This is a genomic window from Clostridium sp. BL-8, assembly GCF_002006495.1.
GTDB lineage: Bacteria > Bacillota > Clostridia > Clostridiales > Clostridiaceae > Clostridium.
In genome coordinates, this window is sequence record NZ_LZZL01000042.1 from 1 (window position 1) to 51,899 (window position 51,899).

Annotated in this window: 40 protein-coding genes; 8 read left to right on the forward strand and 32 right to left on the reverse strand. The window is 30.0% G+C overall.

Annotated elements, in window-relative coordinates:
* Positions 1-132: 132 nt before the first annotated feature.
* From CLOBL_RS15030 to CLOBL_RS15040, 3 genes are read right to left on the reverse strand one after another with little or no spacing between them, the layout of a single operon-like run.
* Positions 133-1,440 carry a response regulator gene (locus tag CLOBL_RS15030; protein WP_077859788.1) on the reverse strand — a complete coding sequence of 436 codons (1,308 nt, stop codon included), beginning with the start codon at positions 1,438-1,440 and terminating at the stop codon, positions 133-135.
* Positions 1,418-2,923 (reverse strand): sensor histidine kinase, encoded by a 1,506-nt coding sequence (locus CLOBL_RS15035; protein ID WP_242835799.1) that lies wholly within the window; start codon positions 2,921-2,923, stop codon positions 1,418-1,420. The genes CLOBL_RS15030 and CLOBL_RS15035 overlap by 23 nt, the downstream gene beginning before the upstream one ends.
* Complete coding sequence (locus tag CLOBL_RS15040) at positions 2,904-3,884, reverse strand: substrate-binding domain-containing protein (RefSeq protein ID WP_009172262.1); 981 nt, start codon at positions 3,882-3,884, stop codon at positions 2,904-2,906. The genes CLOBL_RS15035 and CLOBL_RS15040 overlap by 20 nt, the downstream gene beginning before the upstream one ends.
* Positions 3,885-4,235: 351 nt before the next feature.
* Between CLOBL_RS15040 and CLOBL_RS15045 the strand changes: the two genes are divergently transcribed.
* A complete protein-coding gene (locus CLOBL_RS15045; RefSeq protein WP_077859789.1) occupies positions 4,236-4,670 on the forward strand; it encodes a hypothetical protein in 435 nt (144 codons plus the stop codon).
* Between the two features lie 58 nt (positions 4,671-4,728).
* Here the strand turns inward: CLOBL_RS15045 and CLOBL_RS15050 are convergent, their stop codons facing one another.
* Positions 4,729-6,180 (reverse strand): MDR family MFS transporter, encoded by a 1,452-nt coding sequence (locus tag CLOBL_RS15050; RefSeq protein WP_077859790.1) that lies wholly within the window; start codon positions 6,178-6,180, stop codon positions 4,729-4,731.
* Positions 6,181-6,463: 283 nt separating this feature from the next.
* On the opposite strand from CLOBL_RS15050, the gene nifJ reads away from it, so the two are divergent.
* The gene (gene nifJ, locus CLOBL_RS15055; protein WP_077859791.1) at positions 6,464-9,991 is read left to right on the forward strand and encodes a pyruvate:ferredoxin (flavodoxin) oxidoreductase; all 3,528 of its coding nucleotides are present in this window, start codon (positions 6,464-6,466) and stop codon (positions 9,989-9,991) included.
* A 40-nt stretch (positions 9,992-10,031) separates the two neighbouring features.
* Here the strand turns inward: nifJ and CLOBL_RS15060 are convergent, their stop codons facing one another.
* The 7 genes from CLOBL_RS15060 to CLOBL_RS15090 form a co-directional block, all read right to left on the reverse strand.
* The gene (locus CLOBL_RS15060) at positions 10,032-10,196 is read right to left on the reverse strand and encodes a DUF3787 domain-containing protein (RefSeq protein ID WP_077859792.1); all 165 of its coding nucleotides are present in this window, start codon (positions 10,194-10,196) and stop codon (positions 10,032-10,034) included.
* 211 nt (positions 10,197-10,407) lie between these two features.
* On the reverse strand, positions 10,408-12,429 hold the full coding sequence (locus tag CLOBL_RS15065) for a Na+/H+ antiporter (RefSeq protein WP_077859793.1): 2,022 nt from the start codon (positions 12,427-12,429) through the stop codon (positions 10,408-10,410).
* Between the two features lie 251 nt (positions 12,430-12,680).
* Positions 12,681-14,057, reverse strand: coding sequence for a HAMP domain-containing sensor histidine kinase (locus CLOBL_RS15070; protein WP_077859794.1), 1,377 nt, complete (start codon positions 14,055-14,057; stop codon positions 12,681-12,683).
* Positions 14,054-14,731, reverse strand: a complete 678-nt coding sequence (locus CLOBL_RS15075; protein WP_077859795.1) for a response regulator transcription factor — start codon at positions 14,729-14,731, stop codon at positions 14,054-14,056. The genes CLOBL_RS15070 and CLOBL_RS15075 overlap by 4 nt, the downstream gene beginning before the upstream one ends.
* Before the next feature lie 256 nt (positions 14,732-14,987).
* Positions 14,988-16,229 carry an efflux RND transporter periplasmic adaptor subunit gene (locus CLOBL_RS15080; protein WP_077859796.1) on the reverse strand — a complete coding sequence of 414 codons (1,242 nt, stop codon included), beginning with the start codon at positions 16,227-16,229 and terminating at the stop codon, positions 14,988-14,990.
* A 65-nt stretch (positions 16,230-16,294) separates the two neighbouring features.
* Positions 16,295-19,399 carry an efflux RND transporter permease subunit gene (locus tag CLOBL_RS15085; RefSeq protein WP_077859797.1) on the reverse strand — a complete coding sequence of 1,035 codons (3,105 nt, stop codon included), beginning with the start codon at positions 19,397-19,399 and terminating at the stop codon, positions 16,295-16,297.
* 267 nt (positions 19,400-19,666) lie between these two features.
* Positions 19,667-20,494, reverse strand: a complete 828-nt coding sequence (locus tag CLOBL_RS15090; RefSeq protein ID WP_077859798.1) for a Cof-type HAD-IIB family hydrolase — start codon at positions 20,492-20,494, stop codon at positions 19,667-19,669.
* Positions 20,495-20,622: 128 nt separating this feature from the next.
* Between CLOBL_RS15090 and CLOBL_RS15095 the strand changes: the two genes are divergently transcribed.
* Positions 20,623-21,489, forward strand: coding sequence for a MurR/RpiR family transcriptional regulator (locus CLOBL_RS15095; RefSeq protein ID WP_077859799.1), 867 nt, complete (start codon positions 20,623-20,625; stop codon positions 21,487-21,489).
* Positions 21,490-21,757: 268 nt separating this feature from the next.
* Here CLOBL_RS15095 and fliB read toward each other — a convergent pair whose 3' ends face one another.
* Positions 21,758-22,900, reverse strand: a complete 1,143-nt coding sequence (fliB, locus tag CLOBL_RS15100; RefSeq protein WP_077859800.1) for a flagellin lysine-N-methylase — start codon at positions 22,898-22,900, stop codon at positions 21,758-21,760.
* A gap of 110 nt (positions 22,901-23,010) precedes the next feature.
* Positions 23,011-24,468 (reverse strand): MFS transporter, encoded by a 1,458-nt coding sequence (locus tag CLOBL_RS15105; protein WP_077859801.1) that lies wholly within the window; start codon positions 24,466-24,468, stop codon positions 23,011-23,013.
* Positions 24,469-24,652: 184 nt separating this feature from the next.
* On the opposite strand from CLOBL_RS15105, the gene CLOBL_RS15110 reads away from it, so the two are divergent.
* Positions 24,653-25,525 (forward strand): LysR family transcriptional regulator, encoded by an 873-nt coding sequence (locus CLOBL_RS15110; protein WP_077859802.1) that lies wholly within the window; start codon positions 24,653-24,655, stop codon positions 25,523-25,525.
* 102 nt (positions 25,526-25,627) lie between these two features.
* Here the strand turns inward: CLOBL_RS15110 and CLOBL_RS15115 are convergent, their stop codons facing one another.
* The 8 genes from CLOBL_RS15115 to CLOBL_RS15150 all read right to left on the reverse strand — a co-directional run bounded on the left by CLOBL_RS15115 (position 25,628) and on the right by CLOBL_RS15150 (position 33,746).
* Positions 25,628-25,783, reverse strand: a complete 156-nt coding sequence (locus CLOBL_RS15115; protein ID WP_077859803.1) for an SDR family oxidoreductase — start codon at positions 25,781-25,783, stop codon at positions 25,628-25,630.
* A 199-nt stretch (positions 25,784-25,982) separates the two neighbouring features.
* Positions 25,983-26,630, reverse strand: coding sequence for a lactate utilization protein (locus CLOBL_RS15120; protein WP_077859804.1), 648 nt, complete (start codon positions 26,628-26,630; stop codon positions 25,983-25,985).
* Positions 26,631-26,747: 117 nt separating this feature from the next.
* On the reverse strand, positions 26,748-27,341 hold the full coding sequence (locus CLOBL_RS15125; protein ID WP_077859805.1) for a TetR/AcrR family transcriptional regulator: 594 nt from the start codon (positions 27,339-27,341) through the stop codon (positions 26,748-26,750).
* Between the two features lie 221 nt (positions 27,342-27,562).
* Positions 27,563-28,777 carry an MFS transporter gene (locus CLOBL_RS15130; protein WP_077859806.1) on the reverse strand — a complete coding sequence of 405 codons (1,215 nt, stop codon included), beginning with the start codon at positions 28,775-28,777 and terminating at the stop codon, positions 27,563-27,565.
* 229 nt (positions 28,778-29,006) lie between these two features.
* Positions 29,007-30,020 carry a U32 family peptidase gene (locus CLOBL_RS15135; RefSeq protein WP_077859807.1) on the reverse strand — a complete coding sequence of 338 codons (1,014 nt, stop codon included), beginning with the start codon at positions 30,018-30,020 and terminating at the stop codon, positions 29,007-29,009.
* Positions 30,021-30,258: 238 nt separating this feature from the next.
* The gene (locus tag CLOBL_RS15140; protein ID WP_077859808.1) at positions 30,259-31,599 is read right to left on the reverse strand and encodes a hypothetical protein; all 1,341 of its coding nucleotides are present in this window, start codon (positions 31,597-31,599) and stop codon (positions 30,259-30,261) included.
* A 190-nt stretch (positions 31,600-31,789) separates the two neighbouring features.
* Complete coding sequence (locus tag CLOBL_RS15145; protein ID WP_077859809.1) at positions 31,790-32,917, reverse strand: serine hydrolase domain-containing protein; 1,128 nt, start codon at positions 32,915-32,917, stop codon at positions 31,790-31,792.
* Between the two features lie 244 nt (positions 32,918-33,161).
* The gene (locus CLOBL_RS15150; protein ID WP_077859810.1) at positions 33,162-33,746 is read right to left on the reverse strand and encodes a nitroreductase family protein; all 585 of its coding nucleotides are present in this window, start codon (positions 33,744-33,746) and stop codon (positions 33,162-33,164) included.
* Between the two features lie 189 nt (positions 33,747-33,935).
* Between CLOBL_RS15150 and CLOBL_RS15155 the strand changes: the two genes are divergently transcribed.
* The gene (locus CLOBL_RS15155; protein ID WP_077859811.1) at positions 33,936-34,604 is read left to right on the forward strand and encodes a cysteine hydrolase; all 669 of its coding nucleotides are present in this window, start codon (positions 33,936-33,938) and stop codon (positions 34,602-34,604) included.
* Between the two features lie 212 nt (positions 34,605-34,816).
* On the opposite strand, the gene CLOBL_RS15160 is transcribed toward CLOBL_RS15155, so the two are convergent.
* The 5 genes from CLOBL_RS15160 to CLOBL_RS15175 form a co-directional block, all read right to left on the reverse strand.
* Positions 34,817-35,434: a hypothetical protein gene (locus tag CLOBL_RS15160; RefSeq protein ID WP_077859812.1), complete on the reverse strand. Its 618-nt coding sequence runs from the start codon at positions 35,432-35,434 to the stop codon at positions 34,817-34,819.
* A gap of 172 nt (positions 35,435-35,606) precedes the next feature.
* The gene (locus CLOBL_RS15165) at positions 35,607-37,376 is read right to left on the reverse strand and encodes a right-handed parallel beta-helix repeat-containing protein (RefSeq protein WP_077859813.1); all 1,770 of its coding nucleotides are present in this window, start codon (positions 37,374-37,376) and stop codon (positions 35,607-35,609) included.
* A gap of 412 nt (positions 37,377-37,788) precedes the next feature.
* Positions 37,789-38,298, reverse strand: a complete 510-nt coding sequence (locus tag CLOBL_RS15170; protein WP_077859814.1) for a QueT transporter family protein — start codon at positions 38,296-38,298, stop codon at positions 37,789-37,791.
* A 262-nt stretch (positions 38,299-38,560) separates the two neighbouring features.
* The gene (locus CLOBL_RS28055) at positions 38,561-38,710 is read right to left on the reverse strand and encodes a hypothetical protein (RefSeq protein ID WP_009172284.1); all 150 of its coding nucleotides are present in this window, start codon (positions 38,708-38,710) and stop codon (positions 38,561-38,563) included.
* Entirely contained in the window at positions 38,700-39,101 is a 402-nt protein-coding gene (locus CLOBL_RS15175; RefSeq protein ID WP_077859815.1) for a nucleotidyltransferase domain-containing protein, read from the reverse strand. The genes CLOBL_RS28055 and CLOBL_RS15175 overlap by 11 nt, the downstream gene beginning before the upstream one ends.
* A 415-nt stretch (positions 39,102-39,516) precedes the next feature.
* Between CLOBL_RS15175 and CLOBL_RS15180 the strand changes: the two genes are divergently transcribed.
* Positions 39,517-40,923: a DUF4317 domain-containing protein gene (locus tag CLOBL_RS15180; protein ID WP_077859816.1), complete on the forward strand. Its 1,407-nt coding sequence runs from the start codon at positions 39,517-39,519 to the stop codon at positions 40,921-40,923.
* Between the two features lie 99 nt (positions 40,924-41,022).
* Here CLOBL_RS15180 and CLOBL_RS15185 read toward each other — a convergent pair whose 3' ends face one another.
* The 3 genes from CLOBL_RS15185 to CLOBL_RS15195 are packed head-to-tail and all read right to left on the reverse strand — an operon-like array spanning position 41,023 to position 45,897.
* On the reverse strand, positions 41,023-42,480 hold the full coding sequence (locus CLOBL_RS15185) for an FAD-dependent oxidoreductase (RefSeq protein WP_077859817.1): 1,458 nt from the start codon (positions 42,478-42,480) through the stop codon (positions 41,023-41,025).
* Between the two features lie 42 nt (positions 42,481-42,522).
* On the reverse strand, positions 42,523-43,770 hold the full coding sequence (locus tag CLOBL_RS15190) for an NADH-ubiquinone oxidoreductase-F iron-sulfur binding region domain-containing protein (RefSeq protein ID WP_077859818.1): 1,248 nt from the start codon (positions 43,768-43,770) through the stop codon (positions 42,523-42,525).
* 15 nt (positions 43,771-43,785) lie between these two features.
* Entirely contained in the window at positions 43,786-45,897 is a 2,112-nt protein-coding gene (locus CLOBL_RS15195) for an FAD-dependent oxidoreductase (protein WP_077859819.1), read from the reverse strand.
* Between the two features lie 99 nt (positions 45,898-45,996).
* Here CLOBL_RS15195 and CLOBL_RS15200 point away from each other — a divergent pair, with 99 nt between their 5' ends.
* Positions 45,997-46,815 carry a helix-turn-helix domain-containing protein gene (locus CLOBL_RS15200; RefSeq protein ID WP_077859820.1) on the forward strand — a complete coding sequence of 273 codons (819 nt, stop codon included), beginning with the start codon at positions 45,997-45,999 and terminating at the stop codon, positions 46,813-46,815.
* 193 nt (positions 46,816-47,008) lie between these two features.
* The gene (locus tag CLOBL_RS15205; RefSeq protein ID WP_077859821.1) at positions 47,009-47,830 is read left to right on the forward strand and encodes a methyl-accepting chemotaxis protein; all 822 of its coding nucleotides are present in this window, start codon (positions 47,009-47,011) and stop codon (positions 47,828-47,830) included.
* A gap of 299 nt (positions 47,831-48,129) precedes the next feature.
* Here the strand turns inward: CLOBL_RS15205 and CLOBL_RS15210 are convergent, their stop codons facing one another.
* The 3 genes from CLOBL_RS15210 to CLOBL_RS15220 all read right to left on the reverse strand — a co-directional run bounded on the left by CLOBL_RS15210 (position 48,130) and on the right by CLOBL_RS15220 (position 51,491).
* The gene (locus CLOBL_RS15210) at positions 48,130-49,683 is read right to left on the reverse strand and encodes an ABC-F family ATP-binding cassette domain-containing protein (RefSeq protein ID WP_077859822.1); all 1,554 of its coding nucleotides are present in this window, start codon (positions 49,681-49,683) and stop codon (positions 48,130-48,132) included.
* Between the two features lie 220 nt (positions 49,684-49,903).
* Positions 49,904-50,905 (reverse strand): acyltransferase, encoded by a 1,002-nt coding sequence (locus tag CLOBL_RS15215; RefSeq protein WP_077859823.1) that lies wholly within the window; start codon positions 50,903-50,905, stop codon positions 49,904-49,906.
* A 310-nt stretch (positions 50,906-51,215) separates the two neighbouring features.
* Positions 51,216-51,491, reverse strand: coding sequence for a CD3324 family protein (locus CLOBL_RS15220; protein WP_077859824.1), 276 nt, complete (start codon positions 51,489-51,491; stop codon positions 51,216-51,218).
* Positions 51,492-51,899: the final 408 nt, after the last annotated feature.

Consider the following 51,899-nt stretch of genomic DNA (forward strand, 5'->3'; position numbering starts at 1 on the left):
ACTTGTTTGAGGAACATGCAGAAATGGGTGCAACCTTTCACTTAGAACTTTCCAGTGAAAATTTCATAAGTCCTATGGAATAAATATGTATGTAATTTCGGTTAATCACAACATAAGTTCAAAATTGGATATCTATGCTTTAAAATTAACTGGACTTATTCCTTCATACTTTTTAAATACTTTACTGAAATAATTGGGATCATTATATCCTACTTTGTAGCAGACTTCTTTTATACTCAGCTCTCCACTCGAAAGTAATTCTTTAGCTATATCTATTCTGCATTTATTCACATATTCCGAAAAATTAATTCCCGTTACCTCCTTGAAGGTTCTGCTAAAATAATACACGCTTAAGCCAAAATTATTAGCAACCCTTTCAAGTTCTAGTTCTGTCTCAATATTTTCTTTAATAAAATTTTTTACATTTTCAAATAGTTTCGTTTTCACCTTATTATTAATATTCTTACTTCGATTTGTTTTTATCTCATTAAGCATGTCACTGACCAATTTATCATCTATATCATCTATGTGAATTATATTTACACTATCTGAATTGTAAACCAAAGATTTCATAGCTTGTCTATAAGATTCTATCATTTCTTCTACTGAATTAACTATTTTCCCCAGTCCTGCTCTTATTGAAACGTTGAATCTCTTTTTTATTTCTCTTCTTAAATTAAAAGCAAGATTGACTTCTAGATTCTTAAAATCCTTACTATCCTCATTATCAATTTGTATAAAATATGTCAATTCTTCATAGAACACATAATTTCCTATGCATTTATATCGTCTATTAACATACTCTTTAATATATTCTCCTATCTTCATCTTTATTTTGTCTTTTTCAGCACTGTTAATATCACCATATTCATATTTATTTTTTAGCGATATGACCATTGCATAACTGTTTTTGAAATTCATATTTAAACACTGCAAATACATGCTATAATCTACACCTTTAATTTTATCATTTATTATTAAATCGCTTAGCTGATTTTCAAGAACAGGCAATAAAGTATATATCTTCTCCTTATCCTCAATTTCACTTTTCCTTTTATCTTGTTCCTTTTTAACCCACTTAACTCCAAGAGAAACTTTTTCAACTATTTCTTCCTTGGCAAATGGCTTTAACAAATATTCTTTAACATTTATCTTCACAGCTTCCAATGCAAAATCAAAATAATCATAGGCCGTTAAAATTATGCTATAAAGATTTGGCAGGCTGGCACTTATTTCCTTTAATGCCTGTATTCCATCTATTCCTGGCATTTTTATATCTATTATTATTATATCCGGCTTAACACTTTCCGATATTTCAATTGCTTCTCTTCCATTTTTAGCTTCATATATTTCGAGTTCTTCTGAAAACTTATCTTTTATTATATATTTCAATGTTTCTCTATCATACTTCTCATCATCAGCAAGTAATAATTTCATCATTACTTTCATCCCCCATTATAGGTATTTTTAAATAAACCCTTGTCCCTTTACCTTCTTCACTTTCTATTTTAAACATATTTCCTTTGTTATATAAATATCTAAGTCTCTTTTCAACTATATTTATTCCAAGGCCAGTTGTATGTCCGATATGTTTTAAATCATAATTGTAATTATTAATCTTCTCTAATATTTCCTTCTTAATTCCAATGCCATTGTCTTCAATTATAATATTACAATTTCCATTTTCATCATTTATATTTATATCTATATACCCACCTTCTTCTTTAGCTTCAATTCCGTGAATAAAGGCATTTTCAACTAATGGTTGTATTGTCATTCCAGGAACCATCACTTTTTTTATATCCATATTAACATTTAATTTAAATTTAATTCTGTCATCAAATCTACACTCTTGAATGTAGATATAATCTTTTACAATATTTATTTCTTCCTCCAATGATGAATTTGCATTCATGCTCCTTAATGAATATCTTAAAATATTAGACACTGATTTTATAAGCTTACTTGTTGTTACTGCATTTTCCATCATTGCTGTAGCATTAATACAATTTAAGGTATTAAATAAGAAATGTGGATTAATTTGAGATTGCAGTACCTTTAAATCAAATTCTTTTAGAGCATTTTCATATTGAAGATTTTTCATCTCTTCTTCTTTTAATTTTTTTTCCAAAGTTAGCTTTTCGTTAATTGATTTTATAAGATTTTTTATATCTTTTACCATAGTATTAAAAGTATCTGTAAGCACATCCAATTCATATATGTCAGTTTTATTTCCATCATAGTATTCAAATTGACCTTTAGATACTTTATTGGATGTCTCTACAATCCCCTTTAAGCCTTTTGATATATTTTTTATAAAGATTAGGGCATATATTACGCACATAGTTAAAATTAATATTACATAAACACTTAAAAATCCATATATTAAACTACTTTTTCTATTTAATTCTTTATAAGCTATGCTATTAGTTTCCAAATAATTCTGCATTAATTTCGATGCATATTCTTCAGAATATGACGCAATGTTTTTAGCTGCTATAAAATCATCATAATAAAAAATATATCCTTCCTTATTTTCATAGGCATAAATTGTCTTTTGTGAATCTTCTGCGTAAGAATCCAAGGTATTATTTAAATCCCTTAAGATATACTGACTGGTATCATCAGAATTAATTTTTAAAGTCTTTATTTTTTGTTTTGCCTGGAATATTTCATTTTCATAACTTTTCTTACTACTTTCCGTACCATTTAATATATATTGATTGAAATTATCTAAAGAATCATTTATATTTTCCTTAATTTCATTAGTCACAAGCATATTATTGAGCATGCTTACATATTCATCCTCAATATTTTTACTCATTGCCAAAGATATGATGTTACAGATTCCTATTGGAATAATTAAGCATATGACAAACATAATGAACTTGTTATTTAAGGTTTTAATTTTCAAAATTATCATCTCCCTGCTTATAAGTACCTATATTAGTTTTATTAACTAACTGTACATCAGTTAATGATTCTGAATAATTATTAGTTTTTCCTTCAATTCTATCCATTATGATATTGACTGCTCTATACCCCATCTCATTGCTCTTTTGTACTACTGTTGATGCTACCAATCCATTTTGTATATTCTTTAGAGTTTCATCCAGATCATCAAAACATATTATTTTCACCTTACCTTTATCATTTAAATCGTTTACTGCCTTTGCAGCTCCTATTCCATCAAGGGCTGAAGTACAGAATAATGCATCAATTTTATTATTTCTATTTAATATTTTCCTAGTTATTATTTCAGCTTCCAAAAGCATTGCATCTGAAGAATCCACATCCACGATTTTTAAATTAGAATTAGAAGTTATATATTCTTTAAATCCCTCCACTCTTTCCTTTTGATTTTTAACATCCTTTCCTCCCATCACTATAGCTATATTTCCATCTCTTCCTATCTGCCTTACTGCTTCTGCTCCGGCAACTTGTCCCGCTAAAATGTTGTTCGTTCCTACATATGCTAACCTATTGCTATTTTCTTCATCTGAATCTATTGTAACCACTGGTATACCTTTTTCCATAGCTCTATTTATATCCTTTGTATATTTTCCTTCCTCCTGAACATAAGTTATAATTCCGCTAACCTTAGCTGACTCGGCCATCTCAAATAACTTTAATCCTTCCTCTGTGCTTGCAGTCGTAGGTCCTAAAAATTCAACAACTGCTCCCCTCTCCTTAGCCGCTTTTTCTGCACCGGCCTTTATACTTAGCCAATAAGGATTCGTCTTTATATGTGATATTAATACTATCTTAGGCTTTATTGGTTCCTTGCTTGTCTTATTATTATTTAATAAGTATACAAAATATAAATTGCTCACTAGAAAAATTACAACTAAAATAATGCCTACAGTTTTATTAAAATATTTCATTACCACAAGCTCCTCACCTATTGTATTCGATTGCAGAACATTTTAAATTTCTTTTTAAATGTCATTTAATAATGTTATTCTATATTTCTTCTATTACTTAGTCAATATATTTGTATAGGTTTTCACAAATATATCTTCTATAATTATAACTAAATCAGACCATAAATTAATTATCCCAGCGGAGTCTATTTTTTAGAAGTTCAAAATTTATAAATATTATATGAAACAAAAATTTAACTAAGGACTTTACACATTTTACGTTTAATTAACTCAATCATTAAACACTATTAACCTTTCATGTCTATTATTTAATATATAATCTGAAATAATAATCCATATAAGGAGATAGATATGAATATTATAATTATAAGTTCTAAAAAAATAATATCAGCTATTTTATTAACTTCTTCTTTATTAATAGCTACTAGCATAACAACTTTTGCAGAAACTAATAATAACTGGATAAAAGAGACTAATATAATTCAAGACTTAACCCAAACAAATGAAAATAAAATTGATTCAAGTCTTATTATTACCACTAAAACAAGTAACTTCTCAAATATTAATAATACTTTTCCAATTATAAAGACAGAAATTAATTCTAGATCAAGTCAAAATGAAGATTCAAAAGAAAACAGTACTGAAAATAAATACACAACTAGTGCATCTAAAACATCAATAATAAGGATAGTTGCTGGGGTTGTTATTTTTATTTTAGCAATTATAAGTGTATTTGCATACTCAAACTTAGATAAAAGTAAATTTAAGGATTGCTTTAAGAAATAAATAATCAGAAAAAAATCCACAACAAATACTAGCACTTAGTATTTGTTGTGGATTTCTACTATTTCTGCCCTTTTACTATTTTAGGCATTATTATTGATAATATCAGCGATAATATGCCTATTACTACAAGTATTATAAAAAGAATATGCAGAGAACTATTTAAAGAAAGCTTTATCTGTTCACTTGTTACAGTAAGTGTAGATGCAGAGGAATTATATAAATTGCTTGGCTCTACACCTTTTATGCCAATCTGAGTAAAATATTTAACTATATATAAGTTAAATATACTTCCAAATACACTTACTCCTATTGTTTGTCCTAATGTTCTAAGCAATGAGTTAGTAGCCGTTGCAGCACCTCTTTTACTGTAATCTACTGATTCTTGAACAATTATAGTCAATGTTGTAAATGCGCCTCCAAATCCAAAACCCATTATAGCAACATATAATAATACTAATATTAATTGAGAATTTATATTTAACGTTGGCAATAGTGCTGTACCAATAATCAAAATAACATTCGATATGATTATTACAGACTTTGCTCCAATCTTTACTATACATTTTCCTAAAAACACTGAAGCTAGGAGCCAGGCAACTGACATTGGTGCTAAAGCTAGGCCTGATATTTTAGCACTAAAACCTAATATGTTTTGTATATATATTGGTAAATAAACATTTGACCCAATTAATACAGCAGAAGCTAAAAAGCTTACTAGATTTACCATTGTACTTGTCTTTGTGAATATATCAAATGGAATTATTGGCTCTTTTGCTTTTCTCTCTATTTTATAGAATGCTATTAAAAAGATAATTGTCAGAAGCACTGATATTCCAACAAACATAATATTATTAGAACTTATGTCATCTGTTGATACAAAAATATTTAAAAATATAATCATAGCTATTGATAAAGTAATAATTCCTGGATAATCTATTTTGTGTTTTGTCTTTTTTAAGTCTTCTTGTAAATTTCTTTGAATAAGTATAACTGATAATATTCCAAAAGGAATATTTATAAAAAATATCCAATGCCAAGACAGCACGTCAATTAAAACTCCTCCAAAAAATGGTCCTATAAGACTTGCAATTCCCCATACTGTACCTATAAGTCCTTGAATTTTAGGCCTTTCTTCCAGTTCAAAAACATCTCCAACAATTGTATATGTAACTGTAAATATTGAACCCGCACCTATTCCCTGAATTGCACGGAATATGATTAACATGTACATATTCTGCGATAAGCCGCACATGAAACTTCCTACTAAAAATATTATTATTCCTATTGAAAGTATATTTTTTCTTCCATATAAGTCCGCTAACTTGCCATATATAGGTGTTGAAATTGCAGAGGTTAATAAATATACTGAAAAAACTGAACTAATAATTTCAAATCCCTGCAAATCTTTTACTATAGTTGGGATTGCTGTTGTAACAACAGTTCCCTCAACTGCTCCTAAAAACATTGCTACCATTAATGCTATTACTATATTCCTTTTTCGCGACTCCATTATTTAAATCACTTCCTTTGTTTTAATTTCTTGATCATATCTATTTAATCAGATTTTATAATTATATCTATAGTAAACTTTTTGTGCAACACAAACTTACCTTTCGCAAATTTAATAAATAGAAGTTAAAATTAAGCACCTCTAAAATTATTTTTAGCTAAACATTACTTTTTTAAATATTATCTTAATTAAGTATACTTTTACTCAGTTTTCAAATAATAAATGAGATAAAAAAATTCAGATAATTTATGTACAATATATGATACAAGGAGGATTAATTATAATGCAAAAGGTTACTAAAACAATGGATGGAAACCAAGCTGCAGCATATGCTTCTTATAATTTTACAGAAGTTGCTGCGATATATCCTATAACTCCTTCCACTCCTATGGCCGAAGGAGTAGATGAATGGTCTGCCCATGGAAAGAAAAATATGTTTAATCAATCAGTTAAGGTAGCTGAGATGCAATCCGAAGCTGGTGCTGCTGGGGCAGTACATGGCTCACTTCAAGGTGGCGCCTTAACTACTACATATACCGCTTCCCAAGGTTTGCTGCTCATGATACCTAATATGTATAAGATAGCAGGAGAGCTTTTACCTGGAGTATTTCATGTAAGTGCACGTGCACTAGCAACCCATGCCTTATCAATATTTGGCGATCATCAAGATGTTATGGCCTGCAGACAAACAGGCTTTGCTATGCTTGCATCTTCAAATGTTCAGGAGGTAATGGATTTAGCCTGCATTGCTCACTTAAGTGCTATAAAAGGCCGAGTACCATTTTTACATTTCTTTGATGGTTTTAGAACATCTCATGAATATCAAAAAATTGAAGTTCCTGATTTTGATAAAATAACAGATCTTGTAGATAGAAATGCTTTAAAAGCTTTTAGAGATAGAGCTCTAAATCCCGAACATCCTGTAGTCAGAGGTACAGCACAAAATCCTGATATATATTTTCAGGAAAGAGAAGCCCAAAACCCATTCTTTAATGCTGTTCCTGATATAGTTGAAGATTATATGAAAGAAATTAAAAATATTACTGGAAGGGAATATCATCCCTTTGATTACCATGGAGATCCGCAAGCTGAAAACATCATAGTAGCCATAGGTTCTGCCTGTGATACCATAAGTGAAACTATAGATTACCTAGTAGAAAAGGGAGAGAAAGTAGGTATGATAAAGGTTCATTTATACAGACCATTTTGCGAGAAATACTTTTTCAATGTTCTTCCTAAGCCTGTGAAGAAAATCGCAGTATTAGATAGGACCAAAGAACCTGGTGCCCCTGCCGAGCCGCTATATTTAGATGTAACTAAACTTTTCTATAATCAAGAAAATAAACCGCTTATAGTTGGCGGAAGATATGGTTTAGCCTCTAAAGACACAAGACCATCTCAGATTATTTCTATCTTTAATAATTTAAAAGCTGATAAACCAAAAGACCACTTCACTGTAGGAATAGTAGATGACATAACTAATACTTCTTTGCCTGAAGGAGATATAATAGACACTACACCAGAAGGAACTATAAGCTGTAAATTCTGGGGTTTAGGTTCTGATGGTACAGTTGGAGCAAATAAGAGTGCTATTAAAATAATAGGAGATAACACTGATATGTATGCCCAGGCTTATTTTTCTTATGATAGTAAAAAATCTGGAGGTACTACTGTATCCCACTTAAGATTCGGGAAAAAGCCTATAAAATCTCCTTATTTAGTTTATAATGCCGACTATGTTGCCTGTCATAATAAATCTTTTATATACAACTTTGATATATTAAAAGGGTTAAAGAAGAACGGCATCTTTGTCCTTAACTGTCCATGGAATGAGGATGAACTTGAAGATAAATTGCCAGCGCTATATAAAAGATATTTAGCAGAAAATAATATAAAATTCTATACAATTGATGCAATTGCTATTGCAGGTGAAATAGGTCTAGGAAACAGAATAAATATGATAATGCAGTCTGCTTTCTTTAAGCTTGCGAATGTTATACCTGTGGAAGACGCAGTTAAATATTTAAAAGATTCTATCTCTAATCTTTATGGTAAAAAAGGTGATAAAATAGTTAAAATGAATCATGATGCTGTGGACAGAGGCATAAATTCCCTTCATCAAGTTACCATTCGTGATTCTTGGAGTGGTGCTAAAGATGAAAATAAATCAATAAAGGATGAACCAGACTTTGTTAAAAATATTCAACGTCCTATGGCAAGGCTTGAAGGTGATGAACTTCCAACAAGCGCTTTTAAAGGAATGGAAGATGGTACCTTCCCTCTCGGTACTACTGCTTATGAAAAACGTGGTATAGCAGTTAATGTACCTGAATGGCAGACTGATAAATGTATACAGTGCGGTCAATGTGCATATATCTGCCCTCATGCAACCATTCGCCAATTCTTAATTGATGACAATGAAAAGAAAAATTCTCCTGAAGATTTTATTACAAAGCAGGCAGCTGGAAAAGGTTTAGAAAATTATGGATATAGAATTCAAGTAGCTCCATTAGACTGCACAGGCTGTGGCAACTGCGCTGATGTATGTCCTGCTCCTGGCAAAGCTCTTATAATGAAACCAGCAGAAGAGCAAATATTAGAGCAGGCGGAAAATTGGGAATATGCTATGACTCTTACTCCTAAGGAAGATTTAATCGACAGAAATACACTAAAGGGCAGCCAATTAATAAGGCCTCTTTTGGAATTTAATGGTGCATGCCCAGGTTGTGGAGAAACTCCATACATAAGGCTTTTAACTCAGCTTTTTGGAGAAAGAATGATCATATCAAATGCAACTGGATGTTCGTCTATCTGGGGTGCAAGTGCTCCATCCATAGCTTACACTACTAATGCTGAAGGAAGAGGTCCTGCTTGGGCAAATTCATTATTCGAAGATAATGCTGAATTTGGATATGGTATCTTCTTAGGAGTTAAGCAAATTAGGGAAAAGCTTGCTGATTTAATAAATGAAGCATTAGAATCCTCAGATTTTGATGATAATGCTAAAAATGCATTTAAGTTATGGCTTGATAACTTAAATAATGGATCTGAATCCAAAACAGCTTCTGCTAAAGTTTTAGAAGTGTTAACTGATTTTAAGTATTCTAACAATACAATAGCAAAAGAAATATTAGAAAGAAAAGATTATTTAATTAAAAAATCTCATTGGATAATCGGTGGTGACGGTTGGTCATACGATATTGGTTATGGAGGCGTCGATCAAGTTCTTGCTATGGGCGATGATGTAAATATATTCGTAATGGATACAGAAATTTACTCAAACACTGGAGGTCAGGCTTCAAAATCAACTCAGACCGCTCAAGTTGCTAAGTTTACACCAGCAGGTAAGAAGACCAGAAAGAAAGATTTAGGACTTATGGCTATGAGTTATGGTTACGTATATGTTGCTCAAATAGCAATAGGCGCAAATATGAATCACGCAATTAAAGTAATAGCTGAAGCTGAAAAATATCCTGGACCATCTCTTATAATAGCTTATGCTCCATGTATAAGCCATGGAATAAAAGTTGGTATGGGAAACAGCATAAAGGAAGAAAAGAAAGCTGTTGAATCTGGATACTGGCATCTTTATAGATATAATCCACAACTAAAAGATGAAGGTAAAAATCCATTCTTACTTGAATCAAAAGAACCTACAGCTCCATATAAAGACTTCTTAAATGGCGAAATACGTTTTGCATCCTTAATGAATGTCTTTCCTGAAGTTGCAGATAAATTATTTGATGAATCAGAGAAGAATGCAAAAGAAAAATATGATACATATAAACGTATGTCTGATATGAATTATTAATTTAAAATAAAAAATCCCCATTAATTTGGGGATTTTTCATTTACTTTTGGTTTGTATCAACATATTCTTTTGCATTTCCAACTTGTATTTCGCTAGGAATATTTACATTAGAAACTGGCTGTGTATTTTCTTCATTTGCCCAAGCTGCTGCCTCATGTTTTTCTATAGGCATAGCAGCAAATTTTTCTTTAAATTTATTTGTCATATGTAAGCCTCCTTTAGTTAGTTAGTACATTAATACTTTTTTATGAAATTAGCGTGTTATTTTTTTGATAATACTTCAATAATAGTATTAGCTTAGAAAGAAAAAGTATAACTGTAATACGTTTATTTTATAGATTTAATCTATTAAAATATACTAATTCTAGAATAGCTTATATGTATATCAAATATTATTTTTCTAAAGGATTTACTTTTTATTCAACATGCTTATATAAAACAGCACTTTCAATATAGTTTAAATACCTTCTTAATTCATTTGATTCCTCTCTATTAATTTCTCCTGACTCATACATATATCGAATCTGAGAGCGTTCTGTGTCCATAGCTTTTATTCTCAATTCTTCTTTTTGTTCCATGCTATTTTCATTATACTTAGCTGTTGCTCCTTTTAGCCTATTAATCATACTCTTGTAATCAAAAATCACTAATTGAATAATATCTGATTCATCATGATTTTTCGAATATTCCTTTAAAACCCCAATGGCTGATTGGACTGCCTTTATTTGTATATCCTTTATTAATTTCAGCTTATCCATTTCAATATTTTTTGCCTTACGATTAATACGATAAAAATGTTTAAACCATCTAATTAATTTTCCTACAAGATACATGGTATCCTGACGTCTATTACACAAAAAACTTTCTTCTCTATGATCAAAAAATCTTTCAAAAAATTTGAATACAGTTTCATTTATTTCATCTTTATTCATAAGTTCATATATATATTTTCTCTCTGCTTTCAATCCTATTAATCTTAACTCTGTTATTTTTTCTCGATTATTACCTGCTTCAATTGTCAACGATTGATTGTTTCTAGATATCCACTTATACTCATTGATTAATTCATATGCTGCAGCTGCATTTTCATTATTTATTTCGGATTTTATAATATTAATAGCAGATACTATAAGTTTATTTTTTGCTTTATTTAAATTATCATTAATAAGCTGCTCCTTTTCTTCCTCTTCTCCTTTACTTAAAAACGGTAAAAATACTGTTGCAGATATCAGCGTAAATAATATTACCCCAGCGGTTAAAAATAATATAAGGGCTCGTTCTGGAAATGCCTCTCCATTGTCTAAGAAAAATGGAATTGATAAAACACCTGCCATTGTAACTGTACCTCTAACTCCAGTTAAACTAGTTAACAAAGCCATTTTCACACTCGGGCCTTCAACATCTTTACTCTTATTTAATCTATATTCATAATATGAGGATAAATACGACCAAACAAAACGAATTATTAAGATAACAACTCCTATGGCAATAACATATGCAACAGCCTTCAAGTTTCCTATATTAGGATCTGAGATTGTCTCACTCATAGATAATGGAATATTTAATCCCAATAATAAAAATACAACTCCATTTAAAACAAATAGAACAATGGACCATATATTTTCTGTTACTACCTGTTCCTCAGCCATCCTAGTTTCTATTCTCTCCTTTATCAAAGAATGGACAATACCTGCAACAACTACTGCAATGACTCCTGATGCATGTAAAAGTTCTTCTGTAATAATATAAATACCAAATGGTGTTAATATTTGAAACAAAGAATAAAAGATAACATCATTTATTCCCTCTTTACGTAAAGTAAATCTTATTAAAGTTGAAATTAAAGCAAAAACTAAACCTAAAATTGCTCCTGCTAAAAACATATATGAAAAATTTAAAATTGCTCCTCCAAGTGAAAAATGATTAGTCACTACAGCAGCTATTGCATAATTAAATGCAACTATTCCAGATGCATCATTTATTAAAGATTCTCCTTTAACAAGATTTAATACACTCTCAGGTATATGAATACGCTTTGCAATTCCATTTACTGCTACCGGATCAGTTGGTGATAAAATGGCTGCTAATGCAAAAGCTGCTGCAAGAGGTATACCAGGTATCATCCAATGAATAAAATATCCTCCTCCTATAGTTGTTAATAAAACTAATATTAAAGAATTGCCGAATATTGACCTCTTCATTTTCCATAATTCATCTCTAGGAAAATATTTTCCATCATTATATAAAATAGGTGCCACAAATAAAAGAAAAAACCATTCCTCTTCTAATTCAAAAGAATTATGCTTAAAAGCAAATGCTAAAATTATTCCCAATATAATCTGGGTTAAAGCGGCAGGGATTGATGGAATGTAATGACTAATAATATTAGAAATTAACAAGCACCCCATAAGTAACAATACAATCATTAATAAATCCATTTCATCTCTCCGTTCTTAACGGCCTTAGCCTCTATATTATTTAATATTATACACATAATTAAGTATTATATATAGTTTTAGAAAAACTATATTAATATTTTTTATGTAAATATTGTTAATCTTACTTTTTACATGCATGCCCTTTTTATTGTGAGTATAATTTTATATGTTAATTAAAATAACCTCCTAAAATCTAATTCAGATTTTAAAGAGGTCTTAAGTGGAAGACAAAGCACAATCTGCGATATCTGCTATTTTTTTAATTCTATCTTAAAAGATACTCCAACATTTTCATTGGTCACCCATATATGCCCGTCATAAGATTCTATAATTCGTTTAGCTATTGCTAGCCCCAATCCAAATTTACCTTTTTTACCTTTTTTGAATGGCTTAAATAACTCATTTAACGCTGATTCTTCAATGGATTCTCCATCATTATATATTTCAAGTAATATTGAATCACCACTTGCCTTTACACTAATTCTAACCTTACTTCTACTATATCTAATTGAATTCTCTAAAATATTTTCAACTACGACTTTCCACTGTTCATAGTCTCCTAATATTATTATATTTTCTAGTTCTAGCTCCCAATTAAGCTCTTCTCTTCTGAACCTAAATCTATCGACGGTTTCCTCAATTAATTCTTTCATATTAACAAGTTCTTCTATTCTTTTGTGCTGCAACAAATAGTCAAGCTTAGTTAAATAAAGTAGATCTTTTATTCTCTTCTCCAGTCTTTCTGCTTCACTATCAATTACAAACATTGTACTACTCAGGTCGCCTTTAGGAAATATTCCATCTCCAACAGATTGAGCATAACTTCTTATAACCATCACAGGAGTTTTTAATTCATGGGATATATTTTGAAGCATCCATTGCTGAGCTTCATCATTTTTTACAAGCTGCTGCCTCATGGATTCAATTGCCTCAGATAATTCACCTATCTCATCTTTTCTATCTACACTTATTGGAGTATTCCATTCCTTTTGACCTATCTTCTCCACGTTTTCTTTTAATGACTTTATAGGTTTTGATAAATAACTAGCAAGTTTTCTAACTATTATTAAACTAAAAAAGCTTGCAATGATAGTCATCAAAATGATCTTTCTAGCAATCTGCCTATATAGTTTTTCAGCCTGAAGATCTCTTGTATATGAAAAGACAAAACCACTTTTATCATCAAAACTGTATTTTCTTATTACGTAAAATACATTATCATTATTTTTAACATACGTATATCTTTGACTATCTGAAGTTTGATTTTGATATTGATTTAATACTTTATTCCATAATTCCTTAGAAGATTTTTCATCAGAAAGAATATGCTCTATGTTTTCTGTATCAGCAATTGGATAAATAATACTCTTTAATATCCTTTCCCCATTGTTATTCTCTGAAATTGTACCCGAAAACTGGGTATAGTTTTCGCCATCCACCATATTTGTAATTACATTTTTTTGTGAATTCTCTATGAGTTCATAGGCTTTATCATAAAGAAAATTTTTAAAGGTTAATAAACTTATAGTTACTAGAATTCCTATAATAAAAAGCATCATAGCTGAGAAAACAATCCATATTTGAAAAGCAATTGATTTATTACTTAAAAACTTTGAAACTTTGCTCATTCTCTAACCATCCTGTATCCATAACCATAAACTGTCTCTATTCTAAGGTTTGGCATTCTTTTTCTAAGCCTTCTTATAAGATCGTCTACAACTCTATCACTTCCAAAATACTCATCTCCCCAAATATTATGTAATATTTGTTCTCTTGAAAATGCAATAAGCTGATTTTTAACAAATAACATAAGAATATCAAATTCTTTTGAAGTTAAAGCAATCGTTTCTTCTTCTCTCTTTACTATACGTTTATTTTCATCTATAGTGTAACCGTAAATCTTGGATACTATATGAGCATCTCTTTCTACTTCTTGACCATATACCCTTTCAATAAGTTTTTTTGTACGTATAACCAGCTCTCTAGGTAGAAATGGTTTAGCAATGTAATCATCACTGCCAAGCTCCAGACCAATCACTTTATCTAAATCAGCATCACGTGCAGATATAAAAATAACAGGTGTTTGCTTATTATTTTCTTTAATTTCCTTTATAAGCTGATATCCATCTATATCTGGCAGCATAATGTCCAATATCCATAAATGTGGATTAACTTCAATAGCTGTTCTTGCTGTTTCACCATTAAAAAAAGAAGTTACATTAAAGCCATCTTTTTCAAGATAAGATTTTAATATCTGATTTAAATTTTCTTCATCTTCTACTAAGTAAATATTATAACTCATCTTAACACCACCCTTATAGACTAAATTAAATTCCTATATATTTTATAATTAATTTCATAGTTCATACTCTAAAGTCTATTTTGATTTTATAATAAAGTATTATAAATCAGAATATCAAATCAATGGTTCTTCATGTATAACTTTGTTCCTCTATTATAACATTACCACTTAATTCTATCCCATTAGTTATTTAATGTTATTATTAGAAATTCTGACGTCCTATATTTACTTTTTTATTGTATTATTACTATAAATTTTAGGAATTACTTATATTGACCTTGTCGCCATCATTTAAAAAACTCTGTCCTTCTATAATAACATTATCCCCAAGTTCTACGCCGCTAATTATTTCGGTATACTTTCCATCAGAAATTCCAACACTTACTGGTATTTTTTTCACTTTATCGCGAGCTACTTCATATACATATTGAACTCCATTACTCACAACTATTGCATTACTTGGAAGTGCAAGTATATTATCTTTTTTATCATTTGGAAGCAATATTTTCACTACCATTCCTGATTTTAAAGAAGAATCATCATTCGCCAGCTTCACTTTTACATTATATAATTGAGTTTTAGAATCAGCTGTTGGGCTTATATTATCTATAACTCCTTCAAAATTCTTATCTTCAAGAGAATTAACTTTTACTTCCACGGATTCTCCTATTGCTATACTAGATAAATCCTTATCACTTATGTTTATTTCACCAATAAGACTGCTATTATCTGCTATAGTAATTACACTTTTCGAACTTGATACTATTTCTCCTGCATTAGCATCTCTTTCAGAAACAACTCCATCAATTGGTGCTTTAACTACAGTATTGTCTAATTGCGCCTGAGCTAAATCTACTGCACCCTGTGCCTGTTCCACCTGAGACTCAGCTACAGCTGCCGTCTGACTTCCAACTTTATTATTTAAAAGATTTAAGTTATCATTAGCCGAGTTAAGCTGTGTCTCAGCTGAATTAAGTTTAGATTGTGCATCGTCTAAATCCTGCTTGGTAGAAGCTCCTGCCTCATATAGTGTTTTTACCTTATCAAATGCACTTTTAGCATCATTATATGCATTTTGTGCTAAGCTTTGATCTGACTTAGCCTGAATTAATTTCTGCTTAAACTCCGAATCACTTGTGAGGGTTAAATTAGCTTGTGCCGAACTCAAAGCCCCCTGTGCCTGCTTATATTGTGCCTGTAATTCAGCTGAATCTAACGTAAATAATACATCACCTTTTTTAACTTGTTGCCCTACTTCAACATTCATAGTTGCGATTTTGCCAGATATTTTTGGAGCAACTGTTACCTCACTATTCGCTTTTAATGTGCTTCCATACTCTGTGTAATTTTCAATAGAAGTCGTACTAACAGCGACAGTTTTAACATTCTTCGGATCATTTGTATTACTAGTGCTTTCACCACATCCTGCAAGAAGCATTGATGCTGCTAAGATAATACTTGCCAATATTGTATATTTTCTAAGTTTAATACTTTTCATAATTTTTCTCCTTTCACTTTAAATATCACGCGCTGCAGCTATTTTAGCATAGCTTAGTTATACCTCTATAGTTTATTTGCTGCCCCTTTTTTACTATTTCTTCTCTCTAAAATTCTCTTTTTCATATCATCAATCAATGTATACACAACTGGAATAAGTACTGGAGATAATATTGTAGAGGTAATCATGCCCCCAATAAGTGCTATAGACATTCCTGATCTATATTCACTTCCTTGACCCATGGCCAATGCTGTTGGAAGCATACCAACAATCATAGTTATTGTAGTCATCATGATTGGTCTAAGTCTTGTACTTCCTGATTCTATAAGAGCTTCTCTTAAAGGCATTCCTCTCTTCATTAATGTATTCGTATAATCGATAAGCAGAGTTCCATTTTTAGAAGCAAGACCATCAAGCATTATCAGTCCAATCATTGTTACGATATTTAAAGTATTTCTAGTAATGACCAAAGCTATTAATGCTCCGATCATTCCACATGGAAGTGATAACATCCTTAAAAAAGGTGTAAGCCAAGATTCATATAGAACAACCAATATCATATATACAAGTACTATAGATACAGCCAAAGCTTCAATTAGCGATTTAAAAGAAGTAGCCATATTTTGCTGATCCCCTCCGTAAGTCACTTCATAACCTGTAGGCATATCTTCATTCTCAATAGCTTTTTTAATATCTGTATTTACACTTCCTACTGTTCTGCCTTGTACATTTGCATATATAGTTACCATTTCATCTCTATCCATTCTTAATTGCTCCTGTGGGCTATCACCTAAAGACACCTTTGCAACTTGATCTAATGGTACTTGTGTTCCTGATGGATTAGCTATCATTATTGAAGACATCTGATCTTTAGTTTTAACTTGTCCATCTTGAAATTTGACAGTCATATCATATTCATCACCATCTTTTCTATATACACCAGCATCTGTGCCTTGGTTAGATGCCGCCTTAAGGGCACCTGCAATATCTGATGGCTTAATTCCAAATTGTGCAGCTGCTGTTCTATCAACTTCAACATCAATTTCATTTTCGTTAGCTTTCATGCTATTACTAACATCTGTTGTTCCTTTAATGTCTTTTACCATACTCTCTGTTTTATCACCTAGATCTTTTAAAACTTCTACATTAGGACCAATTATATTTATAGCGATAGGCTTTGCTCCATCTCCATTATCTTGTGAAAGTCCATTGCTTTCATTTACAGAAACATCAACCCCTGTCAAACTCTTGCTCCATTCCCGTATTTCCTGAGCAACCTCACCTTGACTCTTCTTTCTTTTACTCTTCTCTTTTAAATCGACGTTAATCGTTGCTGAAGATTCATTATCACTTCCAATTACAGTAAAATATTCACTTACTTCTGGTACACTTTTTAAATGTTCTTCTAATTCCTTCACTTTTTCATCTGTATCCGCTATATCTGAACCAGGACTTAAATCAACATTAATTGTAAATTTACTTTGATCTGTTGTTGGCAAAAATTCTGTCTTAATAGCTTTAAAAGGAATAAGTAATATACTAAGTGTGAACATTACCATGACAATACTTACAACTTTCCATCTATTATCTAGTGACCAGAGCAAAAATCTTTTATATTCTTCATTTACTTTATCAAATAACCTTGTCATAAATCCTTTTTTAGCTTCGACTTTATGATCATTGCTATCTATATCATCTTTTTTCTCCTTAAGTAATCTTGACGCTAACATTGGAGTGAGAGTGAAAGAAACAATAAGCGAAAATATTGTTGCGAATATTACTGTAAGTCCAAACTGCCTGAAAAATTGTCCAACCATTCCAGACATGAAAGCAACTGGCCCAAAGACTACTATGTCACATAAGGTTATTGATATAGCTGCCATTCCTATTTCATCACGTCCATCTATAGCTGCTCTTATAAGTCCCTTCCCCTGACTCAGGTGCCTTTGAATATTTTCGAGTACAACTATAGAGTCATCTACCAATATTCCTATTGATAAAGATAAAGCCAAAAGTGATAACATATTAAGTGTAAAATTAAAAACATACATCATAAAAAATGTGGCAAGAAGCGATGTAGGTATTGCAACAAGAACTATTAATGAAGATTTTATACTCTTTAGAAATAGAAACATTATAACACTTGTTGTGATTATACCTTCAATAAGACCTATTTTAACTTCTGATAAAGATTCATTAATAAAGGTAGAAGAATCGTCTGCTATACTAACATTAATTCCACTTGGCAAAGTCTTCTCTATACTTTTCAGCTCTTCTTTAACAGCCTTTGTTGTTTCAACTATATTTGCATCACTTTGTTTTTTAACGAATATACCTATGGAGCTTTCTCCATTTAATCTTACTAGCTCACTTTCATCTGGATAATCCAGCTTTATATCTGCAATATCTTTAAGTCTTATAGTTCCTCCATTTGTCATTGGTATTTGAATATTTTCTATATCTTCTATATTTTGAAACTCGCCAAGAACCCTCATGGTCTCTTTAGAATTTTCCTGCTTAAGCTGACCTGCTGGAATATTTACATTTTCACTTTGCAGCTTGCTTACGATAGTATTAATGCTTATGCCATATTGCTCCATAGAAGTTTTATCAACATCAATCATTAATTCCTTTTGAACTGCTCCTTCTAAAGTCACCTCCCCAACTCCACTGATCTTTTCTAAAGATTTTTGAATATCATCTGCTGCGTTATAAAGTTCGCCATAAGGTAATGAACTTGAAACTGAAATCATCATAACTGGAGCTGCATTTTTATCTGCCTTTTTTATAACAGGTTTTGAAGCGCCTTCTGGAAGTTTATTTGAAATATCTCCCAATGCCTGTTGAACATCCATAAATGCTGAGTTCATATCTGTATTCATGGTAAATTTAATTATGGTATAGCCATAGCCTTCCACTGATCCAGACTTTAAGGTATCAATACCGCTTATGCCAGATACCGCATCTTCTATTGGCTTTGTGACATTTTCTTCTATTTCTTTGGTACCTGCCCCACTATATGTAGTTGTTATAGTTATAACAGGAGCATCAATTGCTGGAAATAAATCAGCTCCTAAATTTGCATATCCGAATATTCCTAGTCCCATAATCAAAGCAACCACTATAATTATGCTTAAAGGTTTTTTTACTGCTAATTCAGTAATTTTCATTTCCTCTCCTCCTAATCAAATAAAATAATTAGATATATAAATTTCACTAAGAAACTTCTTTTCTTTAAGCTTGTTTTCATTTTAATCAATATTTATGTAAGAATTATCATAGAATTATGTGAAATTATGTGATAAAAAAATAACCCATGGCAATATTAAAATTAAATATTGTCATGGGTTTAATTATTAATAATTATCTTTATGTATTTCTATTATTGGTCTTGCAGCTGTTCCATCATTTTGCATCACCAAACTTCAATATTATTACTATTCCTTAAATATAAATTTTTCGATTAATTCAGCAACAACACCTTCATTATTATCAGCTTCAGTTGTATAATTGCAGACTTTTTTCACATCCTCAACAGCATTTCCAGCAGCTACTGATAATCCTGCTAGCTTTAACATGGACATATCATTGTAGTTATCACCTACAGCAATTACATCTTTAATATCAATATCTAAAATTCCTGCTAAATCAATTAAACCTCTTCCCTTGTCCACACCTAGAGCATTGAATTCCATGTACCGATTTGATGAATAACTTATAACACAATGCCCATCTGTAATATTCTTCATTTCTGGTTCTAAACTCATCAAATATGGCACATCTATATTCTGGTATAGAATTTTAGCAATTGGTTCATCCTTTAAAGCATCTACTGTATTTTCTTTCATAAGAATGCATTCTAATTTCTGGTTTTTAAGCCTTTCCTTCTCACTTTCTGATAAATTATAAATATATAATTTATCCTTTGTATAAACATGTATACAAACGTCTTTCGTCAAACCATACTCAAAAATTTCTTTCATTTTCTCAAACATTAACCCTTTAAATTTTAGCAATTTACCTGCTTTATTCTCTGTTAATGCGCCTCCATTAAAAGAAATAACATATTCTCCAGCCTCATCATACAATCCCAAAACTTTTAAATCACGTTTAATAGATTCATAGCCTCTCCCTGTGGCCGGTACAAATTTAACCCCATATTCATTTTTGGCTCTTTTTATTAAATCAATATTTCTTTGACAAATTACATGATTGTCGTTTAATAATGTTTCATCCATATCGCAAGCTATTAATTTATATCCCATTATTATTTCTCCTTCCATGCTATATATTTTTCATGCTGCTTCTTTGTAACTCTATAAATTGTTCTGATGAAAATATTTCTTATTAATGCTAAAATGAAAATATGAAATTTATTAAGGAGGCATTCAACATGACAATTTATAACTTGCTTCTATATGCAAATAATCTAACAGAAACAGAAAAATTACTTGCTGATTACATATTAAAAAATCAAGAGCAAGTTGCTGGTATGTCATTAGATGAATTGGCAAAAGTATCTTTTTCATCAATATCTACTATACATAGATTATGTAAAAAAATTGGCCTCAATGGTTTTAAAGAATTCAAAATCAAATTTGTTGAAGAGTTATATTCTAAAATGAATAAACCAGATATTATTGATATAAACTTCCCTTTTAAAAAAGATGATTCGCAATTTCAAATTGCTGTTAATATAAAACAACTTTACATTGATACCCTAAACAATACCTTCTCTTTTTTTGATACTGATCAGCTTAAAGATGCAGTTGATTTAATTTATAATGCTGAAATAGTTGATATGTATGCTGTTACAAATAACATCCAAACAGCCTTGAATTTTCAAGATAAAATGCAGAGTATTGGAAGGTATGTTAATGTCTCTTTAGTACCTATGAACCAAGTATACCGTGCCGCCGCTTCTAATAGTAAAAATAAACAAGTAGCAATTATTCTTTCATATTCAGGGAAAACTCCTGAAATTAAAGAAATTGCTTTAGTTCTAAAGCGAAAAGAAATTGAGACATTAGTTATCTGCTCAGCTCAAGAAAACTATCTAACTAAATTATTTAATTATCATATCTTTGTTTCCAGTAAAGAAAATTTAAAGAAAAAGATATCACACTTTTCATCTCATATTGCTACTCAATATGTCCTGGATATAATATTTTCTTGTATTTTTAATAAGGATTACGAAAAAAATATGGAATACCGTTTAAATGAATTTAATAGATTAGATCATCGACAAGTAGAAGAATAATATAATTTCTTAAATATTTTTTGTATGCATTCTTCAGATTTTTATCGTCCTCATTTCAATTATATTCAATAATAGGTATTAGTTATATACATATTATTAAAACAGATATTTATTTTCAAATATCTCTCTTAACTCTGCATTTATCTAAAAATTTTTTTCAATCTCAATAAACAAAAACCTGCGAAAATCCAAATGTAAATTTTCGCAGGTTCTATGACTAAAGCAGCTTTAAATTCTTCTCATATAATTTATACTTGCTTATTAACTATTAAAATAAAGTTATAAAACACAGATATCCGACTTCTATAAGCACATCACCAAAACCTTCTCTAAAAAATTCTAAAACAGCTTCAGTATTATTTTCAATAATCCTTGAAAAGACAACAATATAATCTTTTATATCTTCAATATTTATTTCTTTCTTTTCATCCATACAATACTTTATAAATCCAGCATACCTCACCAGTAAATACTCCAATATGATCATCTGAAATGAAACCGTAAATTCTTCAATATCCTTACTTGTGCAGCTGCTTAAAATTTTCAATACAATACAATTCTCAATGAAATTATCATATTGATTAAGTAAATATTTATAGTTATACCATTTAGCACAAATGCTTGCAATTTCAATGTTTTGAGCATAGTTGGAAATATCTGTTAACATAAGTTTAAAAATAGGAACTTCTTTATAATTCTGTATAATATCTAGAAATAAATAGTTAATTTCTTCAATTGATTCATTTACATTTAGGTCTATTTCCTTATATATATCTATACTATGCTTTATATACTTTCTGTCATTATACTTTTCTATTTCTTCTAATAAGTCATCTTCACTAAAACTTTCATTTTCTAAAATAATTAACAGCATTTGAAATCCAATAATCATCTTATAATCTAGGGAAAAGTTTTCCTGCTGCAGAAGGTTAACTAGAATCTCCCTAATTTTAAGTTCTGAAGAATTACTTTTTAAATCAGTACCATTTTCCAAAGACATATTTATTTTTCCATCCATGTTACTTATGATTTCTACTACTTCAGGACATGCACATGATAACGAAAGTTCTTTTCTGTCTTCAAAGATGCTCTCTAATCTTGGAAACACATGACAAGTTAAAGGTAAACACTCCTCCCCATTACTTTTCACTATATTACATAATCCCTGTTTATCTAGAAATGGGCACGCTTCTTCAGTTTTCTTATTTATAAAATACTCTGTTTTACCTTTGCCTTTTTTTGTTTTTACATTGTCTAAAATATAATCAAATTTCTCTTTTTTCCATTTATTATAGATGTCTGTATCTATGCTAACATCCCAGCCTTCGCAACAGGTAAACCTGCATTTATCAGCTATACACTTAAACTTATCATAATTTGAGATTTTCAAAGTATTTGTTGCTCTATTCATATAATTTAACTCCAATTTTATTATAATGATTAATATTAACTTTAACATTAATCATTATAATAGAATTTTCTAGCTTTCGTATACTCCTCTATGAAATAATTCATAAAATTTTATAAATTACTAGCTGCTTCTTTATTAACAGAATTGTTTTTACTTTTTAAATACAGAAGAATAAAACTTAAAATTAATGCAGCTATAAAGAAAATAGTAAAAAATCTAAAGCTAGAGTCTATAGAATTAACCAAGTTACCATTTATATTTACAATATTTAAATTTCCTATTCCTATTATCGCTTTAGAAACTACATCAGCAGGTATAATCATTTCTATTGTTAATATGACTAATGTCTGACTTAATGCTTTACCAATATTCATTATAGTATAATGCATACCTGATGCTGAACCAGCTTGTTCTTTAGGAACTGCTGACAATACAGTTTTCGCTAACGCTGGCCAAGCTAAGCCATTTGCTATTGATAATAATATTAATGGTGCGACTATAGCTTTAACTGATAGCTCTTCCCCAAGATTTCCAAGAAAAAATATTCCTATAATAAGAAATACAATTCCAAATGTAAGAGTCTTTAATGATCCGATATTATCTACAAGTTTACCTGCAAATGGGCCCAATATAAGCTGTGGTACCGATAGTGAAATCATTAATAGCCCTGACATCGTAGGACTTAAATGTAATGCACTTTGCAAATATATACTCAACAATAAAGGTAATGAAAAATATGCAATGCAATAACACAATGTAATTACAAGTCCAATTGAATAATTTCTGTACAAAAGCAACTTGAAATTAAATAATGGATTTTCTACACGTAATTCTGTAATTATAAATGCAATCCATAATAAAATTGTAACTATATATAATCCTAAAGTTTTATATGATACCCATCCTAATGATTGTCCTTCTGAAAGTACTATCATCGTTAATATTAACCCTAGGCTAAATGTTAGTATGCCTATCCAATCATTTTTTTGATTAATATTAGGTTTAGTCTCTTCCATTACCAAAAATGCTCCAATTATGCAAAGAAATACAAAAGGTACTGTAATAAAAAATATTGATCTCCAACCAAAGCTGCTAATTAAAGCACCACCAGCTACTGGTCCAATTATTGCTCCAATAACCCATGAAGTAGCATTAATACTCAAGGCTAGTCCAAGCTCACTATTATGAAAAGTCTTAATTATAGTTGGAGTTGCAGTTGCCATAGCTAAAGCTGCTCCACCTCCTTGAATTAACCTATATAAATTTAAAGTCAATCCTGAGTCTGCAATTCCACAAAGTATTGTACCAACTGCAAAAATTATAAGTCCTAACATGAAAATACGCTTTGTTCCAACTGTATCTGCCCATTTTCCAGCAGGTAATATTAAAACTGTACTTGCAATAATGTAACCAGTAATTATCCACAATCCAGTAGTTACTGAAATATTTAATCCTTCCATCATATTAGGCAAACCTATTATTACGATAGTAGAATCTAAATTTGTAATAAATGAAACTAATGTCACAACAAGTAGAATGCTCCATTTGTGTGATTTAGAATTTGTCATATAATCTCCTTATTTATAAATGGAATAAATTTTCGAGTGTAGATAAACGCTTATATGATTCATCCCATCGAAGCCATTTAATTTTGTTTTCTATACATAGTTTACAAGAGATTATATATCATGTAAAATGATTATATAAGATATTAAGATTCATTTTTAATGATTTATATGTTGGAGTGATGAAATGGAAAGTAATGAATTAAGAATTTTCAGAGCTGTTGCTCAAACTGGCAGTATAACAAAAGCTGCACAAACCTTAGGATATGTTCAATCTAATGTCACCGCTAGAATTCAGCAATTAGAGTCTGATTTAAATACACAACTCTTTTATAGACAGCGAGGCATGATTTTAACTCCTACAGGTGAAAAATTGTTAGCTTATGCAGAAAAAATCATTTACTTACTAGATGAGGCCAATAAAGCTTTAAATGATTGTTGTGACCCTTCAGGAAGTTTATCAATTGGTGCTGTTCACACAATATCTGCCATACGCCTTCCTGAAGTTCTGGCCCAGTATCATAAAGCTTATCCCAAAGTTGATCTATCCCTTATAACAAGTCAATCAGATGAACTTATTTATAAAATAAAACATTTCCAGTTAGATTGTGCTTTTGTCAAAGCTCAATCCTTTAACGATGATAATATCGTAAGTGAACTTGTAGTCGAAGAAACCTTAGTACTAATATCAAACCCTAAATATGCTGATATAGAAGATCTATATTCAAAACCATTTTTGATGAGTACAGCAAGATGCCCTAATAGAGCACAACTTGAAAACTGGCTTAAATTTAAAGGTGTTCATAATATTCGGTATATGGAATTTAATAATTTAACTTCTATTATTGAAGGTGTTATTGCTGATCTTGGTGCATCCTTTATACCCAAGTCTACTATTGAAGATTATGAAAGGAAAGGACTTCTAAAATCATTCTCAGTACCTGATAAATACAATACTACAAAAACATTTTTTATAAGACGAAAAGATTCTTTAATGACTAGTTCCCTTTCAAAATTTATCGAAATGATTGAGTTGAATACACCATATAAAAGAATTTAAAATCTTAGTGAATTAAATTTATCCGTAACTAACGTTCTAAGTGCAATAACGAACCTCTAAGAATCCATGCTATGGATTCTTAGAGGTTTTGTGTTTTTTTAATCAGGAAATGAAACCACCATCCATAATTAATGTTGAACCAGTGGCAAAAGAAGCTTCATTTGGTAGAAGCCATACAATCTCATTTGCGATCTCTTCTGGATTTCCCATCCTTTTAATTGAAATCATTTGAGCAAAGCTATCATGCAATTCAGTCATTGATGCAGTAATTTCCGATAATAACCTTTAATGTTATTGCTGTAGCTTTCCCAATACCGCTTATTGCTCCTGTTACTAATACTATTTTATTCTTCATATTATAATCTCATTATTTCTAAATCAATTTTCAAATCGAATGTTCATTCTAATGTCAGTAAAAAAATAAATAACCTTATTGACTCACTATAATTTTCATTAATTAAAATCCTAAACTATCTCCTACGACAACTACTGTGATATCACTCATTCCTGGTTTTTTTCTCATTACTGAATATGTTCTGCAAATTCTATTTTTTACTTGGCAATTAACACATGTGCCTGTTTTGGTACATGCATTTTGGGTTCCAATTCTTACATTATTCATAGGTGCTGCTGTAGTTTTTAATCTTTCAAAAGCAGCTGTCTCATCTTTACATACTTTATCAGCACTTACTACAATGATTACTTTCTTAGGGCCAAAATTCATAGCTGCTATTCTATTTCCCCAAGCATCAACATTTACAAGTGTTCCATCTAAAGTAATAGCATTTGTACTGCAAAGATATAAATCACTTAACATTTCTTTTTTTGCTATTTCTACTCTTTCTTCTATAGTTAAGTCAGGAATACCATGATCTAAAACCTCTGCTCCAAGTGCCCTAGCCTTATCTTGAATTCCCATATTATATATTGTCATTGATCCTGGAAACCCCACTTTAGATTCTGCTGTAACATGCTTCATGACAAAATCTGAAGCTTCTTCCATAGTTGATACATATAAAGCATCAAAATCATTTTTTATTAATGCATCTACCACCTTTTGTCCAATAGTTTCCTTGTGCCAATTTTTTATTTCATTTGTATTCATTAATTATTCCTCCATCTCTTAATTTTTGCATTGAACGTTCATTCTAATATCATTACAAAGGAGACAAGAGTTTTTGCACAATTTGATTCTTGTAAATCTCCTATATCCGTGTGAATTTTACAATTCGTTCTCTTTTTTTCTTGCAGCATTCCAACATGCATCAATTACTGTTTGAATAATATCATCTGTAAGATCTGTAATTCCATTAAAATATGACTTTAATAAATAAACCATAGACCCATAATGCATTTGAACCATTAGCTTAGGCTCCAATTCAATAAATAATTTTTGCTCAATAGCTTCTGAATAAAGCTTAGCAACTTCATTGCACCAAACATCTTCATTTACTTTTTTCTTTACTTCATCTGTAATATATGGAGAAAATGAATATTGCTCAATAAACTGAAATGCTCTTGAATAATCTATTGCAAACTTAATAAAGTTTTTCCAAACCTCTTGAAATCGGACTTCAAGATCTTCATTTGAATCAAAACCTTTTAAAATTTCATTAGATTGAGAGTTAACTATTCCCTTAAAAAGCTCATTTATAATATCCTCTTTACTATTAAAGTAATGATAGATACTTCCAGTAGATATACCTGAAACCTTGGAAATTAAGGACATTGATGTTGCCTGCAATTCTTTTTCACTTATAAGTTCAAGGGTAGTCTCTAAAACTGCCTTTTGAACTTTATTATATTCTTCAAACATTATTAATCCTCCGTGCAAATCTATAATTTATATTAGATAGAATGTTCATTCTAATTATATTTTAATAAACTTTTAATGTCAACACTCTTTATATAATTTCTCCATAGATATAAATTTTGAATTCTTTTTAGTTTCATTTTGAAAGCTATGGATACTATAAATAAACTATGAAATGTAGATTTTATTTATAGTATCTATTCTCATTTCAAACTCAAAAATTATCAATTCAATTTTTCTGTACAATAATCAGTTTTCACTGTATTTTTGTTAGAATTTCTATAATATATCATTGAAGCTACAACTCCACAAATTGAAATAGCAGCTAATAGGAAATAGCCATTTTTCATAGAAATTGCTACAGAAATTCTTCCTACAATCATTGGTAGAACAGACATGCCTATAGCATAAACCGCTTGAAAAAATCCCATTGCCGTGGATTTCTGATATTGTGGTACTTCTTTCATTGCTTCACTTGTTAAATATGAACAAAGGATACCTGTAGACATTCCTGGAATAATCTGCAATAAGAAAATCTTTGGTATGCTCTTTACTGTTGGAACTAATATACAATAAATAGATATTAGAAAGAAAACTACTGGAATCCATAATTTAGGACCACTTTTAATGCAGAATTTTGAAGATGCAAAACCTGCTGATAATACTGCACATATCATATATAATACGGAAGATAAACCTACGATTAGTGAAGCTGCCCCTAAATCCTTTAATATTTGCGTTGTAAACGACATTGTTGTAGACATCTGAATACCTTGTTGAATTAATGCCAATGCAGAAAAAAACATTAATCTCTTATTTTTGCAAATTGATATGTATTTTATTATGGATATATTTTTATTAGACTTCTCACTTTTATATTCTCTGTTTTGATGATCTTTAATATTTAACGCTATAAATGCCCCCGTTATTCCTGCTATAGCACTCATAGTACATAAAAATTTCATACCTAATTTATCATAAAACATTGTACTTACCGCAAAGCCAAGTAAAATCCCCAAATTATTAGCAACAATTATAGTACTTGTGGCTTTTTGCTGCTGATCTTTTGAAAAATATCCTGTATAATGAACCATGTAAGAAATCCACATGGATGAAGCTGTTCCTGATAAGATATTTGCAACTAAAAACCCTTCTTCACTTGGAATAAAGGCACGTACTATTGAAGCTAAACCTGCAAAAGCAATTCCTATAAATATAAAACCTTTGTGCCTGCCTATAGAATCTGCAAATATTCCAACTGGAAGTCTTAATAAGCACTGAGCAATTCCATAAGCTCCAACAATTGTTCCTATCATACTTGCTGACACACCTTTCATAGTCAAATATGGACTTTGAAATGGTATATATACATATTGCGCAAACCAAAATAGAGTAACTATAATAAGCAGTAATGTTTTTTGATCAATCTTTCTCTTCATAAAAGTTCTCCTCTAAATTTTATGTTATAAAACAAATACTATGACATCATAAGGCAAGCTTTATTCTCTCATGCGTGCAAACTTCATATTTTATATGTACATAAACTAAACAAATCAACGTACATAGTAAAAAATTTAAAAGATCTTAGATCTTCGTTGATTTAATGCATTATTTGCAAAAGTCATGTATAACCTTTGAAATAATGCAAATTTTAAATTATTATTATATTCAGTAATAATAACATTGTCCATCGCATTTACCATGAAACAACTTGTCTTTTATTCTTTTTTCATAAGTACTGCTATCTTCAATATCCTCTAACATACTTAAGGCTATCTTTAAATTTTCCACATCTCTTTTCATATTCTCAATGGAATTTCCTCTTCCAACTACTTTTAAATGTGTAACCCCAGCCTTCTTTAATCTTTTTAAAGAACATAACCCGCAACCAGTACTTCCGAGAACATACGAATCTTCTATTTCATTTTCCATATCATATTGATCTTCTACATAAAATTCTTCATTATTCTTATTTTCCTGCTCTTTATAGTAACCTTCAAGCTTCCTGTCAACATCCTTAAAATTATTTGCATATTTACTCACTTTTGATAAATGATATGGCATTTTACACAAATGTATCATTTCATCACAATGCAGCGAGTTACAAAACGCTCCAGTATAATGGCATCTCTCATTTAAGATAAATGCTTCATATTCCAGACTTTCCGTTTTGTTATTACTTATGCACGATTCCATATCTTTAATTGAATTTTTTCTATGAAATATATATCGTGATATATCAAGCTTATTAAAAAAGTCAATGGAAAGACGATTTAATTCAGCACATTCACCACTTAAATGTACAGAGCATTTTATATTTTTTTCTTTTAAATATAGTATAAGTGCAAGGTCTGCTATAATAAAATCATTAAATCCAATATCTATTAAAGCTTTTATCATTTTAGCTATTATTTCATATTGTTCTTCAAGATAATATAAATAATTAAAAGTTATACTCACCGGTACCTTATATATATCAACCATTTTTTTAAGTATCTTCATCTCTTCAAAGGATCCTATCTGAATGTTATAGTAAAGCACTTCTCTTCTATTTAACGGAAACAAATTACTATATTTCTTATTCCATTCATAAGGAACATATCCACAAAAAACTTCATCTGCTCCAGCTTTCACAATGGTTATATAATCATCAATAGATCCTAATCCTGCTACTATCTTCATTACCTTTTCCTCCCAAGCCACTATCAAATAAATAACGAGTCCACTTGCAAGGCTATTTCCCATCATGCTGCATCAACAAAATGCCCTAATAGACTTGGCTATGAGTGCATTTTATTTCCTGCCCTGATGAAAAATATCCAGCGAAATTTTGGAATTGTTATTTATTTTCATGTGCCTAAACACATGAGAAAACAATAGACAAGTATATTAATCTATTGTCTTCTTTATTATTACTATATCATATGAAATTTAAAACTACTCTATCTATCCCATTACTTATATAATACTCTAATTCTTTTGGATCTTTAAGCAGAGTATCATCAAAAGCAAATAAAGAATTATATATTCCAACCATTTTCAAATGCTTTGGATAGGCAAACACATAATCCATGCAGTACTTTTGGCAGCTATCAACAAGTTTCTGATTTCCTCTATCAAAGCTCACACACATTGCATATAGCGGACAATATTGTGAGGTATTTGTTACATAAAACGGAACATGCATACTATTATGTCCTTCTGCAATAGCTATTCTATAACCACAATTTTCATATTCATATCGTTCTATTTTACATTCTTTCAAAAAGCTATTAAAAATTGAACTATTAAGGCTATTCTCTGCCATAAGCTTTTTATTTTCCATATATTCTTTCTTATAAATATATCTTGGATCTTTTTTTCGCTTATTTAATAACACTCCTAGTGACAACTTTAAATAATCAGTTTTATCTTCAAGCAGCTTAAGCATTCCAAAATCATTTACTATAATCTCTATTGATTTATTATTTTCATTACACCAGCTGTATACCTTATCTATAATATCCTTTGTTTTTTCTATAAAGCAATCTCTCATATATGTAAAACAAAGTGTTATTTGAAGTTCTTCCTGCTTGGCTTTCTGCATCATATTCATTAACAGTTTTACTTCTGGAAATAAATTATGGCAAAATTCATTTCCAATATAAAGTCTGTTTATATCCTTTTGAAATAACTTATGATTATCTACAAAATTTTCTTTTAAGTAACTATTCTTAAATACTTCTATATTGTTATCTATATACTCTTTATACAAAATATAATTATCTAAAGTGATAGCTAATTCTATTGAAGCTAGAACATTCTCATTATATTCTGAATAATTTAGCTTTGACAGCCAGTCTTTTTTCTGCTCTAAATAATATTCATAAAAGTCATAATCAAGTTCTGCTGGATAATCAACCATTTCCTTTGAAAATTCATTACCATCCCCAAAGGTTTTTAATGTAATGTAGTTTGAATAATTTTTAAAAATCTTCCTTACATTAATTAAATATTCCTGTGATTTGATATCAAAAATATACGTTAAATCAAAATCACCTTTTCTTTTTTCTAAAATACTATAATTTTCTATCATTATTTCTTCATATCTACACTCATCAAATATATAAAATACTACTTTTATGCAATCTATTTTCCTTATTTCCTCAGCGGTGCGTACAGTTAGTCTTTTAGGAGATATTTTTAATATACGTACTTCTTTGTCATCTAATAAACAACTTACAAGCCCAGATGGCAATAATTCAACTTCTTCTGGTTCCAATATAATACCTCCTAAAACAATGTCATATCTTTAAATTTTTTTAAATGCTTTTAAGTTTATTCTTCCATTAATTATTCTCTTTATATTTATCATTTTATATATGTTGCAATTGATTTTCCACATTTGACCTCTGGATATTTATTTAGGGGATAAACATCCTAAATGTAATTTTATTATTGCAATATATATATTATTTATCTCCTAGAATTTCAAGTATTCCAGTATATAAATAACTAACATAGGGATCATCATCTTTGTTGCTTAATATAATAATTGAATATTTCTTATAAATATTTCTTCCTATATAGGAAGTATATCCTGGCAGATTTCCCATATGAGAAACAACTTTATTCCCTTCTACACTTTCATCAATAGACCACCCATACCCATAACTGGTTATTCCGGAAGTAAACATTTCGTTTAAGGATGCTCTATTAATTATTTTTTCTGCAAATAAAGCCTGCTCCCATTTATATAAATCTTCAGTAGTTGAACATATCTCTCCAGCCGAAGCTATAATTGGTCCTTCTTTATCAATTGCCTTTTCGTATTCATTGTTTTTTGCATCTATTGTAGAATAGCCAATTGCTTTATTCTTTATTGTATCTTTATTGCTTAAAAAGCCTGTATTCGTTAAATTTAAAGGTTTTAATATATTTTCTTCTATATAGTCTTCATATTTTTTTTGAGATACTTTTTCTATTATATATCCAAGTAATATATAATTTGAATTGCTATATCCAAATTCTGTTCCAGGTTCAAAATCAAGCGGTTCATTTTTAAATAATTCGATAAGTTCCTCCAAAGTAAATGTATCTTTTTCACTCTCAATGGATTCAGCTGAATCTACGTAATCATGAATTCCTGATGAATGATTAAGAAGATTATAAATTTTTATTTTATCTCCCTCAGGATAATCCGGAATATATTTACTGAGAGGATCTTGAACACTTAAAAGATTCTTTTCTTGAAGCATTAAAATTGCTGTTGCTGTAAACTGCTTTGTTAGCGATGCAATCTCAAAAACTGTCTGAGTTGTATTTTCAATGTTATTATCATAATCAGCCATTCCAAACGCTTTATTTAATATTATATTGCTACCATCCGAGACGAGAATTGCGCCATTAAACTCACTATCTTTAGAATAATTATTAATATAATCAATTATTTTTGCTTGAGTATTTTTGCTAATTCCATTTGTGCTTTCTTTTAAGCTATTTGTCTCATTACCTTCATTATTGTTCACCTTCGCACATCCACTTAATAATAAAGTAGCAATTACTAAACATGTTACATATAATATAATTTTTTTTATCATCCTTATATTCCTCAAACCTAAAAATGCAATAATACCTAAATATCATTTAAGTACAATATTGTTATTTTTCTTCTAACTTTCTCATATTATAACATAATTTTTCTTCAAAATATTTTAGCAAAATATTTTTTTAAGGCTGACTTTCGTACTCACATATAAATACATGAATACTTAGTTTATATCTATAAATAAAACACTAACGAAAATCCAAGTTTTAGATCTTTGTTAGTGTTATTGTTTATTATTATTTTACAATTGTTACTGTACTCTCTTTTAACATCTTCTTCACTGGCTTTATGCCGTCTATGTAACCAACACATAGTGAGCCGCAAACCTTATGCTTTTCTGGAATTCCAAGACGTGTTAATAAGCTTCTTACATTTTCATCGCCATCAAACCAAGTTATTTGATTTATCCAGCATGCTCCAAGTTCTAAGAAATTTGCAGTTAAGAGCATGTTTTCTATGGCGCAGGCGCTATCTGCGATTGCATTACTATAAGTGCAATCATTAGATACTATAACTACAGTTGGAGCCCCGTAATAAAAACTGTAGTCATCATTTTTTGAAGCAATTTTGCCAGTTTTTTTACTTTTATACGTATTTTCATCTACTTCTAGTCTTTCAAAAGCTGCTTTTATATATCTATTTAATTCTAAAAGAATTTCATTATTCTGAACCACTGTAAAATGCCATGTCTGAGAATTTCCTCCACTAGGTGCATGCTTTCCTGCATCTAGAATTGTATACAAATCCTCATCTTTTATTTGTTCTTTCTTATACTTTCTTATACTTCTTCTCGATTTTATATTTTCAATCACATTCTCCATATTGACCCTCCTTTTTTAATAATTATATTCCAATGCCTACTTAAATCAAATACCAAATTTTGTATTTACTAGAATAAATAATCTCGTCTGTCAATTAACCCAGAATAAGTAATTATTAATAATTTACACGCACCTTCTCTTATCTTTTTCATAATATATAAAAATGAAAAACAATATTGGAGGCTTAATGTGATATATTTTTGTCCTTTTTATGGTGAATGGTTTGAAGGCTTAAATGATTCTAATAATGGTATATGTTCTCCTATTCATACCTTGCGGACCATAGAAGAAGACCAGACTATAATTGATAAGTGGAATACTATCTCTGCACCTCCTGCACCCGAATTGAGATCAATAACAGTTAATCCAAAAAACACGGCTTTATTAATATTAGATATGGAAAACTCGATATGTAACACTTCTCACTGTATAGCTACTATTCCTAATATTTATAATTTATTAACAAAAGCACGTCAATATGGCATGCTAGTTGTCTATAGCCTAATCCCTACAGCAAATCCTTCAGACATAGCAAAGGAGTTAACTCCTTTATCAAGTGATCCTATTGTAAAATCAAGTGTAGATAAATTCTACAATACTAATCTAGAAGATATATTAAATAATAATGGTGTAAAAACTGTTATAGTGACTGGCTACGCTGCTAATGGTGCAGTCCTTCACACTGCTACTAGTGCAGCTTTCCGTGGTTATAATATAATTCTTCCAATTGACTGCATGTCTGCTGACAATCCTTATGCAGAACAATATACCGCCTGGCATATGATTAACAGTCCTGGAACTAGGAATAAAGCAGTTTTAACGAAAATTAATTTAATTAGTTTTCAAACACCAAAATAAAAACAAATCATAAACAAAAACATACTCTAAAAATAAAAAATCCGCCTTTAAAAAAGCGGATTTTTTGACTTACTCACTTAGTGAATATAAAATTTTACTTCCTCTAAATAACCCATAAAAATCTAAATCTTAGATTTTCATTAGTCTCATAATAGATGGTAAGTAATACTTATATTACCTTTCTTTTATTCTTTCACTCATTATATTCCAAACTATTGTAACTCCAAATAACATCTATTAACTAACTCTTTAATTTCTGGAGCTAATTCAATTTCTGATGAGATAACCAGCTGATTCATAAAATTATTATTAAAGATTTGACAGCAAAAATCATTACCGATTTCATCTATATCGTCATAATTTCTCTCTAGCTTTTGAAGCAAAGCTTCCTCACAAAGTCCAGTTCTATCTATGAAATAATATATATTAAGTTTATTTATGTACTTCTCTATATCCTTAAAATTATCTTTATTAACGACAAATCCAATAATATAATCTTTATCAGTTTTCTTAGACCCCTTTTTAATGCTTAGGCCAAACATTAATATTTCTGGTATTTTCTTTATCTCAATTTTTTTATATGCTATGCCTAAAAGATCTAAGTTCTCTATTATTTCTTCAAATGTACCTTCCGATTTTTCCTGAGGTCCATTATATAATAGTTTAGAATCTATGACTCCTAAGCACAAATTATCTCCTATCAGTCCTTTTAAAACATTTACATTGAACGCATCTTTTTGTTTTATTTCATAATATTCTATAAGACTCTTAAATTTATTTCCATCTTCCTCGTTTTTTACTTTCAATCCACTTCTACCAAATAAAGACATGCTATCCTTCTCCTTCACTAAGTAATCAATAATATTATAACATATTCCAAAAACAGTCAAACAAATAATAAAAATTAAAATAACTCATGAAAATCTACACTGTAGAAATTTTCATGAGTTTTATACTGAATACAAAGCTCAATTTTTAAAATAATAGGCTTGCAGTTGTTATTTAATTTACTGAATTTCCTCCTACAGATACTAAATCAGATTGATAACCTTTAATTTTAGCCATCAATTGTGTATTTAAACTATCATCTGCATCATCAGCATCTGTAAAATTCCATATAAAATCTCCACCATTTATTCTTCCTGCATAAGTAGTCACAACACTTTCAACATTTTCTGGAGAATCCGGAGTATATTTATACATTGATGAGCTTGTATCGAAATTATTATAAGTGTGAGCTCCACTTACAGTTTTATATGTGCTTGGAACAGCTTCATTTCTTGAGGCTGCTAAATATGCATCAAATTGAGTTGAATCTTGATTAGCATAGACTAATCTTGAAGCTTCTTCTATTTTATTATTGTAAGCTTTAATCATTCCTCCTTCCTCATCAGAGAAAGTACCTTTACTATTATTATAGATATCTGTACCTTGTAAAGATGTTAACATTGGATATTTACAATCTCTAAAATAATTTGCTTCTACAAAAGCTGAACTTCCCTTGGTAACACCAACTCCATACTTTGCATTGCCATCAAAATAGTTATTGTACACGTGAACAGTTCCGACCCTAATTCGAGGATGTCTTGAATCTGAATGATCAAACCAATTATGATGATATGTTACAAAGAAATTTTCTGTATCGCTCATACCACAAAGGGAACTCTTACCTGAATCATGAAAGTGATTATATGAAACTGTAACATAAGTTGAATTCTGTTTTATATCACAAGATCCATCACCTTTTACCTGATCGGCATCACTTCCGGCTGCACCATAGAAAATATCATTATTATGAATCCAAATATTTTCATTATCAGTATCAAGTGAAATTCCATCATCAGGGAATAACATAATACCAAGGTTTCTAACTTCTACATTATGAGCATCTCTAACAAGTATTCCCCATCCATAAACTGTAGCATCCTCTCCTACACCTTCAAGTGTAACATTATAGCAGCCTTTTAACTGCAGATATCCATTGCTGTTAAGACCACTAATATCTGATGCTTTAACTTCACCTATCATACGAATGATAAGAGGTGCCTTATCATATCCCTTTTGGCGTTTTGCCAAAATATCAACAAGACCTGTGCAGGTTGTTTTTGTTCCTTTGCTATTAGTTATAACATCTGCTGTTATAGTATTTACATTGTCTGCTGTTACATATAATATTTGTGCATTACTTGCTATAGTACCATCGTCATTATATCCACCTGAGCCTGTCCCCATTGGTGAAGCTGAAGAAAATGCAAAACCTTCTCTCGTATTTGCTTTTACACTAAGTGTCTTTGTAATTGTCTGTTCTGAAGTAACTTCTGCATTATTTGCAACGGGAACTATTTTTATTACATAACTTCCTGCTGCAAGACCTAGCACATCTGCTCTAAAATACGATGGATATTTTCTAATTAAGTCAGTGTCTATTTGCTTGTACGAAGAATCTGATGCAGATGCTTCTTTATAATACACATCATATCCAGTGGCTCCGCTAACTGGACTCCATTCTACGTAAGCTGATTCTAACCAGCCTTCGCTATCTAATATAGATACTGTACTGCTTTCTACAAATGATGTTGCAGCTCTAGCTGATACTAAAGATGCTGCTGCCTGTGTAGTACTACTTTCACTAGTCACTGTATTTTCCGTACTTATAGTACTTGCGCTAACACCAAATGATGGTGCTATTACCATTGATGATGCTATAGCTGCTAACACTACCTTCTCTGAAATTTTTTGAACCTTCATGCTTTTTGTAATTCTTTTTTTCATCTTATCATCGCCTCTCCTTTAATTTATGTTTACATAGAACAATCTTGATTATACGTTTACAATTACATATTCTCACGATACTTAATTTAAATACATACTTTTTCCTCAAAAGGTATAAAATAAATCTTAAAATATAATTTTTTCTTATTCTTATATGAATATCTATAACATTACCAATAATATACTTTTAATGAAAATATATTTATTTTTAATAATATATTACTTTTATATTAGATTTTTCATTTCTGATTATGCTATATACTTTAATAATTATAGATAATATAAAAAAGCCTCACAAAAATCTAAATTATAGATTTTCAGGGGCTTTATGTGAAATCTAAGCAGCTTATTATAAATGCAATAAACTCGAAAATTATTTTTGCCATAATCCTAAAAATAGTGATTATTTATTTTAATTCTTATAAATTACAAACACTTTATCAAACCTATTTTGTAACAATTTAATAACTGGTACTCCAACGACTGTAACAACAACAAATTCCCCAATTGCAACTTCTCCTATTGATAATAAAAGCGGAAGCTGATAAACATAGTTAAGCATCCATCCAATTATTAAACCATTAAAAATGGTAGGCCATAATGATGCTATTATTAATGAAGCTTTATTATTCTTTACAAACTTTCCTGTAATTGAAATAGCATAAACACTAATAAAGGTTGCTAAAGTACCAAATACAATGTCCATAATTCCATTTGGCCCGAGCATATTTGCAATAAAACATCCAATTGTAAGTCCTGCAATATAAAAAGGATCAAAAAATGCTAGTAATACCATTATTTCGGATATTCTGAATTGTATAGGTCCATAGCTTATTGGCGCTAATACAAATGTTATAACTGCATAAAGAGCTGCTACAATAGCTGTTTTAACTAATCTATTTACTGTTTTATCATTATTCATATAAATTTCTCCATTCTGTTAACAATACTTTTTAAGTCAACATTACATATCATTTTTCAAAAAGCCTTCAAATGAAAAAAATCGTAGGACATATCCTACGATAAATAAACTTAACAAAAATAAAAGATTCCACTAATAACAAATTAGTTTAAATCTTTATTGTCCTTAATTATTTAACCGTAGTTTTGTTTTAAGTCAGGAGGCTTTCGAACTGACCATATGCTATTTTGACCTATATGATTATATCAAATTGCTGTATTTATTACAAGTTATACGTTATGACGTTTAAAATTATTGAATCTTGCTTTGTATACTCTTTTAAATTATCTGGATTATTATCATATACTTCTTTAATCCTATTTATGCACCTTTCAATAGTTTCAATTTTATTAAAGATAACATCATTTCCCATATACAGTTCCTCTTTCTTTAATCTTCTTTAAAATAACTTCACGTTCTTCATTTAACATTGCGTATGATTTAAAAGCCCTCATTTCAAAATACATCCTCTTAGTTTCATCGCTGCAATATATTATTTTACCTGTACCTACTACTTGAGCCTTAAATACCGTTGATGATGCATTTAAATTTATTAAATCCACATCTCTATTAAAAACATCAGCCAGCTCCTGAGCTTTAATGAAACATTCATAATCATTTACATCATTATCAGTTAAAAAAGCAATATCAATATCGCTGTCATCCCTAAGTCTATTTTGGACCGCTGAACCAAATAAGTATATGACTATAGGATTAAATTCCTTCTTTAGTATTTCAATAGCATTATCTAATTGAATCTGCAAATTAATCCCTCCTAAAATATTCTAATTTCTTTTTGACTCTTTGGCTTCCTATTAATTATATTATATCCCATAAATTATTCACATAAAACCCAAAATTGCACTAACCTAATTTCCTCGTTAGATTTTTAAATTGTCTTTAACACTGAGATTAATGCTTTTCTACATTTAACCTCTGAATATTTACTTAAGGGATATGCATCCTAAATGCAATTTTATTATTGCAACATATATACTTGCAGACCTCTTCCTTGAACACTATACTATATTATGTAAAACATATTCCTTACTATGTACTAAATCACATAAAAAACTAACAAGTTAATCTGCCTTGGTGTATCTAATAAAAACATTCGTGGCGAATTTGGACTTGCTAACTTTTACGTGCTTAATAACTCATGAAATGAGAGGGCGATATATGAGAAAAAAAGATATATTAGAATTAAAAAGACGTTTAAAAAAGGACGAATGTACATTTACAAAAATGTGTGGCTGCTATGTAGATGGTCAAAAAAATATTGTATTAAATCTTAAAGAAACCTTCCTTAATCTAAGGGAAGAAGAATTTTTCAAATACTTAGAGATTGCGAAAAAAACATTATCAGGTACAATCGGAAATAATATTCTTGAACTTAATTTTCCTCTTGAGGAAGAAGGTGTAGGCAGCAAACAGCTTTCTCTAATGGAACTAAAAAAAAGCAGCTTAAAAAATGACGTTCTACTTAATAACTTCTACAAATTAATCATAGATAGTTATGACTATACAGGTAATTTTTTGATACTTATCTTTCATGATGCTTATGATGTCATGACAAGGACTACAGATAATTCAAAATTAGATGAATCAGAAGAAGTATATGAATATATTTTATGTGCAATATGTCCAGTATCACTCTCAAAGCCAGGCCTTGGATATATTGAGGATGAAAATCGAATCGGAGCGCGTATTAGAGACTGGATAGTTGGTCCTCCAGATCTTGGATTTGTGTTTCCAGCTTTTATAGACCGCAGCACTGATATTAATTCAATCATGTATTATACAAAAGATGCAAAAGAGCCACATCCTGAATTTATGGAAGAAGTTTTAGGCTGTAGTTCAAAACAAACTGCAACTGAGCAAAAAGAAAAATTCCATACTATTATTCGTAATGCTATTGGATATGATGATGAAAAATCTGACCGCTTAATTATGGAAATTCAAGATACTCTAAATACTATGATAGATGACCATACTACTGTTAATGGTAAGAACGCTGAACCCATAGTTTTAAATAATGATAATATTCAAGATATTTTAATTGAAAGTGGAATTCCTGAAGAAATTACGGAAAAAATTGAAAAATTATATTCTAGAGAATTTGGTGATACTCCTCCTGCAGCAGAAAACTTAATTGATAAAAAAGTACTTGCCGCAAATGAACAAAGAAAAAAAGAAGAAACACTTGAAAAGAAAGTACGAATACTTGAAGAAAGACTTGAAAAAACAAAACAAGATACTAATTTAGATCCAGAAAAAGAATCAGCTTTAGATGCAGAACCTGAATTGGCTTTAGAGTCAGATGATAATAACACCTTTGAAGCAAAATCAGATATTGCTTTAGAAACAGATGCTAATATTAATTTAGAACAAGCCTCAGAAGCTGAGCTAGAATCCGAAATAGATGCTGAGGAAAATTCAGTTCCAAACTATGATATAGTACTTCAAGTAAAACCTCAAAAAGTAGCTCAAATAAAATCACAGATAATAGATGGAAAGAAATGTATTGTAATTCCAATTGATGATGATGAACAAGCTAAGGTAAATGGTGTTAATACACCACTTTAGGCATATGAAAATAAATAACCCACTAAAATCTAGATTAATATAGATTTTAGTGGGTTTAAAGCATTACCTTTAAAATTCTACAAAAGCAATTAAACTTTTCTATTCTTCTGTAAAATGCTCTTTAATGTATTTAACAGCACTTTCACCAGCGATTCTTCCTGAATTTACTGCGAATCCTAAAGTATTTCCTGGAAGTATAAATACATAATCAGGATTGCATACAGAATTTGCATCTGTTCCTGCTGCAAACAAACCTGGTATCACTTTATCTTCAGTATCAATTACTTCTGTGTTGTAATTAATCTTAATTCCACCTAAGCTTCCGTATGCACTTGGAGCAAATTTTAAAGCGTAGTATTTTGGTCCAATTAATGGTTTTAGATATTTTGGATTCTTATTAAATACTGTATCTGTTGACTTGCAGCTTTCATTATATTCATTGATTGTCTTTACAAGTCCTTCTTTATCAACTCCTGTTTTATCTGCTAATTCTTCAATAGAATCTGCAATAAATAAAACATCATTTCCATTCTTAATCAGATCATTCATTTCCTGCTTAAAATCATCCATGCTTATATTTGAAGTAACTACATTAATTAAATCTAACCCATTTTTCTCATATAGCTTCATAATACTTTCATCTATAATAGAAAATGCAGTTCTATTTTTTTGCCTGCAAATAGCGTTAACTGAGAATACAGGATTTTCAACTACAGCTTCATCATAAAATCTTTCTCCATCTAAATTAACAAAAAGATTTGGTTGTCTAAATGGAAGTTCTATTGGAGCGTATCCACCTGTATTAGGTGCAAAGAACACTAATTCCATATCCATTCTGTCTCTTGCTGCGCCAGCTTCCCATGCCATACTTATTCCATCACCTGTAAGTCCTGGAATTCTATAAGAGAATAGATCTTTTCCCCATTCAAATTTTGTATATTTTTTAATGAATTCTGGACTGTCTCCAAAACCACCTGTTGCAATAATAACTGCGGAACCATATGCTTCAATTTCTCCATCTTTATCTTTAGCAACTACTCCTATAACTTCACCATCATCTTTAATTAAGCTTTGAATTGGTGTTTCAAGGCATATCTTAACCCCTAATTCTTCTGCTCTGTCAGTCATTGCTTTAATCATGGTAGCAGCAGCTCTAAGACCAGGTGCTCCAGTTTTAGGTTGTACAATATGCCATGTTGCTTCTGAACCTGGGAAGTATTTTGATGGCAATGCAAATTTCACTCCCATCTCCTCTAACCATTCAATTGTACTAGCTGATTTATATAGGTAGTTTTTCACCAATCTAGCATCTGAACGCCAGTGAGTATAATCCATAAATTTTTGGAATGCTCCTTCTCTTGTACAATCAACAAGTCTTTCTTTTTGCATTTTTGTTTCTACTCCTAAAAGCCCCATTGCCATGTTTGCACATCCACCAGTTGTGTTTGCCTTTTCAAATACAATAACTTCTGCTCCTTGCTCTGCAGCTGATATAGCTGCTGCCATTCCTGCGGCTCCTCCACCTACTATGATTACATCTGCTTCCATTTCACGCATTTTTCTTACCTCCTAATATTTATATAAAATTTTAATTACTAGCTACTTTCTTCTTCTTCTTCCAATTCCAAGACCTTTTTTTTCAACAAATGCACTTTCTTCAAAGCTTCCTACCTCTATTGGTTCTAAAGGTAGATTAGGCTTTATATTTCCATATCTTTTAACTGCTTTTAAACTACATATTTCTTCACATTTTCCGCACTTATCACAAGAATCTTGATCAATAATATGAATAAAATTTGTTTCTCCTTTTATTGCTCCTTGATGGCAATCAATACATTTACTGCAGCCATCGCAGATTTTAGGATCAATATAATAATTTGCATAAGAAATGCAATCTAATGTATTACATATTTTTCTATCAATATGCTTTTCAAATTCATCTCTAAACTTATTAATAGCGGTATATAATGGATTTGAAGCACTCCTTCCAAAATCACATAAAGTTCCAACTTTTATAGTTTCAGATAATTCAATTGCTAAATCTATATCGCTATCCTTACCCTTACCTTCAGTTGCATCCTTTATTATTTTATAAAGCTGATATATTCCTTCTCTACAATATACACATTTCCCACAAGTTTCTTTGCTATTAGCTAACATTTTTTCAGTAATCCATTTTACTATACAAGTATCTATGTTATATACTTCAATTTTTCCCACTTGCATCATTGTGCCATTTACAATCATATTTTCATATGTAAATGATATATCTAATTCTTCTTCAGTAAAAACAGTTCCTGTATTTCCACCTACTTGTACAAATTTTATTGTTTTTCCTGATTCAGTACCATTTCCATATTCATCTATGATTTTTCTTAAAGATGTACCTAATGGAATTTCATAAACTCCCGGTTTTTTAACATCTCCAGCTATAGAAACAATTTTTCTAGGGACATAACTTTCTTCATATAAAAAGCGACTAAGTGCCAGCATAGTTTCTGCATTATGAACAAGAGTATGTTCATTAAATACTTCTGCTTCAAAAGCTTTATCATTATCTACTAAAATTACTTTTAAACCTTGCTTTTCTAATTCTATTAAGAAATCACTATAACACTCACTAAGATAAATCTTACATTCATTTATTTTTAGTTCCTTCATACATATCTTAATTCCATCAGTAGCTTCATTCATATATTTTTCTAATAAATATTTAATATTTTCACTTTGTCTGCTGTCTTCAATAAAAAGGCATACCAGCTCCTTAAAGCTTGACCTTTTCCATTTGTCTGCCACCTTTTTATTTTTAATTCCATATCCTGATATTTTTATATCTTCCAAAATCATTTTTTCCTCACCTCCCTATTTAACCTTATATTCTGTCCAAAATTTTGCCTTCGTAAGCTGAGGACGTAAATCACATTGAAGACATCTCGAAGCTTCACATTGTGCTTCTTTTTCATCCAAACCAACTGTCATTAACTTGAAATTATCAATTCTTTTATCAACCGAAATACACTTATAATGATTACATTCTTTTTGAGCAAAATCATTTTCTATTTCTATCTTTCCCTCTAATGGCTGATCTGTTGATAATATTTCTTCTATGTTTCCATCTCCCCCTAAATATATATCAACATTTGAGGCTGCTTTCCTTGCACCAGCTATTGCTTGAATTACAGAGGCAGTTCCCGTTACTGCATCCCCAACTGCAAAAACTCCATCTACACTGGTTTTACAAGTTTCATCAATATTAATTAATCCTTTAGCATTAACTTCTATTTCTTCAAAGCCAGTAAGATCTGCCTTTTGACCTGTTGCAAAAATAACCATCTCTCCTTGAATTAAATGTTCAGAATCTGGTTTTATATTTAAAACCAACTTTCTATTTTCATCAAAATGAAAATCTTCTACTTCTTGGCACAAAAGTCCAGAAACCTTTCCTTCATTTTCTTCAATTCTTATAAAAGTTCTGTTATTATAAATTTCAATTCCTTCTTCTTTTGCTTCATCTATTTCTTCTTGGCTGGCAGTCATGTTTTCCTCATTCTCCAGACAAACAACAGCTACTTTTTCACAACCAAGCCTCTTGGCTGATCTTGCGCAATCAAAAGCTACATTACCTCCACCTAAAACAATAATTGAATTTTTCATAGTTATATCTAAATCAATCAAATCTCTTCTTAAAAAATCAATATTTACATATACATCCTTTAAATTAGAACCCGGAATCGGAATACGCACTCCCTTATCTGTTCCTATTGCAATTAAAGCTGCATCATATTCTTTGTCCATTAATTCTTTTATAGAGTTAACTTTCTTATTTGTAATAATATTTACTCCTGCTTCTTTGATAATAGCAATTTCTGATTCTACAACTTCCTTAGGCAGACGATAATCTGGTATACCAGCTGATAACATACCTCCTGAAACAGGAAGTTTTTCATAAGCATCAACACTATGTCCTAATTTTGCAAGATAATATGCTGCAGTTAATCCAGCTGGTCCAGCCCCTATAATTGCAACCTTTTTATTAGTACTTTGCTTTTTAAAAGCTTTCTCTTTCCATTTTTGTGAATCCACTTCAGCTGCAAATCTTTTTAAATCACGAATAGAAACTGACCCATTTATATCTTTTCTTCTACATGCAGCCTCACAAAAGCGCATACAAACAAGTCCCAAAGATTTTGGAAATGGTGCTTTCTCACGAATTACTGCTGCTGCTTCTTCAAAATCTCCATCTTTTATAAATCTAACATATTTAGGAACATTGATCCCTGCTGGACATTCATGTTTGCATGGTATCAATACATCATTTCTATTTCCATCCTTGAATATTCCCTTTTTATCTTGCAATGCTCCTGTTGGACAAACTTCAACACATGCGCCACAAAAACGGCAGTTAGCATCTATTAAGGATAGATTATTTTTAATTCCTACATACGTTCTATCCTCTTTATTTTTATCAAGTCCTATAATTCCTACTCCTCTTACATCTCTACACACTCTTATGCATCTACCGCATGCAACACACCTGTTTAAATCTCTTACAATTAATGGATTGCCAGTTTCAACTGGAACTGCATTTAAAGTTCTTCTAAGTCTTGAAGTACTTACACCTAAGTATTGTATTAACGACTGCAACTCACATTTTAAATATTTGGGGCATGTTGTGCAATCATCTACATGGTTTGCAAGCATTAATTCCATTGATAACCTTCTCATAGAATCTAACTTTTCAGACTTTGTTTTAATTATCATTTCTTTTTCAACTTTTGTAGTGCATGCTGTCTGAATCTTATCCTTACCTGCTATTTCAACAACACATAACTTACAGCCTCCAACAGCCTCCAAGTCTGGATGATGACAAAGATGAGGAATATAAATATCAGCTTCTTCAGCTACTTCCATTATAGTTTTGTTTTCGTCAGCATATAATTCAATACCATCTATTACGACTTTAATCTCGCTCATATTAACCTCCAAATTTCTTGACTTTAGTAAAAAAACTAACTTATACTATAAATATAAACGTTACCATAATGGTAAAGTCAATAGGAGTGTGTGAAAAAAATGACAAATTTATATACAATCGGAGAAGTATCTCGCTATATGAACATATCACCTAAAATATTACGCCATTATGATCATTTAAATTTATTAAAGCCTTGCTATATTTCCCCTGACACTAAATATCGATATTTCAGTTATGATCAATTTTTTATAATTGATGTTATTCGTTATTTAAATAAAACCTTATTAATTCCATTGGAAGACATAAAAAATTTACTTGATGAAAACAAAGATTATGATACATTATTAACATTTTTAAAGGCTCATGGAGAGCAACTTGATAAAAAAATTGCAGCTCTTGAATTCTCAAAACAAATCACTGATACCCTAATTTCTGATATTAAAGATCGAAAGAAACATCCTCCAAATATTCAAATATATGAACAATATCTAATGAGTCGTAAACTTTATTATGTTGAACTTGATACATCCATTTATGATATAGATAAATATGTAAATCGAAATATTAATAATATAATCGCTATAGATAGTAAAGAACATAATACTATGTGCCTTTTAATTTCCTTACAAGAATATATTGAAACGCACAAGTTAATAGTTAAAGGCTTTGGTATATTTTCTGATAAAGTAATCCCTGGATTAAAATCAAGAATTATTCGTGAAGGTAGATATATTAATCAGCGCTTTATTTATTCAGAAAAAAACACTGAATCTGCAATAAATGATTTAACTAAATATGCTAATAGCAACAATATAACAATTGACACTACAGCTTTTTTAGTATCAAAAATGGTAGATTTATCTGCATGTTCAAAATATAATTATTTGATGGAGCTTCAGATAATGCATCCCATGTAATCAAACTTTTATTATATACTATGTTGCAATAATAAATTTACATTTAGAAGGCTTATAGGCTAAGTAAATATCTAGATGTAAAATGAATAAAACTAATTGCGATATATATAAATTTAATTTCATAATATGTGAATTTTATAAAGTTATGTAGTATAATGTAAAATAACTAACTAATTATGAGAGGTGAATAAATATGACTAGAGAAATAATCAATTCATTAAAAGATGTACTTCCACTCCTTAGAGATATGGTTAAAGAAGATATTGCTGTATCAATTACAGACACTGAAAAATTCATAGCCTATTACCCTAATGAAAAAATTCCAATGAAATTAAATATAGGTGATAGAATACGTGAGGGTGACCCTTATCTTGAAGCTATAAGAACAAAAAAAATCACTTCAAATATTTTACCAAAAGAAATATTTGGAATAGTATTTCAAGGGATATGCTACCCACTTATTGATGATAATGGTGACGTCTTTGGAGCAGTTGGTATTGCAAAAAGTCTTGAAAAGCAAACTATTATTCAGGACTCCTCTGAAAACATTTTCAGTTCCATAGAACAAACTGGTTCAGGTCTTGAAGATATAGCAAATTCTTCTCAAAAATTAGCTGCTGCTATAAATAATATTGTAAACTATACAAAAACAACTAATGAAAGGCTGCAATATATCGATTCAATACTTGTTTCAATCCAAAATATTGCCTCTCAATCAAATTTATTAGCTTTAAATGCTGCAATAGAATCAGCTAGAGCAGGTGATGCAGGAAAAGGCTTTAGTGTTGTTGCAAATGAAATGAAGAAATTATCGCAACTTAGCAGCGAATCTGGTAAGCAAATATCAAATGTAATGTTACAAATAAAAGAATCAATAGCACACATTGAAAATGAAATATCTGAATCAAGCTTAGCTGCTGATTCACAGGCTGCTGCTACTGAAGAATTGACTGCTTCTATGGGTGAAATAACTTCTTCTATTGAAACTTTAAAAAACATTGCAAAGATTCAATAACAATAATTTCAACCCTTATAAAATAAATATAAATTTGCATCTAAATAAAGTAACTTAGTTGTTTTATGACTGTTAAAATTAAAAATACATATTATTTAGATAAGTACATATTTACTTATACTGAAATTGAGAATAGCCCATGAAATCAAAGTTCTTGATTTTCATGGGCTTTATTTTTGAAGACAAAGCATCGTCTTCAAGTTCAATAATATCCTATGAATTTTCTGTACCGCAAAACTATATAATTACATAGTTCTCCATATAAATTTTGTATCTTTCTTTACCTTTATTCATTGATATTATTTAGTGCAATACCTCCACTCCTCACAATTCCATACATCTGTTGCAATTTCTTTATAAAACTCTGGTTCATGGCATACTATTATTATGCTGCCGTCATATTCCTTTAAGGCACGTTTAAGCTCATCTTTAGAATAAATATCTAAGTGATTTGTTGGTTCATCTAAAACCAACAGATTACTAGGTTCATTAATCAGCTTGCACAGCCTAACTTTAGCCTGCTCTCCTCCACTCAATATATTAATAGGGCTGTCTATATGCTGCCTTGTTAATCCACATCTAGCAAGATTACTTCTCACTTCTGTTTGAGTCAAATCGGGAAAGGTGTTCCAAACATCATACAAAACCGAAGCAGTATTATCTTCTATGATTTCCTGCTCAAAATATCCAATCTTTCTATAATCGCTTAAAGTTATTTCACCATCTATTGGTTTTAATAATCCAAGCAAGGTTTTTAGGAGAGTAGTTTTCCCTAAACCATTAGCTCCTGTTATTGCAATTTTTTCTCCTCTTTTCATTTTTAAATTTAGAGGTTTACTTAAAGGTGCATTATATCCAATAATTAAATTATTTGCTTTAAATATTATACTTTCTGGCAACCTTACACTTTTAAAGTTAAAATGAGGTTTTATAATTTCTTTTTTTATTTCTATCTTTTCAATTCTATTAAGCTTTTTCTCTCTTGACTTAGCCTGCTTTGAAGTTGAAGCTCTTGCTTTATTTTTTCTTATATAATCTTCAAGCTTTGCAATTTCATTTTGCTGCTCTTTATATTCAATTAGCCTCTGCTCTTTTCGTATTTCATAAAGCCTTACAAAATAATCATAATTTCCTTCATATCTTGTTAATGTTTTGTGCTCAAGATGATAAACTACGTTCACTACACTATTTAAGAAACTATTATCATGAGATATTAATATAAATGCACTTTCATAGTTTTTTAAATAATTTTTAAGCCATTCAATATGCTCTTCATCCAAATGATTAGTTGGCTCATCTAATAATAAAATATCCGGTTTCTCCAAAAGCAGTTTGGCAAGTAAAACCTTAGTCCTTTGTCCTCCGCTTAATGTTGAAACATCCCTATCTAGGAGCTCTTTAATTCCAAGACCAGCTGAAGTTGCCTGTATTCTGGAGTTAATGCTGTAAAAATCACTTTTATCTAAAATTTCCTGCATAGTTGCGATTTTTTTTAAACATTTATCCATTTCCACTTCATTCATATTACCAAGCTTGCTATATAAATCATTAATTTTATTCTCTATATTAAATAAATTTATAAAGGCTTCCTTTAAAAAATTAAATGCAGTAATTCCTTCTTTTAAATCAACCCATTGATCCATATATCCAATGCTAAACTTATTATTCCAATCAATTTTACCTTCATCTGGCAAAATCTTATTTGTAATAATTTTCATAAAGGTTGATTTTCCCTCTCCATTTGCACCAATAAAACCAATGTGTTCCCCTTTTAATAATCTAAAAGAGGCATTGCTAAATAATATTCTATCTCCAAATGAATGACTCATGTTTTCGATTGATAAAATACTCATATTATTCATCTCCTCGTGTCCTCATAATGAATAATACCATTCCCAAGTGCAAAGGCCAAGTTCATAAATAATTCTGCAATATTTATAATCGCAAGAAATATTTATAAAAATAAAAAATCCCCAGAATGAGTATAATAACTATCCCAGAGATTTCTATACGCTTTAATTTAGGCACAATCAAAAAATAACAAGCCCATCTGCCAGTTTATTTTCATGTGCCTTATTTTAAAATAATATTCTTTAATTTAGTCTTTCTAATCAAGGTGATTATTAAAGCAGATAAACATAAGGTAAATATAAACTTAATCATTGAGTTTGCAGCAAGTGCAGGTAAAAGTATAATAATCCAAATCATTATTATCTGATGTGAACAATATAGTCCTATACTGTATTCCTTGCAGGCTTTAGAGACTTTAGATGAAATATTTTTACTATACTCAATTGCCCAAATAAATATGAGTGGTGCTGAAATTATAGCAGATAAATACATATTAGCATCCTTAGCAATACCTGTTTTGTTTAATAGAAATGTTTCAATTAATAATATTATTATAGATATTATACTTAATAAACCTGCTCTTTTTACTTTTTCATTTAATTTATATTTATTTATTGCTGCACCTAAAGTTACGAAAAGAACTGATTCAGTAATACCTACTTGAGGAAGAAAGAATATTCCTGTGTAGCCCTTAATTAAAGGATTTAGCACAGTATTTTCATATAATCCATTATAAGTATCTCCGCTTGTCCCAAATAAATATAATATAAACCCAACTATAAGTAAAAAAGCTATTTTATCTCTTCTTAGTAATGGCGCTATTATAAAAATAGTAATAATTAAAGAAGATATATACCAAAGGCTTCCTGTAATACCTATAAATAAAAATCTTTGAATAATAATTCTTATTGGCATATTTAAGTTACTTAAGACAACTGGAATCAAAGTTACAGTTTCTATAAGAACCCATGAAACATAGAGTACTAATAATCTTTTTAATGTAGTTTTAGGTTCTTTTGGCGATTTGATTCGATTATATAAAAAGTAACCTGATACTATAAAGAAAAACGGTACTGCAAGCCTGCAAATCCCCATGCTAGTGGCTATCCGTAAATTCTCATTTACAGACTGAAATGCCATTGTATGAATCATCATAACTAAAATAGCAAACACTAAACGTAATACATCAACCATCCCATAATAAACATTATTTTTTGTTTCCATATAACATAATCACTCCCCTTTACTAAATTTATTACTTTCTTTAATATTCCTAATTTTTAAATACCCACTATTAAACTTTACGTTAAATAATTGATTATATGAATCCTATTTTAAAACTGTTATAACGACTTAGGCACAATCAAAAAATTAACAGCCCTGTATTCTTGCCTCCCACCTTACTTATACAAATATAATAGTATAAGTAATAAATCTTGGTAACGTTAAACTTCCAAATTATACATTTTCAAAGTCCAACTGTCACTTAAGGCATATCTTTCATAGTAATAACTGTGAAAAATATGCCTTAATCTTAAGTAGAATTTTTTTGCTTTCTAATTATTCTTCTAATACTTCCTTCTGTCAAAAAATATTTTTCCGATAACACTTTAACAGACATTCCAGAGTAATACTCATTAAATATTTCTTTATCTCGTGTTTTAAGATATCTTTTAGTTTCAGTATTCTCTCCCCAGAATTTTTTATTTTCATTTTTCCTAGGTATATAGATATATCCACCATCAATATACTCTTGAATTATTTCAATTATACCGTCTGGCAGTATATTTTGCGCTTTTTCATATTTCATAATTTCTTCGCTCCAATCAACATTTAATATATAAATGAAGATGCAAAGCTTGCTTTGGCTTAATCAAAAAATTAATAGCTCAGTACATTTACCTATACTTCATCTATTATTTCCATTCATATGCACAAAATATGAAAAACTCAAACTTTATATATTGGCTCCAAGCAAAAGTTTTTCACATCTTACAATCTTTGCATGGAGCTAACTACTATTGCTAAAAACATAGTTAAATCACTTCCTTTTATTTTATATTATGGCATTTAAGTGATTGATGTCAATCTTAATAAAAAAATCGAAGGCGACTGTGGAGCCGGAGATTTTTTTATGCCTCTGCCTTTTCGAACACATGTGAAAAAAATCTGGCAGGCGAATAAGATTTATTTTTTATTCTTTTTGACACACAAAACC

What these genes read in the sequence shown, in the direction of transcription:
- CLOBL_RS15115 (WP_077859803.1), bottom strand. Translation starts at nt 25,783, where the DNA reads ATGACTGAATTGCATGATAGCTTTGCTCAAATGATTTCAATTAAAAGG.
- CLOBL_RS15160 (WP_077859812.1), bottom strand. Translation starts at nt 35,434, where the DNA reads ATGTCTTTATTTGGTAGAAGTGGATTGAAAGTAAAAAACGAGGAAGAT.
- CLOBL_RS15130 (WP_077859806.1), bottom strand. Translation starts at nt 28,777, where the DNA reads ATGAAGAGAAAGATTGATCAAAAAACATTACTGCTTATTATAGTTACT.
- fliB (WP_077859800.1), bottom strand. Translation starts at nt 22,900, where the DNA reads ATGAATAGAGCAACAAATACTTTGAAAATCTCAAATTATGATAAGTTT.
- CLOBL_RS15105 (WP_077859801.1), bottom strand. Translation starts at nt 24,468, where the DNA reads ATGACAAATTCTAAATCACACAAATGGAGCATTCTACTTGTTGTGACA.
- CLOBL_RS15200 (WP_077859820.1), top strand. Translation starts at nt 45,997, where the DNA reads ATGACAAATTTATATACAATCGGAGAAGTATCTCGCTATATGAACATA.
- CLOBL_RS15050 (WP_077859790.1), bottom strand. Translation starts at nt 6,180, where the DNA reads ATGGAGTCGCGAAAAAGGAATATAGTAATAGCATTAATGGTAGCAATG.
- CLOBL_RS15040 (WP_009172262.1), bottom strand. Translation starts at nt 3,884, where the DNA reads ATGAAATATTTTAATAAAACTGTAGGCATTATTTTAGTTGTAATTTTT.
- CLOBL_RS15075 (WP_077859795.1), bottom strand. Translation starts at nt 14,731, where the DNA reads ATGAGTTATAATATTTACTTAGTAGAAGATGAAGAAAATTTAAATCAG.
- CLOBL_RS15090 (WP_077859798.1), bottom strand. Translation starts at nt 20,494, where the DNA reads ATGGGATATAAATTAATAGCTTGCGATATGGATGAAACATTATTAAAC.
- CLOBL_RS15205 (WP_077859821.1), top strand. Translation starts at nt 47,009, where the DNA reads ATGACTAGAGAAATAATCAATTCATTAAAAGATGTACTTCCACTCCTT.
- CLOBL_RS15060 (WP_077859792.1), bottom strand. Translation starts at nt 10,196, where the DNA reads ATGACAAATAAATTTAAAGAAAAATTTGCTGCTATGCCTATAGAAAAA.
- CLOBL_RS15125 (WP_077859805.1), bottom strand. Translation starts at nt 27,341, where the DNA reads ATGTTTGAAGAATATAATAAAGTTCAAAAGGCAGTTTTAGAGACTACC.
- CLOBL_RS15080 (WP_077859796.1), bottom strand. Translation starts at nt 16,229, where the DNA reads ATGAAAAGTATTAAACTTAGAAAATATACAATATTGGCAAGTATTATC.
- CLOBL_RS15095 (WP_077859799.1), top strand. Translation starts at nt 20,623, where the DNA reads ATGACAATTTATAACTTGCTTCTATATGCAAATAATCTAACAGAAACA.
- CLOBL_RS15145 (WP_077859809.1), bottom strand. Translation starts at nt 32,917, where the DNA reads ATGATAAAAAAAATTATATTATATGTAACATGTTTAGTAATTGCTACT.
- CLOBL_RS15195 (WP_077859819.1), bottom strand. Translation starts at nt 45,897, where the DNA reads ATGAGCGAGATTAAAGTCGTAATAGATGGTATTGAATTATATGCTGAC.
- CLOBL_RS15085 (WP_077859797.1), bottom strand. Translation starts at nt 19,399, where the DNA reads ATGAAAATTACTGAATTAGCAGTAAAAAAACCTTTAAGCATAATTATA.
- CLOBL_RS15065 (WP_077859793.1), bottom strand. Translation starts at nt 12,429, where the DNA reads ATGGATTTATTAATGATTGTATTGTTACTTATGGGGTGCTTGTTAATT.
- CLOBL_RS15220 (WP_077859824.1), bottom strand. Translation starts at nt 51,491, where the DNA reads ATGAAATATGAAAAAGCGCAAAATATACTGCCAGACGGTATAATTGAA.
- CLOBL_RS28055 (WP_009172284.1), bottom strand. Translation starts at nt 38,710, where the DNA reads ATGGGAAATGATGTTATCTTTAATAAAATTGAAACTATTGAAAGGTGC.
- CLOBL_RS15030 (WP_077859788.1), bottom strand. Translation starts at nt 1,440, where the DNA reads ATGATGAAATTATTACTTGCTGATGATGAGAAGTATGATAGAGAAACA.
- CLOBL_RS15190 (WP_077859818.1), bottom strand. Translation starts at nt 43,770, where the DNA reads ATGATTTTGGAAGATATAAAAATATCAGGATATGGAATTAAAAATAAA.
- CLOBL_RS15215 (WP_077859823.1), bottom strand. Translation starts at nt 50,905, where the DNA reads ATGGAAACAAAAAATAATGTTTATTATGGGATGGTTGATGTATTACGT.
- CLOBL_RS15045 (WP_077859789.1), top strand. Translation starts at nt 4,236, where the DNA reads ATGAATATTATAATTATAAGTTCTAAAAAAATAATATCAGCTATTTTA.
- CLOBL_RS15180 (WP_077859816.1), top strand. Translation starts at nt 39,517, where the DNA reads ATGAGAAAAAAAGATATATTAGAATTAAAAAGACGTTTAAAAAAGGAC.
- CLOBL_RS15150 (WP_077859810.1), bottom strand. Translation starts at nt 33,746, where the DNA reads ATGGAGAATGTGATTGAAAATATAAAATCGAGAAGAAGTATAAGAAAG.
- CLOBL_RS15165 (WP_077859813.1), bottom strand. Translation starts at nt 37,376, where the DNA reads ATGAAAAAAAGAATTACAAAAAGCATGAAGGTTCAAAAAATTTCAGAG.
- CLOBL_RS15185 (WP_077859817.1), bottom strand. Translation starts at nt 42,480, where the DNA reads ATGCGTGAAATGGAAGCAGATGTAATCATAGTAGGTGGAGGAGCCGCA.
- CLOBL_RS15210 (WP_077859822.1), bottom strand. Translation starts at nt 49,683, where the DNA reads ATGAGTATTTTATCAATCGAAAACATGAGTCATTCATTTGGAGATAGA.
- CLOBL_RS15135 (WP_077859807.1), bottom strand. Translation starts at nt 30,020, where the DNA reads ATGAAGATAGTAGCAGGATTAGGATCTATTGATGATTATATAACCATT.
- CLOBL_RS15170 (WP_077859814.1), bottom strand. Translation starts at nt 38,298, where the DNA reads ATGAATAATGATAAAACAGTAAATAGATTAGTTAAAACAGCTATTGTA.
- CLOBL_RS15035 (WP_242835799.1), bottom strand. Translation starts at nt 2,923, where the DNA reads ATGATAATTTTGAAAATTAAAACCTTAAATAACAAGTTCATTATGTTT.
- CLOBL_RS15070 (WP_077859794.1), bottom strand. Translation starts at nt 14,057, where the DNA reads ATGAGCAAAGTTTCAAAGTTTTTAAGTAATAAATCAATTGCTTTTCAA.
- CLOBL_RS15110 (WP_077859802.1), top strand. Translation starts at nt 24,653, where the DNA reads ATGGAAAGTAATGAATTAAGAATTTTCAGAGCTGTTGCTCAAACTGGC.
- CLOBL_RS15120 (WP_077859804.1), bottom strand. Translation starts at nt 26,630, where the DNA reads ATGAATACAAATGAAATAAAAAATTGGCACAAGGAAACTATTGGACAA.
- nifJ (WP_077859791.1), top strand. Translation starts at nt 6,464, where the DNA reads ATGCAAAAGGTTACTAAAACAATGGATGGAAACCAAGCTGCAGCATAT.